We start from the raw sequence: 57,671 nt of genomic DNA, 5'->3' as shown, positions 1-57,671 counted from the left end.
TCGAATACAGGCATGATAGCTCCTCCCGGATAACCGAAAAGAGTCTTTACTCCTTCATGCTCTAATGAACGCATCAATGCTTCCGATCCCGTAATTCTTTCTTTAGCCATAAATCAAAATGAAGAATAATGGTTTTATACAATTCTTACTCCACCCTTGTCGGCTGAGCTTACCATGCTGGCATAAGCCTTCAAGGCTTTAGAGACCTGACGGTTACGAGTTACAGGCGTCATCGGACGTGCTGCCAGCTCTTCATCAGTGAGTTTTACATTTATCGTACGGTTGGGTATATCAATCTCAATGATATCTCCGTCTACTATCTTACCGATATTTCCACCGGCTGCTGCTTCGGGAGAAATATGTCCGATACTCAGACCGGAAGTTCCTCCACTAAACCGGCCATCTGTAATCAAAGCACATTCTTTTCCCAAATGTTTCGACTTGATATATGAAGTCGGATAAAGCATTTCCTGCATACCCGGCCCGCCCTTCGGACCTTCGTGAATAATGACTACCACGTCGCCACTCACAACCTTACCTCCAAGAATTCCTTCACACGCCGATTCCTGTGAATCGAATACTTTGGCCGGGCCTGAGAACTTCCAGATACTTTCGTCTACTCCGGCGGTTTTCACCACACAACCATCCTGGGCAATATTACCTTTCAGCACAGCCAGTCCACCGTCTTTGCTGTAAGCATGTTGCAAATCGCGGATGCAACCAGTAGCACGGTCTGTATCAAGTTCTTTATACGTATTGTTCTGAGAACCCAGCTGGATGTTGAATTTACCGCCCGGTGCACTTGTATAAATACGAATAGCCTCAGCATCTACATCCGCTTTACATACATTGTACTTGGCAATTGCCTCTCCAAGTGTAGTACCATCTACACGATGTACGGTAGTATCGAGCAGCCCGCCTTTGGCAAGTTCGCCTAAGATATTAAGAATACCGCCTGCACGATTGACATCCTGAATATGATATTTCTGGGTATTGGGAGCAACTTTGCACAAACAAGGTACACGGCGTGACAACATATCGATGTCATCCATTTTAAAATCGACTTCTGCTTCGTGTGCAATCGCCAGCAAATGCAATACAGTATTAGTAGAACCTCCCATTGCAATATCCAGTGTCATGGCATTCAAGAAGGCTTGACGCGTAGCAATACTGCGCGGCAATACGCTGTCATCACCTTCTTCATAGTATTTATATGCATTTTTCACAATCAGTTCGGCAGCATCCCGAAACAAACGTTTACGGTTTTCGTGAGTTGCAACAATTGTTCCGTTTCCCGGAAGAGCCAATCCGATAGCTTCATTCAGGCAGTTCATGGAATTGGCGGTGAACATTCCGGAACAGCTACCGCATCCGGGACAAGCATGACACTCAATCTCAGCTACATCCTCATCGCTGACAGTAGGATCGGCCGACTTAATCATGGCATCAATCAAATCAAGATGCATACCGCCCCATTCTCCTGCTTCCATCGGACCACCGGAAACAAATACAGTCGGGATATTCAATCGCATGGCAGCCATGAGCATTCCCGGAGTTATCTTATCGCAATTCGAAATACAGACCATCGCATCTGCCTTATGTGCATTCACCATATACTCCACGCTATCGGCTATAATGTCACGGGAAGGCAAAGAATACAACATTCCATCATGCCCCATTGCAATACCGTCATCTATGGCAATAGTATTAAATTCAGCGGCAAAGCATCCTAATTTCTCGATTTCTGCTTTTACCTGCTGGCCTATTTCATGTAAATGCGTATGCCCCGGGACAAACTGCGTAAATGAATTTACGATAGCAATAATGGGCTTCCCAAACATTTCCTTCTTCATACCGTTGGCTACCCATAAGGCTCTTGCTCCTGCCATACGGCGACCTTCGGTACTCATCGAACTGCGTAACTGATGTTTCATTACATTTATCTCCTTTTCATTAAGTAAAAAGCCTTTCTCAACACTGGCGAGAAAGGCTTCTATACATATTTCTTTATGTGAACTATATACACGAAAACTTTACTCACCTCTTGGTTCTTTTACCACGACGCGAATAATATGCAGGACTGCCAGGTTAATTCGTATATCAGTTATCACTTTCATGTTATCTTGCTTTGTTTTACATCTGCAAAGGTAAAGGCTTTTTCGAAACAAACAAATAAAATGAAAGATTTTTTCGACGAAAAATAATTATTAGTAAGTTCCAAGGCGAATTTTATATCCAAATTCTTTTTATAGAGCCCTTATCATCACTTTTGTTTTAAAAAGAGTAAGCAGAAAAGAAGAAACCTCCTCATTTCAATAAATCATTTTTTATTTGTACCTTTGGCGAAAATTCATTCATTTAAAACTATTATAAAAAAGAGTATGGAAAACAAATACATCACCGTAGCATACCGATTGTATGCTATTGCTGACGGTAACAAAGAATTGCTGGAAGAAGCAACTGTAGAACATCCGTTCCAGTTTATTTCAGGTATCGGATATACACTCGATAAATTTGAAAAAGAAATCACAGCACTGAGTAAAGGAGACAACTTCAACTTTACAATTCCTTGTGCAGAAGCATACGGAGAGCGCAATGAAGATAATGTTCGTCAGGTTTCTAAATCTATGTTCTGTGATCCTGACGGCAACTTCGACAGCGAAAACATCTTCCCGGGTAACATCATCATGCTGAATGATGCAGAAGGACATCAGTTCTATGCGAATGTAGGTGAAGTAACAGAAGATAAAGTTGTACTTGATCTTAACCATCCTCATGCAGGAAAGGACCTGATCTTTGAAGGAACTGTTACAGAAATGCGTCCGGCTACCAATAAAGAAATAGAAGGAATGGTAAACATGATGAGCGGAGAAGGATGTGGTTGCGGATGTGACAGCTGCGGTGGAGGCTGCGGCGACCACGAGCATCATCACCACGACGACGGATGTTGCGGAGGTGGATGCGGACATTGTCATTAATAAATTCAGTCCATATCACGAAAAGTACAATGTCGATGTTATCGTACATTGTACTTTTCATAAACATTTTTCCATTATGATACTTATCGCCGATAGCGGATCGACAAAAACAGATTGGTGCTACGGTACAGAAATAGCTAATTGCAAAATTGTTCAGACGGAAGGAATCAATCCATTCCATCAGCCGGAAGAAAAAATACAATCTATCATTTATAATGAACTTCTTCCACAACTTGAAACTCCAATCCAACGTTGCACAGCTATTTATTTTTATGGTGCCGGATGTTTACCACCAAAGACTGAAAGCATTACGCGGGTATTACAAAATACGTTTCCAGAAGCTGATATTTTTATAGAAACAGACTTGCTGGGAGCTGCACGCGCCTTATGTAAAAATGAGGTAGGAATAGCCTGTATCCTCGGAACGGGTTCCAACTCATGCCTATATGATGGAAAGACAATCATACAGAACATTCCCCCGTTAGGATATATTTTAGGAGATGAAGGTAGCGGGGCTTACTTAGGAAAACGTTTTATCAGTGACTGCCTGAAGGGACAATTGCCTGAAATATTACGGGACGGTCTACAGGAAAAGTTCAACCTTACTATTCCTGAGATATTGGATAAAGTCTATCGACAGCCACAAGCCAACCGTTTTCTTGCTTCTTTTACACCTTATATATATGAGCATAGAAGAATGACACAGGTACATGCTTTTCTATTAGACTGTTTCGGAGAGTTCTTCCGCCGCAATGTCCTGATGTATCCGCAGATATTTCCGGTTTCTTTTGTCGGCTCCATTGCATGGTACTTTCACGAAGAACTGGAAGAGTCTGCACATTCTTTTAATATACCACTTGGAATTTTTATAAAGAATCCTATAGACGAGTTGACTCGTTATCACTTTCAATTATCAGAATATTGATAAAATAAAAAAGGGAATCTTCCCAGACTCCCAATCTTCATTAACCTTAAATCTAATACCATGAAAAACACAATGCAAAGATAGAGATTATATGTTATATAACACAATAAGAGCAAAGGGAAAGCCCGCATATTAGCTTTATTTAACAAATGAGCCTTTCATCTGCAAAACGAGTTAAAATTATTTGCTTATTACACAGACAAGATATAACTTTGTTGAAATATTTTCAAACATGCTATATATACATATACCAATAAGCAAAGAATACAATATTAAGTTTAACCTATTATAATTTAGTTATGGAGAATTATACAAATAATATGGTACGCTACAATAGCATAATAAAGGCATGTGTCCTTATAGGGGAATTATGTATTTGTAGCGGATTATTCTATATTTTTTACCTATGGGCAATTTATAGGGGAAAATATACAGAGTTAACGGCAACATTACCTCAAGTATTAATCATCATCATATTGTGTTATCTGATATGCAGCATTCAAGGCGGAGTTATCTTACACCTGCGTAAAATATATCCCTATCAGATAATCATGCGTGTATTCCATAACGTTTTTTATTTCTCAATATTGGGAGGGGCAGTATTAAGTGTAGGAAAGTTCATGAATATATATTCGATGTTTTTTCCAGCCTACATTTCCACCTTATTTCTTTTACTAAGCCTTTTCCGACTTACATTTAGAAATGTATTAAAACATTTCCGCAGTCAAGGGAAAAACGTACGCTATGTTGTGTTAGTGGGCAGTACATCCAATAATATTGAAATGTATCATGAGCTATCGGACGACCCGTCTACGGGGTATAGAGTAAATGGATATTTTGATGATAAGCCTAATCCTGAAATGCCATCACAATGTCAATATTTAGGACAACCGGAGGACGTACAAAATTACCTGAAAAAAAACTCATATATACATTATCTATTTTGCTGTCTTCCCTCACGCCGTAGCGATATAATCGTGCCGATAATCAACTATTGCGAAAACCACTTAGTACATTTCTACAGTGTGCCGAACTTGCATAATTACCTGCATAATCGGGTATATTTTAACATGATGGGAAATGTTCCTTATCTTAGTCTACGCCAAGACCCATTAAGTCGTCCTGAAAATAAGATTCTGAAACGTACATTCGACATTGTTTTCTCCCTGTTATTCCTGTGCACGCTGTTCCCGATTATCTTAATCATTGTTACTATCGTAACCAAACTGACTATGCCAGGTCCAATCTTCTTCCGACAGAAACGCAACGGACTGAATGATAAAGAATTTTATTGCTATAAGTTCCGTTCGATGAAAGTCAACAAGGAGGCAGATACTTTGCAGGCAACCAAAGACGATCCCCGCAAAACCCGCTGGGGAAATATCATGCGAAAGACAAACATCGACGAGCTGCCCCAGTTTATCAATGTTCTGCTTGGCGATATGAGTATAGTAGGACCACGTCCTCACATGCTGAAGCATACGGAAGAATATTCCAAACTGATAAACAAATACATGGTACGCCACTTTGTCAAGCCAGGTATTACAGGCTGGAGTCAGGTAACCGGCTACCGAGGTGAAACAAAGGAGCTGAAAGATATGGAAGGACGTGTAATTGGTGACATCTGGTACATTGAACACTGGAGTTTCTGGCTGGATATTTACATCATCTACAAGACCGTCAGAAATGCAATCCATGGTGAGAAAAATGCTTATTAACTTAATATAGCGATGCAATAACGGCAGAGATTATCTGAGAAAAAGATATTCTCTGCCGTTGTTTTTATTCGGTTACAACCATTTGGAAACCCTCTCTTCTGTCAGTTTCCACAGCTCTTTTGCCTGTCGGTGATGAAGATACTTATCCGACAAAGGCTTAGGGTGACAACTGACATTCAGTGTCCCGCTCCGCTTACCTGCTTCTTCGTCCAGCAACAGGCTGACGGCTGTAGCAGCCCCCTGACGAGGCGTACGGATAAAGGGTCGGAAAAGAATATCCGTCAAAGGATCGAACCACATGTGCATGGTGATAATGTCCGTCGATACAATACCCGGATCGGCAGCATTGACTACGATTCCCCGCTCCCTGACACGAGCTGCCAGTTCCAGCGTAAAGAGAGTCAGAGCCAGTTTCGTATTACTATAAATAGGAATACGCCAGAAACCACCTTTTCTGCCGCGCTGAAAAAAATCAGGAAAATCCAGCCTGCCGATGGCATACGTACAGGAAACCATATTCACGACACGGCTCCCCGCTTCCATCAGCGGTAAAAGCTTGCGCGTCAACAGATAGGGGCCGACATAATTCACGCTGACGGTTCGTTCTAACCCGTCTTCCGTAATATGAAGTCCCGTTTCCATCGTTCCCGCATTATTCATCAGCAAGGTAATCTGTTCACCCCGTTCCACCATCTTCCGGGCGAAAGATGCGACCGAAGCCAGTGAAGCCAGATCGACAAACTGCACCTCTATATCCGCATTGCCTGTTTCCGACATAAGCAGATTCCGTTTTTCCTCTGCCCGCGACAGATTACAACACGCCATTATCACCTTATAACCAGCCGATGCTACTGCACGAGTTATCTCTGTACCCATACCTCCATCGGCACCCGTTATCACCGCTAGTTTCTTTTCCATCTTATCCCTTGCTTTCTATACGTTCGATTTCCTTTTTAATACAAGGAGGAAGCTCCTCTTTCAGACGTTGATGGCACGCCATATCAATGGTATACATGCGGGCAATACAATAGTTGCTGTGCTTACAGCTACAGCGCGCATTTTCTTCCTCACGCATACGATTTACAAAACCCGGCTCGTTGAGTAACGCACGCCCCATTTGTACAGCCTCGAATCCATCGTTCAAGACCTCATCGATTTTCTCACGGGCAACCAGTCCGCCCACATACACCAGCGGCATATCCAGCGCCTTCCGGAACTTCAATGCATCTTCCAGAAAATAAGCCTCGCGAAAAGGCACAGCAGGTATCATCCATCTCCCCACCAGACGTACGCCATACTTCAGCCACCAGCAGGTCATGTAGTGCGTCATGGTACGGATTGGCATTTCTCCTCTCATCACATACATCGGAGCCTTGCTCACGAAACCTCCGCTCAAGACCAGCGCATGGGCACCCGACTGTTGCAACCGTTGTGCCACCTGCAGCGATTCTTCCAGCTCCATGCCTCCCCGAAATCCGTCGCGCATGTTCATCTTTACCAATACAGCCATGTCTGTTCCTGCCGCTTTCATCACCTCCTCCATCACCATGTCCATGAACTTCATCCGGTTTTCCAGCGAACCGCCAAACTGATCCTTACGGTGATTGGTAGCAGGAGAAAGAAACTGGCTGATGAGATAACCGTGTCCGGCATGAATTTCCACGGCATCGAATCCGGATTCACGTGCCAGACGGACGGCTTGTCCGTATGCCCGTGCCATTTCGGGCAGTTCGTCCGCACGAAGTCCCCGCACAAAGGTAGGCGAATAAAGATTGAATCCGCTGCTTGCCCCTACAGGCAGACAACCACAGATACTCTTGTGCGACATGTTGCCGCAATGTCCTAACTGGATACTTGCCGCTGCTCCCTCGGCATGGACAGCATCTGTCAGCCGACGCAAACCGGGTACAATCTCCGGACGCATCCACAACTGGCGGTCGAACGACAAGCCGCTTCGGGTAACTGCCGCATAAGCGACCGTCGTCATGCCAACGCCACCTGCAGCTACCGAGCGATGATACTCGAGCAACTGCTCGGAAGGTTTGTTGCCGGGGCACATGCTTTCGAAAGCCGCCGAACGGATGGTACGGTTACGCAATGTCAGCGGTCCCAGTCGGACCGGAGTAAATAGTTTTGAATCCATAATAATCAGTTAAAAAGTTAACACTACAAGCAATCCGGCCTTATCTTTCCCATAGAAAAGCCGCCCACTTGCCACGCCCGGAAAAGATACATCCGGCAGCGTTCTAATATATATAAGGTATAATACGTTTTCTGTTTCCAACTGCCTTCTCGCCAAATTCCTCGCAGTAACGCTTGTAAATGGCATCGGCACGCGGTACCAGGTTGGCAGCCGTCCACCAGACAAACACCCATGCGGCAGGCGAACCTGTCAGCAGAGCGAAGCCAATCCATTCTATCAACTCACCCAGATAATTGGCAGAAGTCACATAGCGGTAAAAGCCTTTCTGCGGCAAATAATGTTTCGTATCGCCGGGTTTACGAAGGTGACGGATAACATAATCGGAATGCAGGTTGATTCCCATTCCAAGTACAAACAATGCCAAACCAATCCATGGCAGAGAATGCATCCAGAACTCACTGCCGTCCGCATACAAGCCATCGGGAGGATAACAGAACAGACTTGCCGTAAGCAACATGCCATTCAGTATATTAAAGACTACTCCCATGGCAACAATGGCAACCGGCATACGACTTTTGCCTCTCATTAACAACGGGAAAACAAACGAACGCTGAAAATAATGCAACAAAAACAAAAAGGCAAATGCAGCCTGTGGAGCCCATATCCCCACTCCACTGCACACCCACCCGTACAGCATAACAATAAATGCCGGTACTTCCATCAACATCCAGGCCAACTTGTTGGGAAGAGAAACTCCCCACGAGGCTGTCCGGAACATACCATATCCTGCCTTTACAAAATAAAGCGCCACAAAAACTACCACACCAGCTACCGACATGGCATATAAAAGGAATTGATACGTTTCATGACTCATAAGCTCCAATTTTATGAAAACAACCAAAATTACAAAAAAACAAGACAACTCAAGTAGTACGAAAACCATAAAAAATCCCCTTTTTCTCCTATTATCCTCTTCGTAAATCATACGATACAAATAAGGTAAAAAGAGAAAAAGGGGAAAAGCTGCCTGTCATTCCACCAGAGCGTCAATATGTTTCCGGAAAAACGTCAGCAGAAAAAAATTTTTTTTGTACAAATTCTCAGAAAATTTGTACAAAAAATCCTGTACGTATCAGCACGCCTTGAAACTCATGTCCAGACCTTTTACAGAATGCGTCAGGGCACCTACCGAAATGAAGTCGACACCGCACTCGGCATAGTCGCGCAACGTATCAAACGTGATACCGCCCGATGATTCAAGCTCTACACGTCCGTTCACCATTTCTACCGCCTTACGAGTATCTGCCGGCGTAAAGTTATCAAGCATGATACGATCTACACCACCCAAATCGAGCACCTGCTGCAATTCATCAAAGTTGCGTACTTCGATTTCTATCTTCAAGTCCTTGCCTTTTGCCTTGCAGTATTCACGTGCACGGGTGATAGCCTTGTCAATGCCCCCGGCAAAGTCAACATGATTATCTTTCAGCAGAATCATATCGAACAGACCGATACGGTGATTTACGCCGCCGCCAATCTTAACTGCCATCTTTTCGAGCACACGCATACCCGGAGTTGTTTTACGGGTATCGAGTACGCGAGTCTTGGTTCCCTTCAGACGCTCTACGTAACGGTGTGTCATGGTAGCGATGCCACTCATACGCTGCATGATGTTCAGCATCAGGCGTTCAGTCTGAAGCAAAGACTGCACTCTACCTTCTACGACCATTGCTACGTCGCCCGGCTTTACGTGTGCGCCATCGTTAATGAAAACCTCCACCTTCAGTTCCGGGTCGAAACGGCGGAAAACTTCCTTTGCCACCTCGATGCCGGCAAGAATACCTTCTTCCTTAATCAAGAGTTTCGATTTTCCCATAGCATCGGCAGGAATACACGACAAGGTGGTATGGTCGCCATCACCAATATCTTCTGCAAACGACAAATCAATCAGACGATCGATTAAATCCTTAACTACTTTTTCGTCCATCTTTATTTATGATTTTAAATATGTTTTCTTACTGGCAAAGGTAAGGATAATCCTTATCTTTGCAAAAAGATTAAATTAAAACAAGACAGAAAATGAAATTTACGTTACTTGTTGTCGGACGGACAGTAGAAAAACATTACATCACCGCCATAAACGATTACGCGGAGCGTACGAAACATTATATCTCTTTCGACATAGAAGTCATCCCAGAGCTCAAGAATACCAAAAGTCTGAGCATGGAACAGCAAAAAGAAAAAGAAGGAGAACTGATTCTGAAAGCCTTACAACCGGGCGACGTACCCGTTTTGCTTGATGAACACGGCAAGGAATTCCGCTCCGTCGAATTTGCCTCATGGATAGAACGCAAGATGCATACGGTAAACAAACGGCTGGTATTCATCATCGGAGGCCCCTACGGATTTTCGCCTGCCGTATATGCCGCTGCTCAGGAAAAGATATCTTTGTCGAAAATGACCTTCTCACATCAGATGATCCGGCTGATATTTGTAGAGCAACTTTATCGTGCCATGACAATTCTGAACAACGGTCCGTACCATCACGAATAAAAAAATATCGCACGGACGGCAAGTCTTTCATTCAGGCTTGCTGTTCGTGCGGCAATATTATCTTTCCAACAACCGGACAGCAGGCCTTTTCATTTGCCTGATCAGGGTCTTGGTTTCAGCATCTACCCGATACGATTCAGTTATTTTCTGCAACGTTTTATTGTATGTAAAGTCGTCCAGCGTATTCTGTTTCAAATAATTCATGGTAAGCTCAGGAAATTTTACAAAGCAAACCGACAATGCCCATGCTACGGCCATCTTTACATAATATCCGTCGTGCCGGATAGTATCATATTCTTTCAGTAGTTGTCCGATATGCTCCTCGTCGATGAAAAGCTGCATACTCATCACTACCCCGAAGCGAATCTCGTATTCTCCCTGTGCATGCATCCAGTCTACCAGGTAGTTCCACAAGCGGTCTTTATTGTCGCTTATAAACTTTTTTCCTCCCCCGAACTTAAATGTATCACACACCGACCAGCTGTTTATAATCCATACAAAGCAAGTTACACGATGTAAATAGTATTCCACATCATCATCGGGCTTGATACATCCCAACACCATTCCCTGTAACATACGCTCTTCCATATAAAACGTATCGGCCGTAAGCAGATATTCTTCCCAGTTTGTATGGGAAATCTGTACTGCAAGTTTACGAAGTTCAGGAATTCTGATTCCTAAAACATGCTCTACACCGGGATTTAAACTTTCGGCAAATGCTCTATTTGCTCCCTCCGCCAGACGTAACAAATGTTCTTTGATTGTCAGGTCGTCCAATCGGTATTCTTCCATTTCTATATACCATTAAAAACAAATTTTCCGCAAAGTTAAAAACAACTATACCTACTACTAGGTATTTAACAACTTTTTTTACCAACTAATGGGTATTGATGCCCCAAAGCAGGTATTCTACCTTTGCCTTTGTTAAAAATAAACAAAAGGAAAGAACAAATGAAAAGTAAAATGTTTCTATTTTCACTTTGTTTCGCAGCAGTAAGCACGCATGCTTCTGCAGTAAACGAAGTTGAAAAAGCATGCGGCAACAACGGCAGCACGGTAAAGGAATCGAGAACCCCAAAGCGTTCCATTCTGAAAACCGAGAAAGACAGTAAAGGGTTAACCATTGGAGGATACGGAGAGGCTGTATACAGTCATAACTTTTACTCCGACAAATATATCCGCTACACAGCCAAAGACCCGAGCGTTTACAAAGGACAATCGCACGGACGCTTCGACTTACCTCATGTGGTACTTTTTCTGAATTATAATTTCGGACACGGATGGACAATGGGTAGTGAAATAGAATTTGAACATGGAGGAACCGAAAGTGCTGTCGAAATAGAAGAAGAGGAAGCGGGTGAATACGAAAGTGAAGTGGAACGTGGCGGAGAAGTAGCACTGGAACAGTTCTGGATCCAGAAGTCTATTTGCCCGGAGTTCAATATCAGGCTGGGACACATTATCGTTCCGGTGGGAGGAACAAACCAGCATCATCTGCCGACTGAGTTTTTCGGAGTTTATCGTCCTGAGGGAGAAAATACCATCCTCCCCTGTACTTGGCATGAAACAGGCATCAGCTTGTGGGGACAGGCTGGCAACTGGCGCTATGAAGTATTACTGGTTCCGGGACTGGATTCTGACCGCTTTAATCGCCTAAACTGGATACAAGGCGGTGCCGGTAGCCCGTACGAATTTAAAATAGGCAATTCTGTAGCCGGAGCTTTCCGCATAGACAACTATTCTGTCAAGGGACTGCGCTTGTCTGTCAGCGGCTATGCAGGTAATTCATTCAACAATTCACTGAACGACTACAAGGACAGCGAAAAGTATAAAGACATAAAAGGTACAGTCTTGATTGGTGCCTTCGACTTTAATTACAACGACCATAACTGGATTGTTCGTGGCAATTTCGATTACGGCCATCTGAGTGATGCCGACAAGATTACGGAGGTCAACAAAAAGATGAGCAATAACTCTCCTTCACCTCAGCAGAACGTGGCCGAAGCTGCCATTGCTGCCGGTATTGAAGCAGGCTACAATGTTTTCTCCCAAATCAGGAAACTAAACGAAAAAGGACAGAAACTGTATGTCTTTGGACGCTACGACTATTACGATTCCATGTATAAAACCAGCACTCCTATTTACAGATTCTGCGGACGTAACCGCCTTGCTGCCGGACTGAACTACTATCCTATTCATGATATCGTCATTAAAGGAGAATACTCCATCGGACTGATGCGAAATCCTTATAATAATGAACCGTCCGTATCGGTAGGAGTAGCCTATGCAGGACTATTCACTAAATAAATTCAAGCGAAACAAGTATTAAATAATATCAACAAAAAAATTCAATAAACATGAACAAGTTTTTTAAATTACCTCTTTGCCTGGTCATGACTGCCGTGATGGGCACTGCTATGATTTCGTGTAGCGACAACAACAGTGGGAACAACAATTCCAACGGACTTTCAGATGAAGAACAAACTCTGAAAGAAGTTATCATTCCCTATGTAGACAATACAATTATCGCCACGTACAAAGCAATGGCAGACGAAGCCATATTAATGAGTGACGCTTGTACGAAAGCAAAGGAAACCTATTTGAATGGAGATAAGAAAAAGGCTACAGAGTATGTAGCCGAAGCATGTGAGCACTGGACCGAATCACGAAAAGCATGGGAATTGAGCGAAGCTTTTCTATATGGTGCGGCAGGAGATTATAACATCGACCCACATATTGACTCGTGGCCTCTTGATCAGGTTGCTCTGGATAATCTGCTGAATAACCAGAAGATGATGGATGCCATAGGAACCGGCGACTTTGATTACATCACAAGCAATCTGGGATATGGGCTTCTGGGCTATCATGCACTGGAATATATCTTGTTCCAACTGACTGATGACTCTCATCGCGAGCCAAGAAACTTCGAAAAGACATACAGCTACAGCGGACAAGTAGTAAATATAACCAACAATCACATGATTTACATGGCAGGAGTAGCTCAGGATTTGCGCAACCAGTGCATTCGGCTGGAAGCATCTTGGGCAGGAATAGGTAACGTTACGACACAAAAACAGGAGATTCTTGCAGATACGGAACAGGAGCCGACCTTCGATTACGGTACAAGCATGAAGACAGCCGGACAGGGAGGAAGCAAATATACCAGCTATACCGTCGCTGCACAAGAATTGATTCAAGGATGTATCGATATCGTAGATGAGGTTTGTACGCAGAAAATCGGCCGCCCTAACTCAGGTCAGACAGCCGACGACAAGAATTATATCGAATCTCCCTACGCATTAAATTCGGTTGTCGATTTTACAGACAATATTAAAAGCGTAAAAAATGCATACGAGGGCATCGGATACGACGGAAAAAACAACTCGACTTCTGTCAGTGCTTACATTGCTACCGTCGACCCGACTACTGATACAGAAGTAAAGACCTTGATCGACGAATCTATTACCAAGATACAGGCCATACCGGAACCTTTTGCCAAAAACGCAACTGGAGCACAAGCCAATGCAGCCATCGAATCATTAACTAAATTGTCGGCTGCACTAAACAAGGCAAACAAAGCTCTTTTAAAATAATCAGGAGAATTTCTCTTTAAAAACAGCCCAACAGTTCAAGACAGCCATCTCGGAACAAAAAGTTATTTCCATATAGAACCGACTGATCCAAGATGGCTGTTGCAACTGGAAAGCGATCTACATTTACTGCAATATGAAGACAAAATTTTTTCATCTGATACATTCTTTATGCATTATCAGTGTCCTGACAGCATGCAGCGACAATGAGAATCAGACTACAACACCAGATTCCCCTGGCAATAGCGAAAAGGCGGAATGGTACTATGCCGGAGGACAATTAGGGACCTCCTATCTTACCACCTCGAATGCTTTCGAACAGCCGACCGAGCCCGTCGAATCAGGCGAAGAAATGAGCCAGCGGTTTAAGAATGGAGAGCAACTGTTTGAAAAAATGTATATGAACAATCACTCCGGAGTTCGCAAAGGACTGGGCCCGGCTTATGTACGGAGTTCATGTATTCATTGCCATCCCGGCTACGGACATGGTAAGCGTAATGCCTCAGGTGCCTTTCAAACGACAACAATCGGGAATGGATGTCTGCTGGTTGTCTACAATCCTGATACTGATGGATATGTAAGCTGGTTGACCGGAATGCCACAGGGACATGCCACCCAGCCCTTCAAAGCCCCGCTGGACGAAAGCAAAGTCATTATCGAATGGAAAAAATATACCGATGAATGGGGCAACAAGTTTCCCGATGGCGAAAGCTATGACCTGGAATATCCTGAGGTGACTCTCGCTCCAGACGCGGTCTATGCCAAAAACAAAGGTATCATCAGCAGTCTGGGTAATTATAAAGTCCTGTTAGAATCTACTATCGGCATTTACGGTACCGGCTTGCTGGATGCCATCAGCGACGAAGACTTGAAAGCGCAATATGCCAAAGAAGAGCAAGATGGTTACATGCAAAACGGCTTGAACGAGGCATTCTTCAAAAATGGAGAATGGGTAAAGCAGTACAGCAACACCAAGGTTACAGATGTCAATCCGGACTTTGCCGACAAAGGAGAACAGCATCCGTTCAGATTTACTTATGCCTTGAGCCGCGGACCGCTGCAAGATGCAGCAGGAGCCAATGCCATGTGGAACATCACCAATGTAACTCGCAGCAACCGCCGCTATCATTATCTCGACACTTACTTTGCCAACGCAGAGGGAGAAGACAAGACAGTATATGGAGGAAGTTCGTGGGTAAAGGCTTCTGCCAACGACCCGGAAGTACAAGCCGGCTATCAGGCCTATATTGAAGAAGCCGATCCCAAGAAAAATCACCCGACGTGGCACGCCAATGACTATTCGGACAAGGAACAAGTGACAAAGGCTATTGCTTCCTACCTGACGTCCAAGGAACTGGATGTAGAGATGGACGATGAAGATTTCATCGATTTCATGGTATGGCACCGGGGACTTGCTGTTCCTGCTGTGCGCAACATCGACGATGCTGATGTCAGAAAGGGAAAAGAACTCTTCGCACAGATAGGATGTGCATATTGTCATCGTCCGTCATGGAAAACGGGAGATGATACTTTTTACGACCCGAACGGATTTTTTGCCAAGGGAGACAACCGCCTTCCCCGGTATCCGAACCAGACAATCTGGCCTTATTCCGATCTGGTTCAACATAAACTTCACATGGAAAACGATATCCGCACCGGCTGGTGCCGTACCACTCCTCTTTGGGGACGCGGACTGCATCAGATGTGTACGGGTTCCTCTACCTCCGACCGTTTGCACGACAACCGTGCACGAAACGTCATCGAAGCAATCATGTGGCATGGAAATAAAAAGAGCGACGCCCGCATGACTGTAGAAAAATTCCGTAATCTCTCGAAAGAAGAGCGCGATGCCATCGTGAAATTCATTGATTCCATCTAAAAACATGGTCCGGCTTTTCCAGCAAAGGAAATAACCGCATCCGGAAAGACGGCGAGAATATTTATCATTTACTGCAGATTACACTGGACTATACAGGCCTGACTGCCCCCGACAGTCGAAAAGGATAGCAAATTTATGACCTGACAAATTTGTGTAATCTGTGGTAAATGTTTACTTTAGTTCTTTATCTTTACGACACGTAAAACAGCATACAGAATGACAAATACATTAAAGAAAATAACCTTTTCCCTATGGGGAATTCTCATTCTTATCATGGCAGCCGCAACAATTGCCGGAAAACTGTACGGAACAAAAGTTGCCGAGACCTATATTTACAGTTCGCCTTTTTTTATTGGGCTTTGGATAGCAGCAACCATACTCTCTCTTACCTACATCTGCAAGCGCCATCTCGAAAGAAGAAAAGCCACTTGTGCCCTACATCTGGCATTCATTCTCATATTATCGGGAGCACTGACTACACATCTTTGGGGAATACAGGGAAGCGTCCACCTGCGACAAGGGGCCAATCCGGTGACGACATTCACCACAAACGACGGACAGACAGCAGACTTTCCTTTTGGCGTATCACTAAAACAGTTTGAACTGGCCTATTATCAAGGGACATTTGCTCCGATGGATTTCGTCAGTATACTAAACATTCACGACGGTGATACGACACTGACAGGAAAAGTTTCCATGAATCACATCTATACTTACCGACACTACCGTTTCTATCAGTCGGCATACGATGCAGACCAGCAAGGAAGCACTTTATCGGTCACTTGCGACCCTTACGGCATTGCACTCACTTATACCGGATATGTTGCGATGCTGCTGGCATTCATCGGATTCTTTTTCGACAGACACAGTTACTTCCGCAAGCTGCTTCACCACCCGAGCCTGAAACGAACGGTGGCTTGCCTGCTGTTGCTTATCGGCAGTGTCGCAGCACTTGAAGCATCTGTACCTCCAACTCTGCCTAGAGAAACAGCCGGCAAGTTTGGAAAACTCTACGTATATTACAACAACCGTATCTGTCCCCTGCAAACACTCGCCAAGGAATTTACGACCAAACTTTATGGTCGCCCGACTTACAAAGGCTTTACTTCCGAACAAGTTCTGACCGGATGGCTCTTCTATTACGAGCAATGGAAGCAGGAGCCCGTCATTCTCATCAAGGACAAAAATGTACAAAACATACTGGGAGTGAAAGGAAAATATGCTTGTCTTGCCGATTTTGCAAATTCCACCGGCTATAAGCTCGACCAAATCTCATATGCTGAAATTACAGCCAAAGAATTACGTGCCATAGAAGAAGCCAACGAAAAATTCAACCTGATAAGTATGGCCTGCAACGGCAGCCTCTTCAAGCTCTATCCGTTCCGTGAAAAAAATGAAAAACAGCCGGTATGGTACTCGTTAACCGACGAGTTGCCCGTATCTATCCCCCACGAACAATGGGCTTTTATCCGCTACAGCATGAATCTGCTTGCCGAAAAGACTGCTCACCAAGAATATGAAGCCATTGATACACTCATCGAGAAAACCAGGATATACCAGAAGAAAGAAGCACGGGGATTCCTGCCTTCGGATGCACAATTTTGTGCCGAAATACAATATAACGAAATGGATTTTACCCGTCCGCTTGCCATGCTCTGCCTGACCGTCGGCATCCTCTCCTATCTCTACTACTGCCGGAGAATGATAAGCCGACGCAACTGGAATATCTCAACCGGCAAACTGCTGCTTGCCGGACTCGGAATTGCAGGCATATACCTTCTGATACTTATCGGGCTTCGAGGGTTCATCAGCGGACATCTGCCAATGTCGAACGGATACGAAACCATGCAGCTTATGTCTTTATGCAGTATTCTGCTCACTTTTTTCCTGTACCGGAAGTTTCAACTGGCTATTTCATTCGGCTATATCTTGTGCGGACTCACCCTGCTGGTCGCCATGCTTGGCGAAGCAAACCCACCTGTCACCCAACTTATGCCGGTGCTCGCCTCCCCTCTTTTAAGCATCCATGTAGTAACCATCATGCTATCGTACTCACTGCTGGCTTTTGTCATGCTGAACGGAATCACGGCAATTATCCTGAGCCACACACAGACAGACTGCGGCCAGCAGATTATCAGACTGCAAGTCATCAGCCAGCTCATCTTATATCCCGCCGTCTTCCTGCTGGCAACCGGTATCTTTATCGGAGCTGTATGGGCAAATGTTTCGTGGGGAAGATACTGGGGATGGGATCCTAAGGAAGTATGGGCACTCATCACCCTGCTGGTTTATGCCGCCGCCCTGCATCCGGCATCCCTATCTCCCTTCCGCCGGCCTCAGTTTTTCCATTGGTTTACCGTAATAGCCTTCTTCAGTGTACTGATCACTTACTTTGGAGTCAATTTCATAATGGGAGGCATGCACAGTTACGCCTGAGCCATCCTCCTTCTTCATCCCGATAAAAAGCAAAAAGAGGCTGATGCAATACAGCATCAGCCTCTTTCCTGTTCCCCCACGCCAACGGGGTAACGCTAACTATTTCTATTTATTTTCATCAATAAACTTCTACTTTACCAGCCAGTTCCTTACACTTGTCGCGCAAAGCATCCAGATCGCCGTCGTTCTTATCGTAACATACTACGACTCCCATACGGCGGTTCAACTTGGTATAAGGCTTTCCGAAGATACGGAGGTAAGTATTAGGCTGCGAACAAACCAGTTCCTCTCCACGGTAACGCGGAGTTTCCTTGCTGACAATAGGAGAAAGAATCACGGCACTTGCACCGATATGTTCCTGAGTAATACCCGGAATAGGAAGTCCCAGTACAGCATACAGATGAAGTTCGAACTCGTTCAGGTTCTGTGTATTGGCAAGTGTAACCATACCCGTATCATGCGGACGCGGAGAAAGTTCCGAGAAATAAACTCCGTTTTCATGACTCAAGAAAAATTCTACCCCCCACAAGCCGTAACCTGTAAGCGCTTCCGTAACCTTTGCCGCCATCTTCTGAGCCTCAGCAAGATGCTCGGGAGCAATATGAGCAGGCTGGAAACTTTCACGATAGTCGCCACCTTTCTGTACATGTCCGATTGGCGGGCAGAACAATGTCGGGCCATTTTTCTGAGTGACTGTCAGCAAAGTGATTTCACTGTCGAACTTGATAAACTCTTCTACGATGAGTTCTTTGATATCGCCACGGCTGCCTTCACATCCGTACGCCCATGAATATTCCAAATCCTCAGGACCTTTGGCAACCGACTGTCCCTTACCTGACGATGACATCAGCGGTTTGATTACACACGGATAACCAATCTTTTCGGCTGCTTCTTTCAGTTCGTCCAATGATTTGGCATAATAATATTTTGCAGTCTTCAGTCCCAGTTCCTTAGCAGCAAGGTCGCGGATAGCCTTACGGTTCATTGTAAAGTTTACGGCACGGGCACTCGGCACAACCTGAATACCTTCTTTTTCCAGATGATAAAGACGTTCGGTACGGATAGCCTCAATCTCGGGTACGATAATATCGGGATGATATTTTTCTACCACACGGTCGAGTGCATCACCATCCAACATATTAAATACCTCACAAGCATCGGCCACCTGCATGGCGGGAGCACCTGCATACGAATCACATGCGATAATGTACTGTCCCAGACGTTGGGCAGCAATCACAAACTCTTTTCCTAATTCGCCGGAACCCAGCAAAAGTATTTTCTTAGTCATATCTTAACAGTTAATCCTATTTTCTTTTCAGCAAAGATAACGATTTCTGTTGATAGATTATACGAAGTATGATAAATAATAATAAAATCACTTTGCCGGCATATCAAGAGAAAGAATTATTTTTTGTACAAAAAATTTTGGTTTTTGTACAAAAAATAAAAAAACGTCCCGACAAATTTGAAGAAACGTGAGCACGAATAAAAAAAATCATGCCCGCGTTTCAAAAGAGTTGCGGGCATGATTACAAAATACTGGTTTACAGCATATGAAACTTGTTATTTGCCTATTTTCATTCCTTGCGTATTGAGTTCACCTATTCCACCCCTATGAAAAGAAGCCATTTGAGCTGTTCCGGTAAAATTTGCAGCACCTATGCCATTCACATCAGCATCAATCTCTTCGCAGTTGATGTTGACGTTTACTTCGCCGACGCCACTCAGACTGAATTCCGCCTTACGGCAATGCAAGTCCTTCACATTGAATTCACCCACTCCGCGGAAATCCACATCCAAATCTTGTACATCTACCTTACCATCGATATTGAATGAGCCGACTCCGCTGAAGTCAAGTTGCTTCAAATCGGGAGCAGAAATACGGATTATGGTTCCATTCTTATTGTTTTTCAGCTTTTTGATATAGCCGATTTTCAGTTTGTCACCTTCTACGCTGGTTGTTATATTTTTTACATGTCCTTCTTCCCCCTCTATGGAACACGAGAAATCGGACGCCTGTGTAAAATAAACCAGCCCCACACTTTTTATCTCAATAGAGGAAAACCCGGATACATTCCGTTTTTCTGTAATCTGCTCTCCCTTACCACCTGCCCAGACACAGGAAGTAAAACCGGTTGCCAAAATCAAGGCACCGATAAATCTTGTAAAAATTGTTTTCATAGTCATATTGTTTTTTAGAGCCACCAAATCGGACCTTGTATAAAGGAAGTATTAAACAAGAAGATAAATCCTACCACCAGTGAAATAAACCATACCAAGGTAAGAATCACTTTTGTAGTAGTAGACATCGGTTTCCATACGTTGAAGCTCTGCAATATGAGCTGCAAAAGCCCGATAATCGGAATACCCACGACAAACAGTCCGCATACCGACAGTCCGATGACCGCAGAAGAGGAAGAACCTATCAGGCTCCAGTCTACATCGGGCATGGAGTAATACAGCACAGCAGGTACGCTGGCAAGCATTCCAGTAGTCGCCATCAGCAAGGCAAACAGCACAACCAGTCCGGCAAGCAATACCGGTGTCAGGCAGATAGCCAACAGAACCAGAATAAACTTAATGATAAATCCGGCTATCTTGACAATAGCATTGCCCAACTGGCGCAAAAAGGAACGGGGCTTTTCGGAATGTACATAATCGTTTACCTTATCGAATCCTTCGGTCACGGTACGTCCTATATTCTCCATGTTGATAGGTTCACCGCGCATCTGCAGCTTTTCGGTAGCCGTCTTTGCCAGCGGAATGATAATCCAAGCTATCAGATAAGCCAGAATCAGTCCGTGAACAAAACAGCCGAGCACCAGCGCACCGATACGTATCAACGTCACATCCCAGCCAAAATAGGCAGAAAGTCCGGAAAGCACACCTCCTAATACACGGTCGTCGGGATTACGGAACAGCCGACGGGCAGGTCCATTGCTATAAGCATGCTGTTCTGTCTCTTTCTTTTCCTCATCGTCATCCGTATTCAAGTCCTCGGGATTTCCCATACGGGCAATAACCGCCTCTACCTGTTCCACCGTAATGACCTGCAATCCGGTACGGATATATTCATCGAACAGTTCGGCAATACGGGTTTCCATATCGCGTACAATCTCATCGGCTCCTTCTTCCTTACGGAAATGATAACGGAGATTATTCAGATAATTATCAAGCAGGTTATAGGCATCGTCATCAATATGATAGACAGTGCCACCCAGATTAACAGTCAGTGTTTTCTTCATGTGATTTAGAAATTAAAAGTTTTGTTCTTAAATGATTTACCGTATCCGACAATTCGTCCCAGGCCAACTGTAGTCCGGCCAGAAACTCCTCCCCCTTCGAGGTCAGACTATAATACTTCCGGGGAGGTCCCTGAGTAGATTCTACCCACTCATACGCAAGCAAATCGTCGTTCTTCAGGCGGGTAAGCAACGGATAAAGCGTACCTTCCATCACTATCAGCTTCGCCTCTTTCAGATTCAGAATAATATCTGAAGCATACGAAGGCTCACGATGCAGCAACAACAGGATGCAGTACTCAAGCATTCCTTTGCGCATTTGAGATTTTACGTTATCTACATTCATTTTAGTTCTCCTTATTTTGTATAGCACAAATATAGGCATTATATAAATACCTTGTATTACATAGTACTATCTATTTACAATATTTAACAAAATACAACCTGCTGTACAAAAAACGACGGCAGGAAAGCTCTATTTTTGTGAAATAACAAACTATTAAATACTCAAAACTATGTTTTTAATAAAGAAAGCAACTACAGCCGACATTCCGCTGATAAACAAACTGGCATGGAATGTATTTCCCGAAACGTACAAGGATATCCTCAGCCACGAACAGATAGAATATATAATGGACTGGATGTATTCCATAGAGAACCTGCACAAGCAGATGGAGAAAGAAGGACACATTTATTATATAGCCTACGAGGAATGTGAAGCGGCAGGATATGTTTCTATCCGTCAGGAGGACAAGGATTTGTTTCACCTCGAAAAGATTTACGTCATCCCCTATTATCAGAAGTACCACCTGGGCAGACAGTTGTTTCAGCAAGCTATAAAAGGCATTAAAGAACTTCACCCGGCTCCGTGCCGCATGGAACTGAATGTAAACCGCAATAATCCGGCATTGGGATTTTACGAGCACATGGGAATGAAGAAAGTGCGTGAAGGTGATTCCCCGATCGGGAACGGTTATTACATGAACGATTATATTATGGGATTGGACATTTAAGGTCTATATCGAGGCAGACAGGCAGATGATCGCTGTAACCGCCGTGGTATTTCATGCCGTTGTAGGTACGGAAAGGCTTGTCGCCTCCATAATTTTCATCTTCCTCCAGCAGAAAAGGAAACGTAAGAATGCGGGCTCGGTCGTTAGACGTGGTAAGGTTTCCTTGCTGTTTGAGAAAGGTACCATTCAGAATGAGCTGATCGAGGATGCCCCACTCGCCACGGTACCGGTAGGTACCTCCTTGCTTCCCGTTCATCAGATTATACAAGTTAAAGGAATGGATATCCTTTCCGGGTTTTCCGGCACCCAGTGTCTGACAAACAGAACGGCTTTCGGGATAGTCGTTGAAATCGCCCATTATAATAAGGTAAGGTGTACGACGGATTTTCATGACAGAATCTGCCGCATGACGCAGCGTGCGTGCAGTAAGCAGACGGTAGGGTTCACTCTGTTTCTCGCCTCCCGAACGCGAAGGCATGTGACAGACAAAGACATCGAGCGTATCGCCGGAAAGTACCCGACCTGCCACATGCAGGATATCGCGGGTAGGCTTACGCTTCAGTTCGTGGGAGGGAATGCGGATATGCTGCTCAGCTATCAGCCGGAAAGAAGAAGGCTGGTACAGAAGTGCCACGTCAATTCCCCGTTCATCGGGCGAATCGGTCATCACGTAGCGATAGGCTGCATCCCGAAGCGGAGAATATTTCACCAGCCCGTCCAGACAATATGCATTTTCCACTTCGCAAAGTCCGACCAGGTCGGGCACCTGTTCACCGCTGGCAGCCAGTATCACCTTGGCTATCCGGTTCAGCTTCTCGTGATAACGTTTCCAACTCCAGCCTCGGGTAGCGTGAGGAAGGTATTCGGAATCGTGCTTCAGCGAGTCATGACGACAGTCGAACAGATTCTCTACATTGTATTCCATAACACGAAGGGTTTGCTGTGCCCCACACTCAAAGGCTGTGAGGCAAGCAGCAAACCCTAATAATATTTTTGAAAAGAGGCTCATTATGCCTTTGCAGGAATATGTGCCAGTACATCGCGCAAGTGACGCCAGAACTTATCGACTGTAGGGATAAGCATGCGTTCGTCGGGTGAATGAACGCCACGGAGCGTAGGACCGAACGAAACCATATCGAGTGAAGGATATTTCTCGAGGAACAAACCACACTCCAGTCCGGCATGGATAGCTTTTATCTTCGGCTCTGTAGCGAAGAGGCGTTTATAGCTTTCTACGGCAATTTGCAGAACTTCTGAATTCGGGTTGGGCTTCCATCCCGGATAACCGTCGCCGGTTGTAACTTCCGCACCGCCAAGCAAAAAGGCAGAGGTTACCATCTGCGACATATCCTTGCGTGAAGAAAGGATGGAACTGCGCTGGCTGGTTACGACTACAATCTTGCCGTCGCGCTGCTTAACTGAAGCAAGGTTGGAAGAAGTTTCTACCAATCCGGGAATATCCTGACTCATGGCATACACGCCATTGTGTACGGCATAGATTGCATGAAGGAATTTCTTCATAGCCTCCTGCTCCATAACTTCCGCACAAGGACTCTCCGATTCCAGTTCCATAACGAGATTCGGTTCCGTTACAGTAAATTCATTTTCTACTTCCGACAAGTATATGTTCAAATCAACACGTACAGATTCTTTATCTTTCATTGGGACAGCACAAACAGCATGTGCCTCGCGAGGAATGGCATTGTGCAGGTTACCTCCGTCTATCTCACACAGACGCAAGTCGTATTTCTGCATCAGCTGAACCAGAAAACGGTTCAACAGCTTGTTGGCATTGGCACGGTTCTTATTAATGTCATCGCCCGAATGTCCTCCTGTAAGGCCTTTTACAGCTACACGGAAGAAGAAATATCCTTCGGGAGCAGCCGTCATCGGACAAGGGAACTGTGCGGTAGTACCAGCTCCACCAGCACATCCGATAAACAATTCGCCTTCATCTTCCGAATCGAGGTTAATCAGAATGTCACCATTCATAAATCCTTCCTTCAAGGCAAAAGCACCTGTCAGTCCGGTTTCCTCGTCGACAGTAAACAGACACTGTATCGGTCCGTGCTCGATATCCTGTGATGCCAGTACGGCAAGCTGGGTAGCAATACCGATTCCGTTGTCGGCTCCCAGTGTAGTACCTTTCGCTTTCAACCACTCACCGTCAACATAAGTTTCTATCGGGTCGGTTTCGAAATTATGCTGCGTATCCTTATTCTTCTCACATACCATATCCATGTGCGACTGAAGGACAACAGTCTTCAGATTTTCCTTACCAGCTGAAGCTGGCTTCTCAATCAACACATTGCCAGCTTCGTCTGTTTTTGACGACAGACCGTGTTTCTTGGCAAACTCAAGCAGATATGCTCTTATTTTCTCTTCCTTTTTGGAAGGACGTGGCACCTGACAAACTTCTTCAAAATAATGGAAGACAATAGCAGGTTGCAAATCTTTTTTCTCCATAATAGTTTATTTATTTGTTCTATTATCCCTAAAAATAAGTTAAAAACACATATTAACGGGGCAAGTAGCCTCTTTTTTCCACACCGAAAAGAGTAAATCGGTGACAAAAGATTTATATTTGCACCACAAAATTAATAGAAATGCTCAAGACTATCCTTATAACAATGTTAATAGTTGCTATCTGCATAGCACTATTATCGGTAAAGATACTCTTTAAGAAAAACGGACGCTTTCCTAACACGCACGTCAGTGGAAGTAAAGCCATGAGAAAAAGAGGTATCGGATGTGTGCAGTCGCAGGACAGGGAGGCACAAATAGTGAACCCACATGCCATAGCAGAACGCAAACAAGCTGAAACGGAAACGGAAAAAACAATTAATAACTAAGATACTAAAACCATTATGAAAAGTATGAAGCATATCCTTAACGGATTTATCGCACTGGCTATGGTGCTGATGTTTACACAATGTACTGACAACAAGGCAAATGACAAAAGTACCTCAACTCCAGCTGTAGTGGGTGGTCCGGTAAACATGAAGATAGCTTATGTAGAAATCGATTCTCTGCTGACTAAATATCGTTACTGGAATGACCTGAACGAAATGATGATTCAGAAGGAAGAAAACATTCGTACTACACTGAACGAAAAGGCTAAGGAACTGGATCAGGAAATGAGAGAATTCCAGCGTAAACTGGAAAACAATGGTTTTGCCAGCCGCGAACGTGCAGAACAGGAAAATCTGCGTATCAGCCAGAAACAGCGTGACTTGCAGCAGTTGCAGGAAAAGCTGACAAGCGAACTGCAGGCAGAAAATCAGAAGATCAGCTTGCAATTGCGTGACTCTATCAATTCATTCCTGAAGACTTACAACAAAGATAAAGGCTATAGCCTGATTATCAGCAACACTGGTTTCGATAATCTGTTGTATGCTGATCCGGCATTCAATATTACTCAGGAAATCGTAGACGGACTGAATGCTCGTTACAATCCTGCATCAAGCAAGAAATAATTTTGAAAACCTTGTATTAATTCAAGCCCTGCCGCATTACAAAAAACGGCAGGGCTTTTTTTCTCTATAATAGAAACAATCACCCCATGCTCCCTCATCTCATCATATTTCCATCGGGTATCCTTCAAGTCTTATATTATCACAACTCATGACTCTTCAGAATAAAAGCCTTATATGTAACTAAAAAAAGCTCATTTTTTTTGTGTTTTTTCTTAGACATTCATTGAACATATCGGGAAATAAATTGTTTTAAATTATAAAAAGGAATAAGGTATTTATTTATATAGAAGGAGATTTTATGGAAACGTTTGCCGACTTAATATCGTCGCCCAGTCCCGTGTTAGTGGATGTTTTCGCAGAATGGTGTATGCCTTGTAAAATAATGACCGGAATTTTAAAGAAAGTAAAGGAAATACAAGGTGATTCGCTGCGAATAATAAAAATAGATGTAGACAAGAATCAAAATATAGCGCAACATTATGCAATATCTTCCGTTCCAACACTTATGATTTTCAAGAACGGAAAACAGCTCTGGAGACAAAGCGGAGTAATAGAAGCTAATGAGCTAAACAAAATAATCGAAATGTTTAAGTAAAGCAAATATTCATTTTCACGTAGTACAAAAACTGGTCTTTTCCCGTAGTGAGGAGCAAACTTATCTCCTTTCCTACGAAGAAAAGACCGTTTTTTTATCATAATCCCATATAGTCGTATACAAAGAATGCCGAACAGCCTGTTTTATATTTCAGGCTAATAGAATGCTATCCCAAGGTTCGTATCGCAGATATCTCTGTACACATACGTCAATGTTTAATCTTTTTCTTATATTCTGCAGCACGTTCTACCACCTCTCGTACAAAGTTGTACGTTTCAGTCCCTCTGAAATACCCATTTTTGCACACGGGATCTTGATAATACTCTTCATTGCTCTTCAACAAAATATAATGATCAACATGATGATCCCATAGATTACGGTTTCTGCCATACTTTTCGGCTAATGCCATCGCATCGGTTATATGACCGACTCCTGCATTATATGCTGCCAGCACGAACTTATTACGTTCCTCCTTGTCAGGCACTTTGGCAAATATTTCTTGCAGACGGGCAATATACTTTACTCCAGCTTTTATACTTTCCTCCGGATCACTCTCCTTGCCTGCCGGCATTCCCATGGCATGTGCCGTAGCAGGCATCAACTGCATCAGCCCACGTGCACCTGCCCATGATATAACATTGGGATCGAAATTAGATTCCGTATACACAAGAGAAGCCAGCATCCGCCAGTCCCATCCTATTTCTTTGGCATATTTCCGGAACAAATCATCATAATGAGAGATTTTTCCATCCTTTACGGAAAGAATAGAACCATGAGTAGTACGCTTGTTCAATTCAAAATAACGCCGGGCACTTGCCTTAAACTCCGAAGAATTGATATTTTCCCGGTGCCATTTATCGGCAGCCTCTGCAAGCAACACCGAAGTTTTCCGTACAGCCCACGATGAACGCTGGTCGAAACTGATAACCAGTCCGATATCAAGATTCGGATAATAAGTACGGTTTATCTTTGCTATTTCATTAGTTGCAACAGTATAGTCTATCTTTCCCTCGGCTACCCATGTAATCAGATTTTCTTCCGATACACTGTCGGCAACAACTTTATGAATATTTATGCCTCCTCCCAGTTCGCTGTTCAGATTTGTCAAACGGTCATAGTATTTTCCCGGAGTAGTATAAATGTCCTTACCTGGGAGCTGTGTAACATCTTTCAAGGCATTCTTTCCCCTGCGCTGTACTATAACCTGATGAGTAATATTTTCTTCTCCACAATAAATCAGACTATCTTTCCAAGCATTCGTTATATTGAGATTGTAAGCTATCAAGTCACCCTCTCCCTTCAACAGGCAACGAACCATCTCCGAAGGGTTGTTCACCACCTTCAGTTTCAGTTTCAGTCCAAGTGAACGCGCGAACTGTTGTGCCAGTTCATACTGAAAGCCCATCGGTTCACCCCGATAATTAAAATAAGAAGTAGAACTATTGGCAGTAAGAACCACCAGCTCTCCTCTTTCCATTATTTCAGGTAAATCGACCGCAACTTCACCCTCTACCGTCCCCTTTCGGGAATGGCAGGAAGAAAACAACAAACTCAGACATAATACTGACCAGAGAACATAGGATATTCTCATCGTCCGACTATTTTTTCAATATACATTTTCAAAATCTCTATAGCCTTTCTATTGTATCCTCCTTGAGGAATGATCAGATCAGCATATCGCTTTGCTGGTTCAATGAATTCTTGATGCATCGGTTTCAAGACTCTCATATAACGTTCCATGACTGCCTCTGCCGTACGTCCTCTTTCTACAACATCACGTTGCATCACGCGAATCAGACGTTCATCCGGATCGGCATCTACAAAAATCTTCAAGTCCATCAAATTACACAACTCCTTGTCGCTCAAAGCCAGAATACCTTCTATAATAACAACCTTACGAGGCTCCACATGCAATGTTTCTTTCTGACGTGTACAAGTAAGAAAATCATAAATAGGTTGCTCTATTGCTTCTCCTCTACGAAGCATAGCTACGTGTTTCGACAACAAATCCCAGTCGAAAGCATTTGGATGATCGAAATTAATGCTCTGACGCAACTCAACCGGAACATGACTACTGTCATTATAATAAGAATCCAACGGGAGCAAAGCGACTTCGTCGGCCGAAAGACTGTCAATTATACTTTTCACTACAGTTGTTTTACCGGAGCCTGTACCTCCTGCAATTCCAATGATTATCATACGCAATGTTTCAATAAATAGTTATATATTTGCAGCTATACAAATTTACGATAATTCATAATATAAACAACTATGGTCAAGCACATTGTTTTATTTAAACTGAAAGAAAGTCTTTCTACAGAAGAAAAACAGCAAGTCATGAACAACTTCAAGGCTGCAATCGAGGCTTTGCCAGCCACAATACCAAGCATTCGCAAAATCTTCGTAGGTCTGAATATCAATCCCGATGAAAAATGGGACATCTGTCTGGAAAGTGAATTCGATACACTGGACGATGTAAAAGCTTATGCCGTTCATCCGGCGCACGTTGCCGCAGCCGGTATCCTGAAAGAAGTTAAGCAAGATCGCGCCTGCACTGACTACATTTTTTAGAATTCCATACGACTATGAAGAAGATTATTAACCCCTGGAGTGGTGTGGAAGGTTACAATTGTTTTGGTTGTGCGCCTCAAAACCCTTCAGGCTTACAAATGGAATTTTACGAAGATGGTGATGAAATAGTCAGCTTCTGGCATCCGGACAACAAATATCAGGGTTGGCTTAATACGCTGCATGGAGGTATTCAAGCAGTATTACTCGACGAAGTCTGCGGATGGGTCATCATGCGAAAACTGCAAACCGCCGGCGTTACTTCAAAAATGGAAACCCGTTACTTGAAACCTGTACATACAACCGACACCGTTTTAACAATACGTGCATCTATCAAAGAACAACGCCGCAACATTGTTGTGATTGAAGCTTCATTGCTTAATCAGGCAGGCGAAGTATGTACCCAGGCTGTATGTACTTATTTTGCATTTCCACGAGAAAAAGCTGAAAAGGAAATGCACTTTCACGAATGTAAGACTGAAGATGAATAACATTCGACTTTCATGACATACAAACAAATACCTTCGTTCCTGCAAGAGAAAACAATATTGTTCCAAGCAAGGACGAGGGTATTAAATATATTGAGTTCAACGCAAACTTTGCACGATTATTTCATTCGCTGACTTTTTTATTGGATAATTTTTCCAAAAAATACACAAGAAAGAAACCTACCAGCATCAAGATAATAGCTTCGAAAAGATACTGATCAGGCCATATATTGGTTTCTATCAACGGTTTCTCTACCCCATGACTATCAATAAAAGTTTCAACGGTCCGTTTCCAAGGCCATACTTTATTCAGAGAACCTAACATGAAACCAGTCAGTACAGCCAAAGTAATATTTCTGAAATGCTTCAATGCATACGAAAGTACACGAGAGAAAGTAGTTATACCGATGCAAGCTCCGGCACCAAAAATCACTATAATCTTTATATCAAGCGTTTTTACAGCTTCCATTATGAAAAAATACTTTCCCAACAGCACCAATATAAAACTACCCGAAATGCCTGGCAGAATCATTGCGCAAATTGCAATAGCACCACATATAAAAATAAACAATAAGTTCGACGGAGTTTCGGCCGGAGTAGCTACTGTAATATAAAAAGCAACAATTCCCCCTACAATAAATCCAAGAATCGTCTTCCAGTTCCATTCCTTAATATCTTTTCCTACAAACCACGTAGAAGCAAGAACCAGTCCGAAAAAGAACGACCATACCAGTACCGGATGATCCATAAGCAACCATGTTATAACCTTTGCCAATGAAAAGACACTGATACCAATACCAGCCAGCAGGAACAGCAGGAAATTGCCATTTATCATTTTCCAAAAAGCCTTCCATCTTCCGGTAAAAAACATTTTCAAACTTTGAGCATTGATACTTTTAATCGAATCAATCAATTCATCATAAATTCCTACTATAAATGCGATTGTTCCACCAGATACTCCCGGAACGACATCGGCTGCTCCCATGCCCATTCCTTTCAAAGCAAGTAAAGCGTAGTCTTTAAAACCTCGTTTCATTTTATTCCTTTATCTGTTTTTTAAGAATTTTTCAATCTGCAAAGTAAAAGAAAAAAACGACATGTTTCTACGAAAAAAAATAAAAAAGGCACTATGAATAAACATTCGTACCAAATATTTGTTATATTCACAGAAACATTTAATAAAAAGTAATCATGGCAAAAACAGCATTTCAAGGAACTCCTGTTTCATTGGCAGGCGAGTTTGTAAAAGTTGGAGCTCAGGCTCCTGAGTTTTCACTGGTAAAAGGAGATTTAAGTTCGTTTACTCAAAATGACATTAAAGGAAAATATGCCCTGCTGAATATATTCCCAAGTATGGATACTGGTGTTTGTGCAGCTTCAGTCCGCAAATTCAACAAGCTGGCAACTGAAATGGAAAACACTGTTGTTCTGGCAATTTCCAAAGACTTACCATTCGCACAAGGAAGATTTTGCACGGCAGAAGGTATCGAAAACGTAATTCCTCTGTCAGATTATAGATACACTTCCGATTTCGGAGAAAAGTATGGTGTACTAATGAGCGACGGAGTATTATGCGGATTACTGGCACGCGCTGTAGTAATCGTCAACCCGGAAGGTAAAATCATCTATACCGAACTTGTACCTGAAATCACTCAGGAACCGAATTATGAAGCAGCTTTAGCAGCACTTAAAGCGCAAAGATAACTATCACCCTATACCAACTAACAACTGTGGCGAAAAGAGAATCGGATAATATTCACCTTCTCTTTTCGCCACGTTATTTTTTATTTCATATACATAATAATTTCCCGTAACATAGCGGCCAAAGATATCCTCCGTGGAATAATGGCTATTTCACTAAAGAACTCATTCCTCGGCAAACTCCCTGATACGCTGTTCCTCACTCAAACGGCAAATCAATAATGTATCATTCTTTTCGGCTACGATATAACCGTCCAGTCCCTGAACCACCACTTTCTTTTCCTGAGTCGTATGAACTATACAATTTCGGGTTTCAAACAGCTTGATATTATCGCCGATACAGGCATTATTATGCGAATCTCTTTTCGAATTTTCCTGTAAAGAGCCCCATGTACCCAAATCACTCCAGCCAAACGAAGCCGGAAATACATAAATTTCCTCCGCCTTCTCCATAATGGCATAGTCTACCGAAATATTTTCACACATAGGGAACAATTCATTCAGCATATCCTGTTCCTTTTCTGTATAGAAATAAGGAAGCATACGCTCGAATATCTCAGCCATAGGAGGCTGATAAACCCGCAAAGCATTTACAATCGTATTGACATTCCATATAAAGATTCCCGCATTCCAGAAATAATTCTTACGCTGAATATAACGACGCGCCACTTCCAGATTCGGTTTCTCCTTAAAAGCATCTACCCGATAAATCTCCTTATTGGACGGACAAGCCATGGTCAGATCCGCTTCGATATATCCATATCCCGTTTCCGGACGAGTAGCTTTCATGCCCAATGTAACAATAGCATCAGAATCAGCAGTAAATTTCATTGCCGAATTAATGACACGTACAAATTCTCTGACATCCATAATCACATGATCACTTGGAGTCACTACAATATTCGCCTTCGGGTTCTTTGCCTTTATCTTCCAACTGACATAAGCAATACACGGAGCCGTATTACGACGACAAGGCTCAAGTAAAATATGATCGGGCAGAATATCGGGCAATTGCTCCTTCACTACATCTGCATAACTAACTGATGTTACTACCCATATATTTTCCAAAGGACAAATGCCCTGAAAACGATCAGCCGTAAGCTGAAGCAATGTCCTTCCGCATCCCAGTATATCTATAAACTGTTTGGGCATTTGAGGAGTACTCATCGGCCAGAATCGACTCCCGACCCCTCCTGCCATAATAACTACATGATTGTTGTTTAAAGCCATCACCATGAATTTTAAGTTCGTATGCAAATATAGCTTTATTTTGACAAAATAAAATATCCCGACTGATAAAAATCAGCCGGGATAAAGAGAATGGTTTTATAAAAACCTATTAGCAATACATATTTACAATAGCCTCATACAATTCCTGCTTTCCGCTTGTCTGTTTCGGTTCGCCGTTAGCTTTTGCATAAGCAACAACATCTTCCAGAGTCAGCTTACCTTCTTCAAATTCCTTACCTTTACCAGAATCGAATGAAGCATAACGGTCTGCCAGCATCTTCTTATACGGAGATTCTTCCAGCAATTTAGCAGCGCTCAGCAAAGCATGAGCCATAACATCCATACCAGAGATATGTGCGATAAAGATATCTTCCAGATCAGTAGAGTTACGACGAGTCTTGGCATCAAAGTTAGTACCACCGTTGCCGAAGCCACCGTTACGGATTACCTGCATCATAGCCTGAGTCATTTCGAAGTTATCGATAGGGAACTGGTCTGTATCCCATCCGTTCTGATAGTCACCACGGTTAGCATCGATAGAACCCAGCATACCATTGTCGACAGCAACAGCCAGTTCGTGTTCGAAAGTATGGCCTGCCAATGTAGCGTGGTTCACTTCGATATTTACTTTAAAGTCTTTATCCAAGTTATGAGCTTTCAAGAATCCGATAACTGTTTCAGTATCTACATCGTACTGATGTTTAGTCGGTTCCATCGGTTTCGGCTCAACCAGGAAAGTACCTGTAAATCCTTTTGCACGAGCATAATCGCGAGCCATAGTCAACATCTGTGCCAGATGTTCCTTTTCACGCTTCTGATCTGTATTCAACAGTGACATGTAACCTTCACGTCCACCCCAGAATACATAGTTAGTACCGCCCAGTTCGATAGTTGCATCGATAGCATTCTTAATCTGAACAGCCGCACGAGCTACAACGTCGAAATCAGGATTTGTTGCAGCACCGTTCATATAACGAGCATGACCGAAGACATTTGCAGTACCCCACAACAGTTTGATACCTGTTTCAGCCTGTTTCTGTTTTGCGTAAGCTACAATTTCCTTTAAGTTTGCTTCGTATTCTTCAATAGTATCAGCTTCGTCGCACAAGTCTACATCGTGGAAACAATAGTATTCGATACCCATTTTCTGCATAAATTCGAAACCAGCATCCATTTTATCCTTTGCAGCCTGAAGTTTATCCGGATTAGTTTTCCATGGGAATTTCTTGGTACCGCCACCAAACTGGTCGCCACCTTCAGCACACAATGTATGCCACCATGCCATAGAGAACTTCAACCAGTCTTTCATCTTCTTGCCCATTACCACTCTTTCAGCATCGTAATAACGGAAAGCCATCGGATTTTTGCTTTCTACACCTTCGAATTTGATTTTACCAATACCGGGAAAATACTCTTTTGTTGCCATAGTTCTATTTTATTTAAAAGTTAATGATTTATTATTTATTTTTTTATTTTGACTTCTTGTCCTGCCTGCTTTCAGACAAAAACAAGGAGATTAAATTTTATTCATATACGAAAGCCAGCGCTGATAAGCATCCTCGTATGCAGCTTTGTTGACAAGATCCGGCTCAATGACAGCCAGTTTATCCAGTGTTGCAAACGCTTCGTTGTTATCTTTATAGATACCTGCTCCGATACCTGCGCCTTTGGCTGCTCCTACCGAACCATCAGTATCATACAGTTCGATGGTTGCTCCCGTCACCCCTGCCAGCGTGTTACGGAATATCGGACTCAGGAACATATTGGCATGTCCGGCATGAATTTTATGCACGTCCATTCCCATACCTTCCATAATATCGATACCATATTTGAAAGAGAACACAATACCCTCCTGAGCAGCACGGATAATATGGTTACGTGTATGCAGGTTGAAATTGATTCCATTGATAGAACATCCTGTTTCCTGATTTTGCAGCATACGCTCAGCCCCATTGCCAAAAGGCAAAATACTGATACCGCCGGCACCAATGGGAGCCTGAGCAGCCAGCTCGTTCATCTCGGCGTACGAAACGCCTGCAGGCACAACCGTACGTTTCACCCATGAATTCAGGATACCTGTTCCGTTGATACAGAGCAACACTCCCAAACGAGTCTGTTCCGCTGTATGATTTACATGAGCAAATGTATTGACGCGCGATTTCGGATCATAGTTTACTGCACCGTTCACGCCATATACTACGCCCGAAGTTCCGGCAGTAGAAGCGATTTCACCCGGATTGAACACATTCAGCGACAAAGCATTATTCGGCTGGTCGCCAGCTCGGTAAGTTACAGGAGTACCTTCCTTCAATCCCAGCTCTGCTGCAGCAATGGCAGTTACACGTCCCTGTTCGGAGAAAGTCGGCTTGATATCTGCTATCAGCGAATTGTCGAATCCGTAATATTCCATCAGGAACTTAGCCACTTGGTTGTTCTTGAAATCCCAGAACATACCTTCCGAAAGTCCGGATACTGTGGTACAAACCTCACCGGTCAGCTTCATGGCGATATAATCGCCCGGGAGCATAATCTTATCAATCTTAGCATAAATTTCCGGTTCGTTCTCCTTTACCCACGCAAGTTTCGATGCAGTAAAGTTACCCGGAGAATTAAGCAAGTGAGAAAGGCACACTTCTTCACCCAGCGAATGGAAAGCCTTTTCCCCGTACGGAACGGCACGAGAATCGCACCAGATGATTGCCGGACGAAGTACCTTCTGATTCTTATCCACACATACCAGGCCGTGCATCTGATAAGAGATTCCGATAGCTGCAACATCTTCCTTGCGCACTCCACTTGCATTCATAACATCTTCCGTAGCCAGCTTCAGGTTTGCCCACCACATTTCCGGTTTCTGTTCAGCCCATCCGGGATGTACAGCAATAATTTCCGCTTCCGTTTTCGGATAGAAAGCAGAAGCTACGCATTTACCTGTTTCGGAATTAACCAGACTGGCCTTTACCGAAGAGCTACCTATATCATAACCTAACAAATACATAATTCTGATATTTTATTTTTTCAGTTTATTATAAATCGTTCTGTCAAACTTGTAATATCGTGCTGCGCGGTGACGAACACCTTTTTCTTTTTCTTCCATCGGCACAACATAAGGCATCAACGCTATTTTTTTATGGAAATTCCGGATATCGAACTCCTTGTCGTACACCAGTTGATATAATATGCGAAGCTGAGCCGCAGTAAACTTTCTCGGCAGAAGATCGAACATGACCGAAGGATTTGTTTCCACATAATGGCGAATATACGTCAGTGCATCATGAAAAATCTGAATATGGTCGAACGCCAGCGTCTTCACCTCCGAAACCGGAGTCCAGCAAGCATCGTACGTATCAGTCAGCTGTCGGTTACGCTGATCTATCTTGAGCAAAGAGAGATATGCAATTGTTACAATTCTGCCCACCTTATTGTCTGTAATGCGATGGAAACGTTCCAACCACAACACATCCTTAGGATTCGAAGTACGATCCTTTGATCCATAAGCCTTAAACTGGCTCATCTTTATGTTCTTCAAGCCGGTTAACTCGTTCAGTACTCGTTTTGCAGCCTCATCAAGGTCTTCATCCGCATAAATCAAACTGCCCGGAAGCTTCAAATCATTAAACTCACCGTCGGTTTGCTTGCCAATCTGACGCACCAGCAAAACGCGAAACTGTTCTCCATCGAAGCCAATCAGCACGCAATCCACCGACACATGTACATCGATTATAAGGTTATTTCCGGTTTGAGTTTCCATATCTTCTTTTTCTTTTGACAATGCAAATATAAGTAGTTTTCTCATTCGTTATTCAAAAATATAGCAATATTTATCATGTTATAAAACATTATTCCACAAATAAATAGATTTCATACTTTATACGATATATAATTAATGTATTATTGTACGATATACGAAAAGGTAAAAGAGCAATTTTTACCTGCGGGGAAAGCACATTTAAATTAGTTTCTTATCTTTGTAGCAAACAATTGTAATAATGTAAGATATGAAACATTACCCTTGTGTACTTACCATTGCCGGTTCAGACTGTAGCGGAGGGGCCGGCATTCAGGCAGACATCAAGACCATTTCAGCACTGGGGGCTTACGCAGCCAGCGCCATCACCGCCATTACCGTACAAAACACATGCGGAGTAACGGGCATCCACCCTGTTCCTGCCAGTTACGTGAAGGGACAGATTGAAGCCGTTATGACAGACATACGCCCACGCGCCATAAAAATCGGCATGATAAACGATGTAAATATTGTAAAGGTTATAGCCGAATTCCTGCAGACATACAAGCCGGAATTTGTCGTTTTCGATCCGGTTATGGTATCGACCAGCGGATGCAAGCTCATGGAAGACGAAGCAATAGAAGCCATTACTTCCCAGCTCATGCCCCTGTCCACCCTCATCACTCCCAATCTGCGCGAAGCCGAAGTGCTGACAGGAATGCCAATTCCCGATATTGAAACAATGAAAACTGCCTCGCGCGACCTTTTGCATTATGGTTGTCACGCCGTACTGGTAAAAGGAGGACATCTGGAAAACGGCGGCATGTGCGATGTTCTGCAAATCGAAAACGAAGCTGAGCCACATCTGTTCACAGCCGATAAGGTAGAAAGTCACAATACCCATGGCACCGGATGCACACTTTCTTCCGCCATTGCCACCTATCTGGCTTTGGGACACAACATGACCGAAGCTGTACGTCTTGCCAAAGCATACGTATATCAAGGCATTCTCTCAGGGAAAGACATACACATCGGCGAAGGACACGGACCGCTGAATCATTTTCACTCTCCCGTTCCGATGCACATTTACGATGAAGATTAAACCGAAACAAGCAGAATTCTAAAATAAATCATTACCTTTGTCATTAATAACTTAATTCAAAAATAAATTTATGAAAGCATTTGTATTCCCCGGACAGGGTGCGCAATTCGTAGGAATGGGCAAAGACCTCTACGAAAACTCAGCGCTGGCAAAAGAATTATTCGAGAAAGCAAACGATATTTTAGGCTACCGCATTACCGACATTATGTTCAACGGCACAGACGAAGACCTGCGCCAGACAAAAGTTACCCAGCCTGCCGTATTCCTTCACTCAGTCATTTCGGCTCTTTGCATGGGCGAAGACTTCAAGCCCGAGATGACAGCAGGACATTCTCTGGGAGAATTTTCTGCACTTGTAGCGGCTGGTGCTTTGTCGTTCGAAGACGGTTTGAAACTGGTATACGCACGTGCCATGGCTATGCAGAAGGCTTGTGAAATGCAACCCTCTACAATGGCTGCCATCATCGCACTGCCTGATGAAAAGGTGGAAGAAATCTGCGCACAGGTCAGCGCCGAAGGTGAAACTTGTGTAGCAGCCAACTTCAACTGCCCGGGACAGATTGTTATTTCGGGTTCAATAGAAGGCATCAACAAGGCTTGCGAACTGATGAAAGCTGCCGGTGCTAAACGTGCATTGCCTCTGAAGGTAGGTGGTGCTTTCCACTCTCCGCTGATGAATCCTGCCAAAGTAGAGCTGGAAGCTGCTATTAAGGCTACTGAATTTCACACACCAAAGTGTCCTATTTACCAGAACGTAGATGCTAAACCGCATACTGATCCAGCCGAAATCAAGTCGAATCTGGTAGCACAGCTGACTGCTTCTGTACGCTGGACACAGACTGTACAGAACATGATTGCCGATGGAGCAACTGAATTCATCGAATGCGGTCCGGGTGCTGTCCTTCAGGGACTTATCAAAAAGATAAACAAAGAAGTCAATGCTCACGGTATAGCATAATCTGCCCGACGGCATAAAAAAAATAAAACCCGCTGACATCCTTCCGAAAATTTGTACAAAAAATTATTTCTTTTGTACAAATTTTTAAGAAATGTCAGCGGATTTTTTTATCCCCTTCCGCAGATGTTTCAAGAAACGTCGGGACACAATTTACCCCCTTTGCGATTTTTCTCCATTCCTGCTTCTTAAAAATCAGAGCAAGACTCCGGACGGAAATTTCACAAAGGGGGTAAAATAATATTTATTATTTCAAGAGTTCTCCCAGTTTGGCAGCCAGTTCCTCACCACGCAGGTTGCGAGCAACAATTGTTCCCTGCTGGTCAACCAATACAGTTGCAGGAATAGCACGTACACCATACAGTTTAGCACCTTCGCAATCCCATCCTTTCAGGTCGGACATCTGTGCCCATGTGATGTTCAAATCCTTGATAGCTTTCTTCCATGCTTCTACATTATTATCCAGCGATACGCCTACAATACCAAAACCTTTAGCCTTGTATTCGTTGTATGCAGCTACCACATTCGGCATTTCGGCACGGCAAGGGCCACACCAGCTGGCCCAGAAATCAATCAGTGTCAGCTTATTCTGAGCGATGAAGTCGGACAATTTCACTTCATTGCCTTCCGGAGTATTCATTGTGAAGTCAATAAACTTCTGGCCTACTTCTGTTTTTTCGACAGTAGCAATATGTTCTTTCAATGCTACGACATCCTTGTCGTTGCTGTATGCAGCCGGAACCTTGTCCAGCAATGCTTTAACCTTAGCAGTTTCGAACGCATTGGCATACGAAGTAAGCAACTGTACACCAACCAGATTATTGATATTTGCCGAAATAGAATTGTAAACCATTTCGGTACCGAGGCTGTCTTTTTCTGCCAACTGCTTTTCCAAATCCTTACGCTGTTCTTCGGTCAGTGTTGTATCTGTCTGAGCCTTCTGATACAAGTCCGACATCTCCTGATTGATTGCCACGAACTTATCCATAAACTGCTGATATGCATCGTTGCATGCTGTTCCAGCAACTTTATTCGATTTAGCGCTCATATTCAGGCTGATATTACCCTTTTCAATAAAGACCATCGCAGTCATGCGCTGTCCGTTCTTCATATAAGTCACATAACGGCTTACAGTTACAGAATCGGGAGTACCTTTAAATTCGAAAGCTCCACCTTTTACAACAGCAGAATCCATTTTAACCAGTCCACCATCGACAAAGTCCTGCAAGTAAACGGTATCACCTTCGGCTACACCTTCGATAGTACCTTTGATAGTATACCCTGCTTTTTCTTGACAAGAAGCAAATGCCAGCAGTCCGGCAGTTGCCATCAATAATAATTTCTTCATAATAGTGTAAAAATAAATAGTTAGATTGGCGGCAAAGATAGCCCATTAAATTCGAAAGGCAAACAAATTGAAGCAGATTCTTCCGAATGCTATTCGAATTTACTTTTCCGAAGAAACAGCGGAAGCAGGCAGCACAATGCATAAAGAACCCGATACCACTGGAGTGAAATTCCAAAGAAAGTATCCAGCCCGGTATAATGTAATGAAGTAAACAACTGGACAACAAAGAACAGTGTCACGCAATAGCCGGAAAACCGCACAACACTGTACGACATGCCCCGGATAATATCCCTGTCGGTGCGATATAAATCGACAGCATAACCGTATATCATAGCCGTAATTCCCAATCCCAATGACAACAGGTAACTGACACCTTCTGCCAGAGGAGAGTTCTTCAACTCGCCGGTAATGCTGCGCACAACTCCCCATGGTCCCAGTGCCAGAAACAATACCACCAGTACATAAACCATACCGACACTCAGACTCAGCCATAAAGAACGTTTCTCCTTACGGGAAAGTTTCCTGCCACGGAACAGTACGCCTCTGACGGCTTCCCAAAAGCCGGAGTGCAGACACAACCCCACGCCAAAAGACAGCAGCAAGATATCGCCGAAAAATGGAGCCTCCAGCAATCCGTCGCCTACATTTCTGAGCTTCCAGCGCAGCCCCTCCGCGCTGATCAGACTCTGTACGCCCGACCAGCCATAGATACTTCCTACCCACGAAAGCAGGGCGACCACCAGGGTGAGCAGGAAAAATACCGTAGCAGGGTGAAGAAAACGCTTATTCATCATCCGGTTCAAGGTTATCGATATCCAAAATCCTCAATTCGAAAGCCCGTGTAACCAGACGACAGGCGTTTACACCCGTGCGTTCTTCGGGACGAAACAAACGGTTCACCAGTTCGTTCTGGCGCTTTTCTATCGACTTTACTCCAAAAGGCATTGCTTTCAGATTGGTTATCATTTCCTTGGTATAACCCAATGCCAGATGACGAAGCAGACGTTCGTCGTATTCATCGATGTCATAATCGATGATAGCTTCCTGACGGCACATCTCCACTTCTACCGATTTTTTAAAGCGTTCTACTATCTTTTCCAGTATCGGATAGTTGAACACTAATTTCTTGCCTGCCATTACAGCCTCCACATCGGTAGCAGTCAGCAGTTCGCCTGTCTTCAGAATGATTCCGTCTGCCCCTGCATTCAGTGCATCTACCCACAACTTTTCGTTCAGAACTTCGCCTGTAAAAATCAGCACCTTCAGTTCCGGCCGTTCCCGATGCAGACGTGCACAGATATCGACTCCGATTGTTGTCGAACCTCCCAATCCCAAATCGAGCAAAACCAGGTCGGGAGTATGCTGCTCCAGCAACGCCCAGAACTCGGCTTCGGTCATAGCAGTACCTATAACCTCAGCATTGGGTATCTCGTGACGGAAAATTTCTTCCGTACCTTTCAATTCCAGTTTGACGTCTTCTACAATGATAACTTTAAACTTTTCCATATCTTAATCGTTCGTTTATTTTCTTGTACTAAAAGGTATGGTAAACCATACTGTATATCCTCCGCCCGCATACGGGCAAGCATTTATGCGGCATCCACGCCTTCCGGCAAATTCATCATGCTCGCGGACGATTTGCTTGCAGACCAGGAACTCGGTTCCTTGAAGTCCGGTTCCGCCTCCTTCGTGGAAGTGTGACAGCACGGGATAGAACAAATCGTTCAATTCTGCCTGCGTAGGGTTACGGCGCATATCTGTAAAGTCGAAACGGGCAAATCCGTTTTCTTCGTAAACAGCAAGTTTCAAGGTGCCCGACTGAGGATAACGCACAGCCTCGTCAAGCAGGTTTTCAAATAAAAAGAGAAGCAACACGGCATCTCCCGCTACCGACAATCCGGCATTTACTTCGGTTTCCAAGTGCAGGGTATACGACAGCTTACGGGTTATCTTACGCAAGTACTTTTCTGCCTGACTAACTATCCAAGTAACCGGTACCTCTGCCCGCCGAAATGTAATATCGTCGAGCTGACGCGATGCACACGAACTGAGCAGGGTAAATATATCCTTATAATAGCTTACAAGCTCGGATATGGTCTGTAGTTGCTGCCGTTCTTCCTCCAAAGAAATATTTTCTTCCCGATTCAAACGATCGACAATCTGTTTTATCCGGTTAGGATAATAAATCGTTTCGTGTTTAATGGTAGACAGACAATTATCCAGCACCATATTCTGCACGTGCAGCATGTTCTCTTCGTAGGAAGTACGCCGTGCATCGTCCTGAGCCAGCTCGATATCGTAATGCTTTCTCCGGACACAAACAACCGTATTGTGCAGTACCACGGCAAGATAACTTACCACCAGTTCTACCAGCAGCCTGTCGTCTTCGCGGACACATGGCAAGGCTGTCTTTATAGCAAGCACACCTGTACAATAATGTTCCTCACCTACTTCTACATTCAAGGGGAAATAATTCCATGCCGCTTCGCTCGTCCATGTCACCTGCCGTTTTTCAAAACAACGCTGCATTCTGTTGCACACGTCTTCGTTTTCGCCTTCTTCGCCAAAGATATAGTGCAAGGCGGATGTTTCCTCATCGTACAAGGCCAGTGCCATGTCGGCAACCGGAACCAGTTCGTTCATTTCGCCGGAAAGTTTTTCAAGAATATTTTCCGCCAGATTCGCTTCTTCTTCCTCGCGAGGCTGTGCTACCGAAAAAATAGACTGGTTGATTTCGAAAACTTGCTCCATATTATAACGATAGTGCAAGCGGTGACGCAGGTAAAGAATATAATAACCAGCCAGACACCCTCCCACAAGCAGGATGAAAATGGCAAGAGCTATCAGCTTGTTGTTGGCCGACTGCTGCATTCGTACGCAATATTCCTCCAGCGAACGATCCTTGCTAATTTGCTTGTACAAGGTAGCATAGGCGCGATTGTTATAATAATAAGTACGGAAATCTTTTACAGCAAGCCCGGCTACGGCGGCTTCATTGCGCACATCGAGCAGGATATAGTAATCGGTGACAAATCCCTGAGCCAACCATGTTTGCTCGGCTGCATCGTAATCGTCGCGATACAGTTTCAATAACGGATAGCGACGCTTCGAATACTTCAGGTAGTGCATATTCATATATCGCAGGACACTGTCGGCATATACCAGAGCCTCCTGACACCGACCGTTTACATTACAATCGTATACCAGATTGGCGTAGTCGTTTGCAATCGACAACAGACTGTCGTATACCTGATCTGTTTCCGGTTTTGCCGCATGCTGTACCGAAGGCTGACAACTGCCCAGTCCAGCCAGACCGGCTATCAGCCACAAGCATATGGAGAGTACTTTCTTTACCCCTTTAGGCAAACGGAAATAAAAACGACTACCTTTTCCCAACGTACTGTCTATCGAAAAGCGACAGACACCGAATACAGCATTGGTCTTACGGTATTTCTCGATGATTCCTTTGCAGTTCATCAGTCCGAAACCGGAACCTTTCTGCTTACGCAATTCTTCCACATCGGTTGCCGTATTCATACCTATCGAACCGGAATCGTAGACTTTCTCTCCCAAAATGCGGTTGACATCTTCTTCCGACAGCCCAGGACCGTTGTCGGTAACTGAAATTTCTACATAATCATCAGTTTCTACGGCCTTAAGTTCCACGCGTCCTTGCTCGGGAGTATACTTACGTGCATTTTCTGCCAGCGTATTGATCATAAAAAGCGTCAGAGCTTTGTCTGCCTTGACAACAGCTTCGGTTGGGAAAACGACCAGTTCCTGATGCTTCATCTCGAATGAACGTTTTCCCTTTGATATAATGGCAAAAAGTTCCTTCAATGCAAAATTTTCGATATTCAGGCTCAGTACTCCCTGACGCATCTTAATCCACAAGGCCAGTATCTCATTATATTCATTGATACGGGTTATCAGCTCATCGATGTACTCGAACTTACCTTTTTTCACGTCCGCCTGACGCGCATAGACAGCCGACTGGAGCTTATGGACCTCATTGGCTACTCGGTCTATATAAGGTAAAATGCCGGTCACAATAGACAGACAAGCTTTCTTTACCATGTTCTGCCGTTTATTGTCGGCCAGATGCTGTTCATGGATGTACTGCTCTTTTTCCAGCCTCCGACGTTCGTCGTCAAGTGAAACCAGATTCAATCCATTTTCCAATGTCCACGCCAAATATGGCAGAATCAGTTGCAGCAATGTACATTTTTCCTTCCGAAGTGGACAAGGCAAGGCAAGCAAAAGCTTTCCCACCGTTTTTTTCTGATCGGGAGAGAACAAATCATATTCGTAGTAACCGGCATATTGTTCGGCTGCCTGCTCCTCCGGCAATTGTCCTTCCAATATAATTTTCACATCGGTAGCACCGAATATCTGATAAAATCCTCCTTTAATCGTTTGACAAAGCGCATCTATTATCTCATCTGCCTCGGTTACACAAACCGGAACGGACGAGGTTATCTTACGACACAAATCGAATACCTCTTTTAATACGGCTATGTATTGCTTATTGCGTTTTCTCCAGCGACAGTTCAGAACGATAAAGAGAATAATCAATACAAAAATGCCTAAAACGACCAACGATAACAGGACATTGAGCTGCCTCGATTCTTTTTCCAAAGCGGCATAGCGACTCTCCAAAGCCTTGTCTTGCCGGGTATAGTCGAGCAAATCCAAATAAACATTCCGGTTATAATCCGACTCTGCCTTACAGCCCATTGCTGCATAGGTCCGACTTAACTGTTCACGCAGACGCAGAATCCATTCCGGTATTGTCTTGATTCCTTCGTCGGCAATCCATTTCAACTCGGTAGAATGTGTCGCACCAGGAGCATAAATCTGCAGGCGGTCGGTTGTATCGGTACAATGATAGTACTTTTCGTGATGCCAGTTTACATACTGAAGTGCAGCCTTCAGATTTTCAAGTGCTTTCTCCGGTTGTCCTGAATAATTATAATATGTAGCAATGGTACGGTAAGTTCCCGAAATCTGATATCCGTCGCCGTATTGCTTAAACAAGTCCAATGCCTGCCTTGCATAATATAAAGGCAAACTGTCTACCGGCAAATTTTTTTCATTGACTAACCTGAGTATACCCGAACGATGTTTTTCCAGAATCTCCCGATTACGCCGAAAGTTCAGCAGCTCGGCCATTGCCTGCAATGCATTGGCTTCAAAATAAATGTATCCTCCCTTACGACTTTGCAGCAAGCAGTTCGTCAGACAGCCAAATTCTCCTGTAATGACTTGTTCACGTGTAGGAGCTTCATACATGCCTCCCGACCCTCTCATGTATTCGTAATAGAGTGACTGGGCAGTGTCGTTCTGCAATACTTCGGGAGTGATGGAATTGATGGATTGCAACGATGCCTTGTGCTGTTCCAAATAATAAAAATAAATGCCCGAAACAATATGGAATTCAGAAACAGCATAATTCAGCCGCATTTTTTCGTGAGCATCCGCTATGAGTGACTCGTCTTCACGGATACGTTTCAAACGGCGTAACGCGCTGTTACGGTAATCATAAAACTCCTTGTTCATCGACGTGCGCTGGCATATTTTCATCATGCCAATATCCGATATAAGATGTTCTATTTCATTACTCCCCTCCTCTAATGCTTGACGGAACAACGAAGAAGACTTCTCGAAATTCATGCGCATGAATGCACAAAAGCCCATGTTATTCAGCGCTTCTGCATGTAAATCTGCGTTTCCTTCAGACAGCAGAAGAGCACGGGACGCTGCCTTCACAGCAACAGACAAGTCTTTATAACGCATATCATAGGCTACCTGATTCAAGGAATCGGCCTCTGCATAAGCAACTGTGTCTTGCTTCTTATGCTCTCCGCACGATATCCAGCCCATAGCCATGAAAGCCATAATCAATGTATATATTGCCACTCTCATACAGAAACACACGATTTGTTACAAATGTACAAAGTTCATTGCGAAGAAACGGTAAACCAGATGATAAAAAAACAAAAGAGGTTATACCATAACGTTCTGGCGAAATGATATAACCTCTTGCAGATAAAGTGAAAACACTTTATTTCTTTGATTCTTCCAAAGAAACTCTTCTAAATTCTTTCAATACTTTTTCCAGTTCCAATGAAACTTTACGAGCACGAGTTCCTGCTGCTTTATTACCTTTAGCAACCTGCAATTCAGCATCAGCAACCAAGGCTGCATTCAATTCCTTAATCTTTGCAATCAATTCGTTCATAATCTTCTGTATTTTTATTTTAAACAATCTCAAAGTAAATACAAATAACTCAATAACATACATCTTTGTCTTTCTTTTTTACATTATTTAATACATTAATCTACTTTTCAATGCAATTCAGTTGCAAATGAAGCCTTTAGGGATAAAATGAGAGGACTAAATATTGAATTTATAACATAAGCTCTGTATTTTTGCCGTGAAAATAAACAACAAAAAAATGGAACGTTATCATCATTCACATGAGCATCATCATGAAGTAACTTCGCTCAACACAATATTTATCTTGTGCATCGTTATCAATCTGATTTTTGTTCTCATAGAAGCTGGCGCAGGATTCATTTATAACTCACTGGGATTGCTTTCGGATGCCGGACATAACCTGAGTGACGTGTTCAGCCTGCTGCTGTCTCTTTTTGCCTTTCGGATGTCATTGCATCGAGGTAATCGTCACTTTACTTACGGATATAAGAAAAGTACAGTACTGGTCTCGCTTGTAAATGCCATTATCTTACTGATTGCCGTTGGAGCTATCGTTATCGAAAGTATATACAAACTAAAATATCCGGAAGCAACTTCTGGAAAAGCCATATCGTGGACAGCCGGTATAGGAATATTGGTAAATGGCATAACAGCCTGGCTACTGATGAAAAATCAAAAGCATGATTTAAATGTAAGGGGAGCATTTCTGCATATGGCAATGGACACACTGGTTTCTGTAGGGGTTGTTATATCCGGTATTGTTATTATATACACGGGCTATACAGTCATTGATACATTAGTCAGCTTAATCATTGCGGCTATTATTTTATGCTCAACATGGAAATTACTGAAAGAAAGTTTATTTCTCTCTCTTGATGCTGTACCCGAAAATATTGATATACGAACTATCGAACAAATCATAGCCCACTCACCGGGCATAGAAGATTGGCATCACTTACATATATGGGCTGTCAGCACAACCGAAAATGCAGCTACTGTCCACATTGTAATTAAAGATTTATCACAAATGGAAGACATTAAATGGGAGCTGAAGAAGAAATTACATCAACAAGGTATCCAGCATGTAACCATCGAATGTGAAACGATAGATTCTGTTTGCAAAGAAAGAAGTTGCTGTTAATATCTGCTTATATCGAATATCACTTTTATTTTCCGATTTTATTCTGATATTTTCGAGCCGAACAATATTCTTTGTTCCTGCTTTTCTGAATCAGATAGATATGTAAACAATACGTAGCAATAATTACAAGATGACAGACAGATAAGTGCTACAAAAGAAAGAAGCCTTCCCATTTTCGAAAAGAATAATCAGGAAGGCTTTTAATATGCAGCTACTTGCCTTACCAGATAAAGGCATTGAGTTATTTATCAATTAGCTTCTTTCTTGGTTGTTTTCTTTGCAGTTGTCTTCTTTTCTGCAGAATCAGCCTTTTTAGTTGTCGCTTTCTTCGCAGCAGCTTCAGCTTTCTTCAACTCAGCCTGCAATTTATTGACTTCATTGGTTAACTGAACTAATTCTTCACCCTGATTTTTAATCGTAGTAAGCAAAGAGCTCAATTCTTCATTATCCATATCTACTGGGTAGAGAGAATTAACACGACCCAGGAAGTCACCCAAAATATTCATGTAATTGGTGAATGCATCGTATGGAGAATCATAAATATCTCTATTTAAGCCAACGCCTGTATCCTTTGTAGTCATGAAACGGAAATTGTTGCTTGCCTGCAAATAATACCAATCCTGCTTGATACGACGGTCATCACACAGATAAACACGTTCGGCTACACTATACAATTTATTGAATGCTTCACGCTGCATCACATTACCCAGCCATGGGCTAATATCTCTTTCTTCGTCTGCCCACGACATTGGATAAGGTACATCTACCATATCAACTGATTTCAGTTTGGTTACAATTTCTGTCGGAGTAGAGAAGGTGATTCCTCTTTGTTTTGCACATGTCGGAAGAGCTTTCAAGAATTCCAATATATTAGATGATAACGGTTGTGCTATACCCAATGCAGACAATTCCATAAAGATATTAATAACCTGCTCGTTCTCAGGAAGAGAAGCAATCCAATCAATATACTTATCTGCAAACAAAGGATACTCACTCCATTCACTATTAGAGAAACGGAGACTTATATCATCAGACAATTTAAAGTCACGCATCAAAAGCTTCAGGTTCGGATTTTCAGCACAATGATACAAATAGTGAGGACTCTTCCAACCTAATACATGCTTAGCTCCTTCCACCAGTACGCCCTTAAATCCCATGCTGGCTACAATGCCACCAATTTCATTGTCATAAATCAAGCTGGAGTTACGGAATACCTTCGGTTCTTGTCCAAAATAATCCTTAACCTTACGGCGCATATGCTCAACTTCTTCACGGAAACAATCTTCATTTGCCAAAGAAGAAAGACCATGAGAATAAGGTTCACAAATAAATTCACAACAACCAGTTGCATTTAACTCATGCAATAACTCGATGACTGCCGGAGCATGTATCTCCAACTGTTCCAATGCAACTCCCGAAATAGAAAGAGCAACCTTAAACATTCCTTCATTGTTCTTTGCCATTTCAATCAAAGTCTTCAGAGCAGGAATATAGGAACGCTCTGCCACTTCGTTAATGCCTTGTTCGTTGGCATAATCATCATAATAATAGTGATCGGTTCCAATTTCGAAGAAACGATAACGTTTCAAATGTATAATCTGGTGTATTTCAAAGTAAAGACAGATTGTTTTCATAACTAACTTAGCATTTATTATTTACCATAATTTTTTAAAACCTGCTCGTAGAGAGCGCGTACCTTCAAACCAACTTTTTCCCACACGATACCATCAACCTCTTTCTTTCCTTCATCGCGCAAGTATTCATAAAGCGACTGATTAGTACAAATAGAATGAATGGCGTCGGCCATCGCATGAATATCCCAATAATCAGTTTTTATACATTTATCCAAGATTTCTGCGCATCCCGATTGTTTGGAAATAATAGTTGGCACACTACATTGCATTGCTTCCAACGGAGATATACCAAATGGTTCGGAAACAGAAGGCATTATATATACATCACTTGCCTTTAAGACTTCATATACTTGCTTACCTTTCATAAATCCGGGGAAATGGAAACGATCGGCAATACCACGTTCTGCCACTAAGCGAATCATTGCATTCATCATATCACCACTTCCGGCCATTACAAAGCGTACATTACGTGCACGCTTTAATACCATAGCGGCTGCTTCCACAAAATATTCCGGTCCCTTCTGCATCGTAATACGGCCCAGGAAAGTAACAATTTTTTCTTTAGGATTTTTATGTGGAACGATATCTTGAATTTCTTTTGATAATGGAGATACTGCATTGTGTACAGTAAACACCTTTCGCGGATCCTGATAATATTTATGGATAACTGTCTGACGAGTCAGTTCACTTACACACATAATACAGTCGGCATGGTCCATACCATTCTTTTCAATAGAATATACAGTAGGATTTACATTACCACGACTACGGTCAAAATCAGTTGCATGAACATGGATGACTAATGGTTTTCCTGAGATTTGCTTTGCATGAATGCCAGCCGGATAAGTAAGCCAGTCATGAGAATGGATAATATCAAACTTTTGCTGGCGAGCAACGACTCCTGCTACAATCGAATAGTTATTAATTTCTTCGTGCAAATTATCCGGATAACGTCCGGAAAACTCCATACAACCCAAATCGTTTGTATGCATATAATTGAAGTCAGCATAAATATGTTCACGCAAGTCATAATACAGTTGCGGATCCATATAACTTCCAACACGACTATTCACATAATCCCACTGTACATCACGCCACACAATAGGAACACTGTTCATTCCAATAATTTTCAGGAAACTTTGGTCTTCATCTCCCCACGGTCTCGGAATACAGAAAGTGATATCCATATCCGGCTGTTGTGACATACCTTTAGTCAAACCGTAACTGGCAGTACCTAAACCTCCTAAAATATGAGGAGGAAATTCCCAACCAAACATTAAAACTTTCATATTCTTTCCTCCTTTTTACTGATTATCATATTTTTCCAATAGATTTAAAGTTCTCAAAATTTGCGCAACATTCATTGCAAATGATATTGCCCCTCTTCCCTTGAAAGGTGGATTTCCATCAAACAGTTCAGGGATAGTTCCAAGACAATGCAAGCTCATTTCATCTTCATAGCCAATCATTTGCCGCTCGACAAACGAAATCGCGCTACGTTTATACAAGCGCAAATAAGCCTCCAGATAAAATCCTTCCAGCCATGGCCACGCAGTACCTTGATGATATGCATAATCGCGCTGCAACTGCGGACCCACGTAATTAGGATTGTATCCACCACTCTTAGGACTCAAAGAGCGCAAGCCTTTAGGTGTAAGCAATTCCTTTGTAACGATATCCACAACACCTTTTTTCTGTTTTGCATCTAATGGAGAATAATCGAAAGCTGCCGCAAAAATCATATTAGGACGAACACTCCAGTCCAGCATATCACCATCTACATAATCCAGCAAATAACCATATTCATTCAAGAAAGTGCTGACAAAAGACTGCCCCGCTCTTCCTGCTAATTCTGCCAGACGAGATGTAAAATCAGAAGGTCCTTCATTTTCTGCGACCAGTTCTGAAACATACATCAATGCATTATACCAAAGTGTATTAAATTCGACAATATATCCTGAACGTGGTGTTACCGGCCGTCCATTAACAGTCGCATTCATCCATGTTACCGCCTTTTCTGTTCCATGAGAATAAACCAGTCCATTATCACAGACAGTCAAATTAGGATGCTTTCCATCGGCAAGATAAGTCATTATATCCTTCAAAAGCGTACCATATTTCTGATAAGCATCCTTACGAGAAACAGTCTTGCCAAACTGCTGGATAGTCCATACAGCCCATAAAAGCACATCCGGCTGTTCCATCTCATATACCTTCAAAGTTGTATCTTCGTCATTCATAAAAGCATAAATAGCCTTTATGGCAGTACGCATCACCGTATCAAACTTATCAAGTTCATTAATAGCAAGAGTCAGTCCCGGCAATGAAATGAACATATCACGTGCACGACATTTAAACCAAGGATAACCCGCCAAAATATAAGACTCCTCGCCTTGTTTGTTGAGGAACTGATGAGCTGCATTGATAAGGCAGTTTTTAAAGCTATCACGAGGAGTACGTCTGTCGGCTTCCAGAGCAAACAACTCATTCAACTTTTCAGGTTCTATTTCAGAAATACCGCCAGAAAAGACAATAGGCTCATCTTTTGTTATTTCCATTTCGAAATATCCCGGAACATACAAGTCCTCATTAAAGTCATATCCACGTTCTTGCTCCTTCGTATATTCTATGCCTCTATACCAGTCAGGCTGGAAATGAAAATCATTTTCCTTACTCATTTGCATATACAAGTCAGGATACCCAGGATACATACAAGTTTTTAAGCCATTCTTTACTTCGTCATAATGGCGACTTGCCTGTGAGTTTTCATGTGTATACTGACGGACACTGCGGAAAGCCAAGTACGGACGTAAACGAAGAATCGTAGTAGAATGAGCCTCCAGCAAAGTATAGCGAATCAATATTCGATTTTCATGATGAACAAATAGTTTTTCTTTTTTCAGAACTACTCCTCCTACTCTATAGATTGTAGTAGGGACTTTTTCACATTCAAACTCACGGATATACTTATGTCCACGCGGACTAAAGTTATCCCCATGATATTTATGGAGCCCCAAATTGAATTCAGCTCCGTGCTGTACTACCGTTTCATCCAAAGAGGAAAGTAAAACATGGTTTTCATCATCCAGTTCTGGTACAGGGATGACTAACAAACCATGATATTTGCGAGTATTACAATCTACAATTGTAGAACAGTGGTACGCACCCGAACGATTTGTACGTAAAATCTCACGCGTAAGAGATTCTTCCAAATTCGTCATTAGCGTTTTGTCGAATCGTAAATAACTCATAGCTGTTATATTAAGGTTATAATTAATAATTCTATAAAAAATGTTATTTTATTGCTTCCTCAAAAATAGTAATTAAATAAAATAAAGAGAAAAATAAATGGGTATTTTTTCCATTTTCCGACAAAAAAAATTCCATTTGCAACTAATTGACGACAAAGCTGCTTCAATAATGTCTTTTTAATAATAAAAAAACAGAGGGGCCATCTGGTTTTACCGCCAGACAGCCCCTCTGCATATAAAAATCTATCAAGAATTATTTAATCATATCAAAGCCACAATATGGAACCAAAGCCTTCGGGATTCGAATACCTTCTGGTGTCTGGTTATTCTCCAACAATGCTGCAACAATACGAGGCAAAGCCAGAGCTGAACCATTCAATGTATGGCAAAGTTCAGTTTTCTTATCAGCATTACGATAACGACATTTCAAACGATTTGCCTGATACGTATCAAAGTTAGAAACAGAACTAACTTCCAGCCAACGTTTCTGAGCTTCTGAATAAACTTCAAAATCGAAACACAAAGCAGCAGTAAAGCTCATATCACCTCCACACAAACGAAGAATACGATAAGGCAACTCCAATTTCTTTAACAAACCTTCCACATGATCCAACATTTCCTGATGAGATTGTTTTGAATGTTCAGGTTTATCAATACGAACCAATTCGACTTTAGAGAACTCATGCAGGCGGTTCAAACCGCGTACATCCTTACCATAAGAGCCAGCCTCACGACGGAAGCACTGAGTGTAAGCGCAGTTTTTGATAGGCAACTGCTTTTCATCCAAGATTACATCACGATAAATATTTGTAACAGGGACTTCAGCTGTCGGAATCAAATACAAATCATCCAAATTGCAATGATACATCTGACCTTCCTTGTCAGGTAACTGTCCTGTACCATAACCAGAAGCTGCATTTACAACTGTAGGAGGCATAATTTCTTCATAACCGGCAGCACGAGCTTCATCAAGGAAGAAATTAATCAGCGCACGCTGCAAGCGAGCACCCTGACCTTTATAAACCGGGAAACCTGCACCTGTAATCTTAACACCCAGGTCGAAGTCAATCAAGTTATATTTCTTAGCCAGCTCCCAGTGAGGCAGTGCATCTTTCGGAAGTTCCGTTTCCATACCGCCCATCTTTACGACTTCATTATCTTCAGCTCCAAATCCTTCAGGAACTTCATCGTAAGGAACGTTAGGAATGGTATAAAGCAAATTCTGCATGTCTTCAGCAGCCTTATCCATTTCTGCCTGCAAATCCTTGCTTACCTCCTTGATTTCAGCCACACGAGCCTTAGCCGCTTCAGCTTCATCCTTCTTGCCTTCTTTCATCAACGAACCGATGTTCTTCGAAATAGAATTTATTTCAGCAAGATTTCTATCTAATTGATTTTGCGCATTACGTCTTTTATCATTCAACTCAAGCACTTGTGCAATAGCTTCTTTAGCATTAGCAAAATGCTTTTTCTCCAATCCGCGAATTACCTTGTCGGTATCTTCTGTAATTTGTTTAATAGTAAGCATATCTTTTTTACTTTTTGAACTCTATTTTGGTTGTGCAAAGATATATTTTTTTATCGGAATACATGCAACATAACTTCCGATATAAATCCAATATTTAGCGGCAAGCCTGACGGATACGTACCAGTTTCACCAATAAATCCTCCAGCAAATCGAGTTTCAGCATATTTGCGCCGTCACTTTTTGCTACAGAAGGATCTTCGTGTGTTTCCATAAACAATCCGTCTACGCCTACAGCTACACCAGCTTTAGCTATTGTTTCTATCAGTTGAGGCATACCTCCTGTCACACCCGAAGTCTGATTAGGCTGCTGGAGCGAATGAGTAACATCCAGCACTACCGGATGTCCGAATGTCTGCATTTCCGGTATTCCACGAAAATCGACCACCAGATCCTGATAACCAAACGTTGTTCCACGTTCTGTCAGCATAACCTGACTGTTTCCAGCCTCCACCACTTTATCAGCGGCAAAACACATTGCGCCCGGAGAAAGGAATTGTCCTTTCTTAATATTTACTATTTTCCCAGTCTTTGCTGCAGCAACAAGCAAATCCGTCTGCCGGCATAAAAAAGCCGGAATCTGAAGAACATCTACATATTCGGCAGCCATTGCGGCTTCAGCAGCAGCATGTATATCCGTTACAACCGGAACTCCAAACGTTTCGCGTACCTTCGCCAACACCTTCAACGCCTTTTCATCGCCGATTCCCGTAAACGAATCAATACGCGACCGGTTTGCTTTTCGGTACGATCCCTTAAATATATAAGGTATACCCAACTTATCAGTAATCTTTACCACGCGTTCTGCAATGCGCAAGGCCATGTCTTCTCCTTCAATCACACAAGGTCCTGCCAGCAAAAAGAAATTATCACTGTTTTTTAAATCTGAAATAGTCTGTATCATAAAATTTATCAATTCGGAATTATTAATGTCAATGCTTCGGGAGCAATGGTTATTTCTATCGGGAAATGACGGTCGAACCAGATACGTCCGTCGAGGCTGATTTCAGCATTCTGCGCACGCAGTATCTTCACCTTACGAGTACGATACGGCTTTACAATCTTATGATTAAGCAAACGCCCCTGCTGCATCATCCACAACCCGGAGATCAACTGCCGGAGTTCCGGACGGTAAACGAGAGAAACATCCAGCCATCCATTGTAAGGAACCGCACTCGGCGTAAGACCATAACCACGTCCACTACCAATTGCAACCGCCATCAGGCGACCCCGTATATGTTCGTCGTTCACTTTAAGATGCATCCGATGCAGTTTGCGTTCGAAAGCGACCAAAAACAAAGAAGCCAGATAGGAGAACAACGGTATTCCCCAAAAACGACGTGTTTCGTTCGTAATAAGAACAATTCGTGCTTCCAGACCGATATAAACAGCGTTCAGAAAATAACGAGTCTGATGAGTTTCCCCATCAAAGTAACTGAATACCCCGACATCCACTTTTCTGAGCCTGCGATTAATCAGTACATCTACAGCACCCTTAAAATCATCAGAATCCAACCCCCAGTACTTAGCAAAATCATTTCCTATGCCATTGGGAATGATACCAAAAGCAATTTCATGTTTATCAGGAACATCCGAAAGCATAATGCCGTTTATCGCATCATTTATCGCTCCGTCTCCCCCAACAATCACAATCGTACGATAACCATTGTTTGCCAGTGTACGAGCCAACCTCTCCACCGACCCGAATCCTTCCGACTGCACATAATCAAACAACACTCCGCGGCTTTCCATGTAGCCCCGAATCTCCTTCCAACGCTTTTGTGCTTTCCGGCTTCCAGCTTTGGGGTTATATATCACTCCCCAACGAGTAGGTTCCACTGCCATGTTCTTAATCTTTATTGAGTAATCCGATTATTTCATTTACTTTTTCCTCCATCGGGCGAGTTGCATCTATCCAGTGTATGGTAAACCCACGACGCTCCATTCCCCGAAACCAGGTCATCTGCCGCTTGGCAAACTGATGAATGGCTATTTCCAACTGGTGAAACATATCGTCGTACGTCATCTGTCCCGTAACATACAAAGTAAGGTATTTGTATTCCAGACCATAATAAATAAGGTCATCCGGATGAATTCCTCCATCTATCAGTGCCCGAACTTCATCTACCATGCCCTCATCCAAGCGTTGCTTCAGGCGTCTGGATATTTTCTCCCGACGCAAGTCACGGTCAATATCCACACCGATTATCAAGCTGTGAATCTTGGGAAATTCTCGTGCCTCAACAGGCTGATGCAAATAATATTCTTCTATTTCGATAGCCCGAACAGCCCGTTTTGCCGTATCCACATCGGTTGTATTATGCAACTTTTTATAAGAAGACAGGATTTCGGTCAGCTCTTCAAGCGATTTGCCTGCCAGTTTTTCCCTCAGTTCAGGATTTTCCGGCACCGGCAACAACCGGTACCCCTTTAAGACCGACTCCAGATACATTCCCGTACCTCCACATAAAACGGGCAACAGCCCACGTGAGCGCATATTTTCGTAAGCCTTCAAAAAGTCGCGTTGAAATTCAAACACATTATATTTATATCCCGGTTCTGCAATATCAATCAGATGATAGGGCACACGATAGCCATCCACCACATAATCGGCAAGGTCTTTTCCCGTACCTAAGTCCATACGCCGATAAACCTGCCGGCTGTCTCCACTAATAATTTCCGTGTGCAACCGTGCAGCAAGAGCTGCCGCCAATGGAGTTTTCCCGGAAGCCGTCGGACCAAGTATAGTTATCAGATCAAAATTCATACGCTACCTTTAAAAAAGTTCCGACGGCAAAGATAACCTTTTTCTTAAACACAAGTAAGATAAAAGCAGCAAGTTTTTATAAAGAGAATCCTAATTTCCATCAACACTCAACAGATTTACCATCTGACTGATTATATAAGGTTTCCATTCATCCAGAACAGTCCGAAAGTCTTCACCTTTCTCCATCATTGTTTCTCTCATCAATTTTCGGGAAACAAAAGGAAACGTCAGTGCACTGTAAAAAGTCAGAAATACAATCCGAAGGGGAACCCTGCGCAACCTCCCCTTATCCATTTCCTCAAGCAGATAATTCTTCAGCTCAGCAAAGAAATGCTCCACCTTCAAATCAGAAAATGTCTTGAGCAGAAAGTCCACATCGCGGTCTATCTCCCTCAACATGAACAAAGGCAAATAAGGATTTTCCTGCAACAGATTATAATACACATCCACAATCTGCTCCACACGCACAGACAACGACAAATCCCGATTTGTGATAATATCCTGAAACTTTGGTATGACTGATGCCACAATCATACCAAAGACAGCATTAAACATTTTATCCTTCGTCCGGAAATAATAATGCAGCCCCGGGCGGTTTATTCCTACCCTTTCCGCTATTTCACTCATACAGGCATCGGTATATCCCTTTTCCATGAACACAGACTTGGCTGCATCAATTATCCGTTCCTCCAGGCTGGAACCTTTGACTTCCTCAGACATGGCTGCTTATTTTAAATGGTCTATAAATAACAGAAGACGGTTGGTTATGTTTACGTCACTCACACCACTGTCAAAGTCCAAAGATAAGATATTCATTTCCGGGAAAAAATATTTTATACGTTTTTCCACTCCTTTCGAAACGATATGATTGGCAATACAGCCAAAAGGTTGCAGACTGATTACATTGAATATCCCTTGGCGGGCATACGACATGATTTCTGCCGGAAGCAGCCATCCTTCGCCAAACTGTGCATTCAGCGATATCACCTTACGTGCATCGGCAGCTTCCTCGAAAATATCTTTAAACGGAATGAAATAGCGGAAGTTCATGCCCACTTTATTAAACTTACCGATCTGCTTACCGATAATCTTATAAGCCGACTTGTAGACAAAATCGGGCATAACACTTTTCTGTATACACGATTCCACTCTCACCTTCCTATTTACAAAATTCTGCATAAAGAAATCGGTCAGAACAGAAGGTACAACTTCGATCCCCTGCTCCGTCAACCAGCCTATAACATTCTTTTGGGCAAAAGGATTAAACTTCAAGAAAATCTCGCCTACGACTCCAACTTTCGGGCAATGCACATCGCGACAAATCTCATTAAAGCGATCGGCAGCAACAGACAATACGTCAAGCAAATTCTTACCTGAGTTCGGGATAAGTTTAGAATAAGGCCAGTTGTTTTGAGTCCTCAATATAGTATCCTTGCAATGCATCCGGTTTGTTTTCAAAGAAACAA

General features: G+C 43.0%; 51 protein-coding genes and 1 pseudogene (1 of these 52 running past the window's edge). 18 read left to right on the top strand and 34 right to left on the bottom strand.

Annotated elements, in window-relative coordinates; genetic code table 11:
• Nucleotides 1-110, bottom strand: partial view of a biosynthetic-type acetolactate synthase large subunit gene (ilvB, locus tag ACZM60_RS03730; RefSeq protein ID WP_489520861.1) — the 5' portion only. It extends 1,588 nt beyond the left edge of the window; the window shows 110 of its 1,698 coding nt (coding positions 1-110); the start codon lies at nucleotides 108-110; its stop codon lies beyond the left edge, outside the window.
• 24 nt (nucleotides 111-134) lie between these two features.
• Nucleotides 135-1,934 carry a dihydroxy-acid dehydratase gene (ilvD, locus tag ACZM60_RS03725; protein WP_489520860.1) on the bottom strand — a complete coding sequence of 600 codons (1,800 nt, stop codon included), beginning with the start codon at nucleotides 1,932-1,934 and terminating at the stop codon, nucleotides 135-137.
• 447 nt (nucleotides 1,935-2,381) lie between these two features.
• On the opposite strand from ilvD, the gene ACZM60_RS03720 reads away from it, so the two are divergent.
• From ACZM60_RS03720 to ACZM60_RS03710, 3 genes are all read left to right on the top strand, one after another.
• Complete coding sequence (locus tag ACZM60_RS03720; protein ID WP_021969985.1) at nucleotides 2,382-2,978, top strand: FKBP-type peptidyl-prolyl cis-trans isomerase; 597 nt, start codon at nucleotides 2,382-2,384, stop codon at nucleotides 2,976-2,978.
• A gap of 76 nt (nucleotides 2,979-3,054) precedes the next feature.
• Entirely contained in the window at nucleotides 3,055-3,903 is an 849-nt protein-coding gene (locus tag ACZM60_RS03715) for an ATPase (protein ID WP_489520859.1), read from the top strand.
• Between the two features lie 299 nt (nucleotides 3,904-4,202).
• Nucleotides 4,203-5,621, top strand: coding sequence for an undecaprenyl-phosphate glucose phosphotransferase (locus tag ACZM60_RS03710; protein ID WP_489520858.1), 1,419 nt, complete (start codon nucleotides 4,203-4,205; stop codon nucleotides 5,619-5,621).
• Nucleotides 5,622-5,693: 72 nt separating this feature from the next.
• On the opposite strand, the gene ACZM60_RS03705 is transcribed toward ACZM60_RS03710, so the two are convergent.
• The 4 genes from ACZM60_RS03705 to nadC all read right to left on the bottom strand — a co-directional run bounded on the left by ACZM60_RS03705 (nucleotide 5,694) and on the right by nadC (nucleotide 9,751).
• On the bottom strand, nucleotides 5,694-6,539 hold the full coding sequence (locus ACZM60_RS03705; protein ID WP_489520857.1) for an SDR family oxidoreductase: 846 nt from the start codon (nucleotides 6,537-6,539) through the stop codon (nucleotides 5,694-5,696).
• Nucleotide 6,540: 1 nt separating this feature from the next.
• Nucleotides 6,541-7,764 (bottom strand): NADH:flavin oxidoreductase, encoded by a 1,224-nt coding sequence (locus ACZM60_RS03700; protein WP_489520856.1) that lies wholly within the window; start codon nucleotides 7,762-7,764, stop codon nucleotides 6,541-6,543.
• 103 nt (nucleotides 7,765-7,867) lie between these two features.
• Complete coding sequence (locus ACZM60_RS03695) at nucleotides 7,868-8,638, bottom strand: DUF1295 domain-containing protein (protein WP_489520855.1); 771 nt, start codon at nucleotides 8,636-8,638, stop codon at nucleotides 7,868-7,870.
• A gap of 258 nt (nucleotides 8,639-8,896) precedes the next feature.
• Complete coding sequence (gene nadC, locus ACZM60_RS03690) at nucleotides 8,897-9,751, bottom strand: carboxylating nicotinate-nucleotide diphosphorylase (protein ID WP_489520854.1); 855 nt, start codon at nucleotides 9,749-9,751, stop codon at nucleotides 8,897-8,899.
• Nucleotides 9,752-9,843: 92 nt separating this feature from the next.
• Between nadC and rlmH the strand changes: the two genes are divergently transcribed.
• A complete protein-coding gene (gene rlmH / locus ACZM60_RS03685) occupies nucleotides 9,844-10,317 on the top strand; it encodes a 23S rRNA (pseudouridine(1915)-N(3))-methyltransferase RlmH (protein ID WP_489520853.1) in 474 nt (157 codons plus the stop codon).
• A 57-nt stretch (nucleotides 10,318-10,374) separates the two neighbouring features.
• Here rlmH and ACZM60_RS03680 read toward each other — a convergent pair whose 3' ends face one another.
• A complete protein-coding gene (locus ACZM60_RS03680) occupies nucleotides 10,375-11,109 on the bottom strand; it encodes a DNA alkylation repair protein (protein ID WP_340319549.1) in 735 nt (244 codons plus the stop codon).
• 159 nt (nucleotides 11,110-11,268) lie between these two features.
• Here ACZM60_RS03680 and ACZM60_RS03675 point away from each other — a divergent pair, with 159 nt between their 5' ends.
• From ACZM60_RS03675 to ACZM60_RS03660, 4 genes are all read left to right on the top strand, one after another.
• A complete protein-coding gene (locus tag ACZM60_RS03675; RefSeq protein WP_489520852.1) occupies nucleotides 11,269-12,624 on the top strand; it encodes a hypothetical protein in 1,356 nt (451 codons plus the stop codon).
• A gap of 50 nt (nucleotides 12,625-12,674) precedes the next feature.
• The gene (locus tag ACZM60_RS03670; RefSeq protein ID WP_489520851.1) at nucleotides 12,675-13,910 is read left to right on the top strand and encodes an imelysin family protein; all 1,236 of its coding nucleotides are present in this window, start codon (nucleotides 12,675-12,677) and stop codon (nucleotides 13,908-13,910) included.
• Nucleotides 13,911-14,043: 133 nt separating this feature from the next.
• Nucleotides 14,044-15,786 carry a di-heme oxidoredictase family protein gene (locus ACZM60_RS03665; protein ID WP_489520850.1) on the top strand — a complete coding sequence of 581 codons (1,743 nt, stop codon included), beginning with the start codon at nucleotides 14,044-14,046 and terminating at the stop codon, nucleotides 15,784-15,786.
• Between the two features lie 216 nt (nucleotides 15,787-16,002).
• The gene (locus ACZM60_RS03660) at nucleotides 16,003-18,222 is read left to right on the top strand and encodes a cytochrome c biogenesis protein (protein ID WP_489520849.1); all 2,220 of its coding nucleotides are present in this window, start codon (nucleotides 16,003-16,005) and stop codon (nucleotides 18,220-18,222) included.
• 118 nt (nucleotides 18,223-18,340) lie between these two features.
• Here ACZM60_RS03660 and purT read toward each other — a convergent pair whose 3' ends face one another.
• The 4 genes from purT to ACZM60_RS03640 all read right to left on the bottom strand — a co-directional run bounded on the left by purT (nucleotide 18,341) and on the right by ACZM60_RS03640 (nucleotide 21,810).
• Nucleotides 18,341-19,510 carry a formate-dependent phosphoribosylglycinamide formyltransferase gene (purT, locus tag ACZM60_RS03655; protein WP_489520848.1) on the bottom strand — a complete coding sequence of 390 codons (1,170 nt, stop codon included), beginning with the start codon at nucleotides 19,508-19,510 and terminating at the stop codon, nucleotides 18,341-18,343.
• 275 nt (nucleotides 19,511-19,785) lie between these two features.
• Nucleotides 19,786-20,403 carry a GIN domain-containing protein gene (locus tag ACZM60_RS03650; protein ID WP_340319544.1) on the bottom strand — a complete coding sequence of 206 codons (618 nt, stop codon included), beginning with the start codon at nucleotides 20,401-20,403 and terminating at the stop codon, nucleotides 19,786-19,788.
• A 14-nt stretch (nucleotides 20,404-20,417) separates the two neighbouring features.
• Nucleotides 20,418-21,467, bottom strand: a complete 1,050-nt coding sequence (locus ACZM60_RS03645) for a PspC domain-containing protein (protein ID WP_489520847.1) — start codon at nucleotides 21,465-21,467, stop codon at nucleotides 20,418-20,420.
• Nucleotides 21,445-21,810, bottom strand: a complete 366-nt coding sequence (locus ACZM60_RS03640; RefSeq protein ID WP_489520846.1) for a PadR family transcriptional regulator — start codon at nucleotides 21,808-21,810, stop codon at nucleotides 21,445-21,447. Before ACZM60_RS03640 ends, ACZM60_RS03645 begins: the two co-directional genes overlap by 23 nt.
• 169 nt (nucleotides 21,811-21,979) lie before the next feature.
• Here ACZM60_RS03640 and ACZM60_RS03635 point away from each other — a divergent pair, with 169 nt between their 5' ends.
• Nucleotides 21,980-22,477 (top strand): GNAT family N-acetyltransferase, encoded by a 498-nt coding sequence (locus ACZM60_RS03635; RefSeq protein ID WP_489520845.1) that lies wholly within the window; start codon nucleotides 21,980-21,982, stop codon nucleotides 22,475-22,477.
• On the opposite strand, the gene ACZM60_RS03630 is transcribed toward ACZM60_RS03635, so the two are convergent.
• Together ACZM60_RS03630 and ACZM60_RS03625 are read right to left on the bottom strand one after the other, a co-directional pair.
• Nucleotides 22,458-23,486: an endonuclease/exonuclease/phosphatase family protein gene (locus ACZM60_RS03630; protein WP_489520844.1), complete on the bottom strand. Its 1,029-nt coding sequence runs from the start codon at nucleotides 23,484-23,486 to the stop codon at nucleotides 22,458-22,460. The two genes, ACZM60_RS03635 and ACZM60_RS03630, sit on opposite strands and share 20 nt — an antisense overlap.
• A complete protein-coding gene (locus ACZM60_RS03625) occupies nucleotides 23,486-24,943 on the bottom strand; it encodes an aminoacyl-histidine dipeptidase (RefSeq protein WP_418586717.1) in 1,458 nt (485 codons plus the stop codon). The genes ACZM60_RS03630 and ACZM60_RS03625 overlap by 1 nt, the downstream gene beginning before the upstream one ends.
• 140 nt (nucleotides 24,944-25,083) lie before the next feature.
• On the opposite strand from ACZM60_RS03625, the gene ACZM60_RS03620 reads away from it, so the two are divergent.
• The 3 genes from ACZM60_RS03620 to trxA all read left to right on the top strand — a co-directional run bounded on the left by ACZM60_RS03620 (nucleotide 25,084) and on the right by trxA (nucleotide 26,548).
• Entirely contained in the window at nucleotides 25,084-25,329 is a 246-nt protein-coding gene (locus ACZM60_RS03620) for a hypothetical protein (protein ID WP_021969965.1), read from the top strand.
• Between the two features lie 15 nt (nucleotides 25,330-25,344).
• Nucleotides 25,345-25,953, top strand: coding sequence for an OmpH/Skp family outer membrane protein (locus tag ACZM60_RS03615; RefSeq protein WP_340319539.1), 609 nt, complete (start codon nucleotides 25,345-25,347; stop codon nucleotides 25,951-25,953).
• Between the two features lie 298 nt (nucleotides 25,954-26,251).
• Nucleotides 26,252-26,548, top strand: coding sequence for a thioredoxin (gene trxA, locus ACZM60_RS03610; protein ID WP_021969963.1), 297 nt, complete (start codon nucleotides 26,252-26,254; stop codon nucleotides 26,546-26,548).
• A gap of 208 nt (nucleotides 26,549-26,756) precedes the next feature.
• On the opposite strand, the gene ACZM60_RS03605 is transcribed toward trxA, so the two are convergent.
• Together ACZM60_RS03605 and udk are read right to left on the bottom strand one after the other, a co-directional pair.
• Complete coding sequence (locus ACZM60_RS03605; protein WP_021969962.1) at nucleotides 26,757-28,139, bottom strand: MltF family protein; 1,383 nt, start codon at nucleotides 28,137-28,139, stop codon at nucleotides 26,757-26,759.
• Nucleotides 28,136-28,747, bottom strand: a complete 612-nt coding sequence (gene udk, locus ACZM60_RS03600) for a uridine kinase (protein ID WP_021969961.1) — start codon at nucleotides 28,745-28,747, stop codon at nucleotides 28,136-28,138. Before udk ends, ACZM60_RS03605 begins: the two co-directional genes overlap by 4 nt.
• Before the next feature lie 72 nt (nucleotides 28,748-28,819).
• On the opposite strand from udk, the gene ACZM60_RS03595 reads away from it, so the two are divergent.
• Entirely contained in the window at nucleotides 28,820-29,119 is a 300-nt protein-coding gene (locus ACZM60_RS03595) for a Dabb family protein (RefSeq protein ID WP_021969960.1), read from the top strand.
• 14 nt (nucleotides 29,120-29,133) lie between these two features.
• The gene (locus tag ACZM60_RS03590; RefSeq protein WP_021969959.1) at nucleotides 29,134-29,607 is read left to right on the top strand and encodes a PaaI family thioesterase; all 474 of its coding nucleotides are present in this window, start codon (nucleotides 29,134-29,136) and stop codon (nucleotides 29,605-29,607) included.
• Nucleotides 29,608-29,728: 121 nt separating this feature from the next.
• Here ACZM60_RS03590 and ACZM60_RS03585 read toward each other — a convergent pair whose 3' ends face one another.
• Nucleotides 29,729-30,640: a polyprenyl-phosphate transporter gene (locus tag ACZM60_RS03585; RefSeq protein WP_021969958.1), complete on the bottom strand. Its 912-nt coding sequence runs from the start codon at nucleotides 30,638-30,640 to the stop codon at nucleotides 29,729-29,731.
• 155 nt (nucleotides 30,641-30,795) lie between these two features.
• On the opposite strand from ACZM60_RS03585, the gene tpx reads away from it, so the two are divergent.
• On the top strand, nucleotides 30,796-31,308 hold the full coding sequence (gene tpx / locus ACZM60_RS03580) for a thiol peroxidase (RefSeq protein WP_489520843.1): 513 nt from the start codon (nucleotides 30,796-30,798) through the stop codon (nucleotides 31,306-31,308).
• Nucleotides 31,309-31,470: 162 nt separating this feature from the next.
• On the opposite strand, the gene ACZM60_RS03575 is transcribed toward tpx, so the two are convergent.
• The 4 genes from ACZM60_RS03575 to ACZM60_RS03560 form a co-directional block, all read right to left on the bottom strand.
• Nucleotides 31,471-32,535 carry a mannose-1-phosphate guanylyltransferase gene (locus ACZM60_RS03575; protein WP_021969956.1) on the bottom strand — a complete coding sequence of 355 codons (1,065 nt, stop codon included), beginning with the start codon at nucleotides 32,533-32,535 and terminating at the stop codon, nucleotides 31,471-31,473.
• Between the two features lie 109 nt (nucleotides 32,536-32,644).
• Nucleotides 32,645-33,961, bottom strand: coding sequence for a xylose isomerase (gene xylA, locus ACZM60_RS03570; protein ID WP_021969955.1), 1,317 nt, complete (start codon nucleotides 33,959-33,961; stop codon nucleotides 32,645-32,647).
• Nucleotides 33,962-34,051: 90 nt separating this feature from the next.
• On the bottom strand, nucleotides 34,052-35,533 hold the full coding sequence (locus ACZM60_RS03565) for a xylulokinase (protein WP_489520842.1): 1,482 nt from the start codon (nucleotides 35,531-35,533) through the stop codon (nucleotides 34,052-34,054).
• A 12-nt stretch (nucleotides 35,534-35,545) separates the two neighbouring features.
• Nucleotides 35,546-36,286 carry an NUDIX hydrolase gene (locus ACZM60_RS03560; protein ID WP_418586792.1) on the bottom strand — a complete coding sequence of 247 codons (741 nt, stop codon included), beginning with the start codon at nucleotides 36,284-36,286 and terminating at the stop codon, nucleotides 35,546-35,548.
• A 247-nt stretch (nucleotides 36,287-36,533) separates the two neighbouring features.
• Between ACZM60_RS03560 and thiD the strand changes: the two genes are divergently transcribed.
• Both thiD and fabD read left to right on the top strand, forming a co-directional pair.
• A complete protein-coding gene (gene thiD, locus ACZM60_RS03555) occupies nucleotides 36,534-37,364 on the top strand; it encodes a bifunctional hydroxymethylpyrimidine kinase/phosphomethylpyrimidine kinase (protein WP_489520841.1) in 831 nt (276 codons plus the stop codon).
• A 70-nt stretch (nucleotides 37,365-37,434) separates the two neighbouring features.
• Nucleotides 37,435-38,322 carry an ACP S-malonyltransferase gene (gene fabD / locus ACZM60_RS03550; protein ID WP_021969951.1) on the top strand — a complete coding sequence of 296 codons (888 nt, stop codon included), beginning with the start codon at nucleotides 37,435-37,437 and terminating at the stop codon, nucleotides 38,320-38,322.
• Between the two features lie 244 nt (nucleotides 38,323-38,566).
• Here fabD and ACZM60_RS03545 read toward each other — a convergent pair whose 3' ends face one another.
• The 5 genes from ACZM60_RS03545 to ACZM60_RS03525 all read right to left on the bottom strand — a co-directional run bounded on the left by ACZM60_RS03545 (nucleotide 38,567) and on the right by ACZM60_RS03525 (nucleotide 45,908).
• Complete coding sequence (locus ACZM60_RS03545) at nucleotides 38,567-39,667, bottom strand: redoxin domain-containing protein (protein WP_418586790.1); 1,101 nt, start codon at nucleotides 39,665-39,667, stop codon at nucleotides 38,567-38,569.
• A gap of 89 nt (nucleotides 39,668-39,756) precedes the next feature.
• Nucleotides 39,757-40,461, bottom strand: coding sequence for an AbgT family transporter (locus ACZM60_RS03540; RefSeq protein WP_021969949.1), 705 nt, complete (start codon nucleotides 40,459-40,461; stop codon nucleotides 39,757-39,759).
• Complete coding sequence (locus tag ACZM60_RS03535; protein WP_489520840.1) at nucleotides 40,451-41,173, bottom strand: DUF5932 domain-containing protein; 723 nt, start codon at nucleotides 41,171-41,173, stop codon at nucleotides 40,451-40,453. The genes ACZM60_RS03540 and ACZM60_RS03535 overlap by 11 nt, the downstream gene beginning before the upstream one ends.
• A gap of 15 nt (nucleotides 41,174-41,188) precedes the next feature.
• Complete coding sequence (locus tag ACZM60_RS03530) at nucleotides 41,189-45,592, bottom strand: DUF5113 domain-containing protein (RefSeq protein WP_489520839.1); 4,404 nt, start codon at nucleotides 45,590-45,592, stop codon at nucleotides 41,189-41,191.
• Between the two features lie 139 nt (nucleotides 45,593-45,731).
• Nucleotides 45,732-45,908, bottom strand: a complete 177-nt coding sequence (locus tag ACZM60_RS03525) for a histone H1 (protein ID WP_340319527.1) — start codon at nucleotides 45,906-45,908, stop codon at nucleotides 45,732-45,734.
• Between the two features lie 217 nt (nucleotides 45,909-46,125).
• Between ACZM60_RS03525 and ACZM60_RS03520 the strand changes: the two genes are divergently transcribed.
• Nucleotides 46,126-47,028, top strand: a complete 903-nt coding sequence (locus ACZM60_RS03520) for a cation diffusion facilitator family transporter (RefSeq protein WP_021969945.1) — start codon at nucleotides 46,126-46,128, stop codon at nucleotides 47,026-47,028.
• 248 nt (nucleotides 47,029-47,276) lie between these two features.
• Here ACZM60_RS03520 and ACZM60_RS03515 read toward each other — a convergent pair whose 3' ends face one another.
• From ACZM60_RS03515 to ACZM60_RS03475, 9 genes and pseudogenes are all read right to left on the bottom strand, one after another.
• Nucleotides 47,277-48,662 carry a glycoside hydrolase family 57 protein gene (locus ACZM60_RS03515; RefSeq protein ID WP_489520838.1) on the bottom strand — a complete coding sequence of 462 codons (1,386 nt, stop codon included), beginning with the start codon at nucleotides 48,660-48,662 and terminating at the stop codon, nucleotides 47,277-47,279.
• Nucleotides 48,663-48,679: 17 nt separating this feature from the next.
• Nucleotides 48,680-49,951 carry a glycosyltransferase family 4 protein gene (locus tag ACZM60_RS03510; protein ID WP_418587161.1) on the bottom strand — a complete coding sequence of 424 codons (1,272 nt, stop codon included), beginning with the start codon at nucleotides 49,949-49,951 and terminating at the stop codon, nucleotides 48,680-48,682.
• Between the two features lie 15 nt (nucleotides 49,952-49,966).
• Complete coding sequence (locus ACZM60_RS03505; protein WP_340319525.1) at nucleotides 49,967-51,913, bottom strand: glycogen debranching enzyme N-terminal domain-containing protein; 1,947 nt, start codon at nucleotides 51,911-51,913, stop codon at nucleotides 49,967-49,969.
• 253 nt (nucleotides 51,914-52,166) lie between these two features.
• The gene (gene serS, locus ACZM60_RS03500; RefSeq protein WP_021969926.1) at nucleotides 52,167-53,441 is read right to left on the bottom strand and encodes a serine--tRNA ligase; all 1,275 of its coding nucleotides are present in this window, start codon (nucleotides 53,439-53,441) and stop codon (nucleotides 52,167-52,169) included.
• 94 nt (nucleotides 53,442-53,535) lie between these two features.
• Entirely contained in the window at nucleotides 53,536-54,342 is an 807-nt protein-coding gene (gene kdsA / locus ACZM60_RS03495) for a 3-deoxy-8-phosphooctulonate synthase (RefSeq protein ID WP_489520837.1), read from the bottom strand.
• Nucleotides 54,343-54,350: 8 nt separating this feature from the next.
• A complete protein-coding gene (locus tag ACZM60_RS03490) occupies nucleotides 54,351-55,283 on the bottom strand; it encodes a diacylglycerol/lipid kinase family protein (RefSeq protein WP_489520836.1) in 933 nt (310 codons plus the stop codon).
• Nucleotides 55,284-55,287: 4 nt separating this feature from the next.
• A complete protein-coding gene (gene miaA / locus ACZM60_RS03485; RefSeq protein WP_489520835.1) occupies nucleotides 55,288-56,205 on the bottom strand; it encodes a tRNA (adenosine(37)-N6)-dimethylallyltransferase MiaA in 918 nt (305 codons plus the stop codon).
• A 90-nt stretch (nucleotides 56,206-56,295) separates the two neighbouring features.
• Nucleotides 56,296-56,925 (bottom strand): TetR/AcrR family transcriptional regulator, encoded by a 630-nt coding sequence (locus ACZM60_RS03480; RefSeq protein ID WP_418587168.1) that lies wholly within the window; start codon nucleotides 56,923-56,925, stop codon nucleotides 56,296-56,298.
• Between the two features lie 6 nt (nucleotides 56,926-56,931).
• Nucleotides 56,932-57,671, bottom strand: a pseudogene (locus ACZM60_RS03475) (hypothetical protein); the annotation flags it as partial.

The sequence above is a fragment of the Phocaeicola sp. genome, assembly GCF_057861905.1.
Note: the sequence above shows the minus strand (reverse complement) of the source record. Positions and strands in the feature narration are given on the sequence as shown.

What these genes read in the sequence shown, in the direction of transcription:
- ilvD (WP_489520860.1), bottom strand. Translation starts at nt 1,934, where the DNA reads ATGAAACATCAGTTACGCAGTTCGATGAGTACCGAAGGTCGCCGTATG.
- ACZM60_RS03720 (WP_021969985.1), top strand. Translation starts at nt 2,382, where the DNA reads ATGGAAAACAAATACATCACCGTAGCATACCGATTGTATGCTATTGCT.
- ACZM60_RS03715 (WP_489520859.1), top strand. Translation starts at nt 3,055, where the DNA reads ATGATACTTATCGCCGATAGCGGATCGACAAAAACAGATTGGTGCTAC.
- ACZM60_RS03710 (WP_489520858.1), top strand. Translation starts at nt 4,203, where the DNA reads ATGGAGAATTATACAAATAATATGGTACGCTACAATAGCATAATAAAG.
- ACZM60_RS03705 (WP_489520857.1), bottom strand. Translation starts at nt 6,539, where the DNA reads ATGGAAAAGAAACTAGCGGTGATAACGGGTGCCGATGGAGGTATGGGT.
- ACZM60_RS03700 (WP_489520856.1), bottom strand. Translation starts at nt 7,764, where the DNA reads ATGGATTCAAAACTATTTACTCCGGTCCGACTGGGACCGCTGACATTG.
- ACZM60_RS03695 (WP_489520855.1), bottom strand. Translation starts at nt 8,638, where the DNA reads ATGAGTCATGAAACGTATCAATTCCTTTTATATGCCATGTCGGTAGCT.
- nadC (WP_489520854.1), bottom strand. Translation starts at nt 9,751, where the DNA reads ATGGACGAAAAAGTAGTTAAGGATTTAATCGATCGTCTGATTGATTTG.
- rlmH (WP_489520853.1), top strand. Translation starts at nt 9,844, where the DNA reads ATGAAATTTACGTTACTTGTTGTCGGACGGACAGTAGAAAAACATTAC.
- ACZM60_RS03680 (WP_340319549.1), bottom strand. Translation starts at nt 11,109, where the DNA reads ATGGAAGAATACCGATTGGACGACCTGACAATCAAAGAACATTTGTTA.
- ACZM60_RS03675 (WP_489520852.1), top strand. Translation starts at nt 11,269, where the DNA reads ATGAAAAGTAAAATGTTTCTATTTTCACTTTGTTTCGCAGCAGTAAGC.
- ACZM60_RS03670 (WP_489520851.1), top strand. Translation starts at nt 12,675, where the DNA reads ATGAACAAGTTTTTTAAATTACCTCTTTGCCTGGTCATGACTGCCGTG.
- ACZM60_RS03665 (WP_489520850.1), top strand. Translation starts at nt 14,044, where the DNA reads ATGAAGACAAAATTTTTTCATCTGATACATTCTTTATGCATTATCAGT.
- ACZM60_RS03660 (WP_489520849.1), top strand. Translation starts at nt 16,003, where the DNA reads ATGACAAATACATTAAAGAAAATAACCTTTTCCCTATGGGGAATTCTC.
- purT (WP_489520848.1), bottom strand. Translation starts at nt 19,510, where the DNA reads ATGACTAAGAAAATACTTTTGCTGGGTTCCGGCGAATTAGGAAAAGAG.
- ACZM60_RS03650 (WP_340319544.1), bottom strand. Translation starts at nt 20,403, where the DNA reads ATGAAAACAATTTTTACAAGATTTATCGGTGCCTTGATTTTGGCAACC.
- ACZM60_RS03645 (WP_489520847.1), bottom strand. Translation starts at nt 21,467, where the DNA reads ATGAAGAAAACACTGACTGTTAATCTGGGTGGCACTGTCTATCATATT.
- ACZM60_RS03640 (WP_489520846.1), bottom strand. Translation starts at nt 21,810, where the DNA reads ATGAATGTAGATAACGTAAAATCTCAAATGCGCAAAGGAATGCTTGAG.
- ACZM60_RS03635 (WP_489520845.1), top strand. Translation starts at nt 21,980, where the DNA reads ATGTTTTTAATAAAGAAAGCAACTACAGCCGACATTCCGCTGATAAAC.
- ACZM60_RS03630 (WP_489520844.1), bottom strand. Translation starts at nt 23,486, where the DNA reads ATGAGCCTCTTTTCAAAAATATTATTAGGGTTTGCTGCTTGCCTCACA.
- ACZM60_RS03625 (WP_418586717.1), bottom strand. Translation starts at nt 24,943, where the DNA reads ATGGAGAAAAAAGATTTGCAACCTGCTATTGTCTTCCATTATTTTGAA.
- ACZM60_RS03620 (WP_021969965.1), top strand. Translation starts at nt 25,084, where the DNA reads ATGCTCAAGACTATCCTTATAACAATGTTAATAGTTGCTATCTGCATA.
- ACZM60_RS03615 (WP_340319539.1), top strand. Translation starts at nt 25,345, where the DNA reads ATGAAAAGTATGAAGCATATCCTTAACGGATTTATCGCACTGGCTATG.
- trxA (WP_021969963.1), top strand. Translation starts at nt 26,252, where the DNA reads ATGGAAACGTTTGCCGACTTAATATCGTCGCCCAGTCCCGTGTTAGTG.
- ACZM60_RS03605 (WP_021969962.1), bottom strand. Translation starts at nt 28,139, where the DNA reads ATGAGAATATCCTATGTTCTCTGGTCAGTATTATGTCTGAGTTTGTTG.
- udk (WP_021969961.1), bottom strand. Translation starts at nt 28,747, where the DNA reads ATGATAATCATTGGAATTGCAGGAGGTACAGGCTCCGGTAAAACAACT.
- ACZM60_RS03595 (WP_021969960.1), top strand. Translation starts at nt 28,820, where the DNA reads ATGGTCAAGCACATTGTTTTATTTAAACTGAAAGAAAGTCTTTCTACA.
- ACZM60_RS03590 (WP_021969959.1), top strand. Translation starts at nt 29,134, where the DNA reads ATGAAGAAGATTATTAACCCCTGGAGTGGTGTGGAAGGTTACAATTGT.
- ACZM60_RS03585 (WP_021969958.1), bottom strand. Translation starts at nt 30,640, where the DNA reads ATGAAACGAGGTTTTAAAGACTACGCTTTACTTGCTTTGAAAGGAATG.
- tpx (WP_489520843.1), top strand. Translation starts at nt 30,796, where the DNA reads ATGGCAAAAACAGCATTTCAAGGAACTCCTGTTTCATTGGCAGGCGAG.
- ACZM60_RS03575 (WP_021969956.1), bottom strand. Translation starts at nt 32,535, where the DNA reads ATGGCTTTAAACAACAATCATGTAGTTATTATGGCAGGAGGGGTCGGG.
- xylA (WP_021969955.1), bottom strand. Translation starts at nt 33,961, where the DNA reads ATGGCAACAAAAGAGTATTTTCCCGGTATTGGTAAAATCAAATTCGAA.
- ACZM60_RS03565 (WP_489520842.1), bottom strand. Translation starts at nt 35,533, where the DNA reads ATGTATTTGTTAGGTTATGATATAGGTAGCTCTTCGGTAAAGGCCAGT.
- ACZM60_RS03560 (WP_418586792.1), bottom strand. Translation starts at nt 36,286, where the DNA reads ATGGAAACTCAAACCGGAAATAACCTTATAATCGATGTACATGTGTCG.
- thiD (WP_489520841.1), top strand. Translation starts at nt 36,534, where the DNA reads ATGAAACATTACCCTTGTGTACTTACCATTGCCGGTTCAGACTGTAGC.
- fabD (WP_021969951.1), top strand. Translation starts at nt 37,435, where the DNA reads ATGAAAGCATTTGTATTCCCCGGACAGGGTGCGCAATTCGTAGGAATG.
- ACZM60_RS03545 (WP_418586790.1), bottom strand. Translation starts at nt 39,667, where the DNA reads ATGAAGAAATTATTATTGATGGCAACTGCCGGACTGCTGGCATTTGCT.
- ACZM60_RS03540 (WP_021969949.1), bottom strand. Translation starts at nt 40,461, where the DNA reads ATGATGAATAAGCGTTTTCTTCACCCTGCTACGGTATTTTTCCTGCTC.
- ACZM60_RS03535 (WP_489520840.1), bottom strand. Translation starts at nt 41,173, where the DNA reads ATGGAAAAGTTTAAAGTTATCATTGTAGAAGACGTCAAACTGGAATTG.
- ACZM60_RS03530 (WP_489520839.1), bottom strand. Translation starts at nt 45,592, where the DNA reads ATGAGAGTGGCAATATATACATTGATTATGGCTTTCATGGCTATGGGC.
- ACZM60_RS03525 (WP_340319527.1), bottom strand. Translation starts at nt 45,908, where the DNA reads ATGAACGAATTGATTGCAAAGATTAAGGAATTGAATGCAGCCTTGGTT.
- ACZM60_RS03520 (WP_021969945.1), top strand. Translation starts at nt 46,126, where the DNA reads ATGGAACGTTATCATCATTCACATGAGCATCATCATGAAGTAACTTCG.
- ACZM60_RS03515 (WP_489520838.1), bottom strand. Translation starts at nt 48,662, where the DNA reads ATGAAAACAATCTGTCTTTACTTTGAAATACACCAGATTATACATTTG.
- ACZM60_RS03510 (WP_418587161.1), bottom strand. Translation starts at nt 49,951, where the DNA reads ATGAAAGTTTTAATGTTTGGTTGGGAATTTCCTCCTCATATTTTAGGA.
- ACZM60_RS03505 (WP_340319525.1), bottom strand. Translation starts at nt 51,913, where the DNA reads ATGAGTTATTTACGATTCGACAAAACGCTAATGACGAATTTGGAAGAA.
- serS (WP_021969926.1), bottom strand. Translation starts at nt 53,441, where the DNA reads ATGCTTACTATTAAACAAATTACAGAAGATACCGACAAGGTAATTCGC.
- kdsA (WP_489520837.1), bottom strand. Translation starts at nt 54,342, where the DNA reads ATGATACAGACTATTTCAGATTTAAAAAACAGTGATAATTTCTTTTTG.
- ACZM60_RS03490 (WP_489520836.1), bottom strand. Translation starts at nt 55,283, where the DNA reads ATGGCAGTGGAACCTACTCGTTGGGGAGTGATATATAACCCCAAAGCT.
- miaA (WP_489520835.1), bottom strand. Translation starts at nt 56,205, where the DNA reads ATGAATTTTGATCTGATAACTATACTTGGTCCGACGGCTTCCGGGAAA.
- ACZM60_RS03480 (WP_418587168.1), bottom strand. Translation starts at nt 56,925, where the DNA reads ATGTCTGAGGAAGTCAAAGGTTCCAGCCTGGAGGAACGGATAATTGAT.